At 63.7% G+C, this 55231-nt stretch carries 53 protein-coding genes and 1 pseudogene (1 of these 54 cut by a window edge); 28 read left to right on the top strand and 26 right to left on the bottom strand.

From position 1 onward, the window contains the following. Window positions 1-351: the 3' portion of an Lrp/AsnC family transcriptional regulator gene (locus tag B8115_RS21035; RefSeq protein WP_010629837.1), read on the top strand. 162 nt of this gene lie to the left of the window's left edge; only the last 351 of its 513 coding nucleotides appear in the window; the start codon falls outside the window, past its left edge; it ends in the stop codon at window positions 349-351. 136 nt (window positions 352-487) lie between these two features. Here B8115_RS21035 and B8115_RS21030 read toward each other — a convergent pair whose 3' ends face one another. Further along, window positions 488-1219, bottom strand: a complete 732-nt coding sequence (locus B8115_RS21030) for a thioredoxin family protein (protein ID WP_010629836.1) — start codon at window positions 1217-1219, stop codon at window positions 488-490. 142 nt (window positions 1220-1361) lie between these two features. Between B8115_RS21030 and B8115_RS21025 the strand changes: the two genes are divergently transcribed. Together B8115_RS21025 and B8115_RS21020 are read left to right on the top strand one after the other, a co-directional pair. Continuing rightward, window positions 1362-2294, top strand: coding sequence for a bifunctional helix-turn-helix transcriptional regulator/GNAT family N-acetyltransferase (locus tag B8115_RS21025; RefSeq protein ID WP_010629835.1), 933 nt, complete (start codon window positions 1362-1364; stop codon window positions 2292-2294). Between the two features lie 22 nt (window positions 2295-2316). Continuing rightward, a complete protein-coding gene (locus B8115_RS21020; RefSeq protein WP_010629834.1) occupies window positions 2317-3453 on the top strand; it encodes an acyl-CoA dehydrogenase family protein in 1137 nt (378 codons plus the stop codon). Here the strand turns inward: B8115_RS21020 and B8115_RS21015 are convergent. Next, window positions 3450-6530 carry an efflux RND transporter permease subunit gene (locus tag B8115_RS21015; protein ID WP_010629833.1) on the bottom strand — a complete coding sequence of 1027 codons (3081 nt, stop codon included), beginning with the start codon at window positions 6528-6530 and terminating at the stop codon, window positions 3450-3452. The genes B8115_RS21020 and B8115_RS21015 overlap by 4 nt on opposite strands. Before the next feature lie 9 nt (window positions 6531-6539). After that, on the bottom strand, window positions 6540-7580 hold the full coding sequence (locus B8115_RS21010; RefSeq protein ID WP_010629832.1) for an efflux RND transporter periplasmic adaptor subunit: 1041 nt from the start codon (window positions 7578-7580) through the stop codon (window positions 6540-6542). 197 nt (window positions 7581-7777) lie between these two features. Here B8115_RS21010 and B8115_RS21005 point away from each other — a divergent pair, with 197 nt between their 5' ends. The 4 genes from B8115_RS21005 to arsH are packed head-to-tail and all read left to right on the top strand — an operon-like array spanning window position 7778 to window position 10829. After that, window positions 7778-8422, top strand: a complete 645-nt coding sequence (locus B8115_RS21005; protein ID WP_010629831.1) for a TetR/AcrR family transcriptional regulator C-terminal domain-containing protein — start codon at window positions 7778-7780, stop codon at window positions 8420-8422. Window positions 8423-8453: 31 nt separating this feature from the next. Continuing rightward, window positions 8454-8873 (top strand): PadR family transcriptional regulator, encoded by a 420-nt coding sequence (locus B8115_RS21000; RefSeq protein WP_010629830.1) that lies wholly within the window; start codon window positions 8454-8456, stop codon window positions 8871-8873. A 49-nt stretch (window positions 8874-8922) separates the two neighbouring features. Further along, a complete protein-coding gene (locus tag B8115_RS20995; RefSeq protein WP_010629829.1) occupies window positions 8923-10086 on the top strand; it encodes an MFS transporter in 1164 nt (387 codons plus the stop codon). Beyond that, entirely contained in the window at window positions 10083-10829 is a 747-nt protein-coding gene (gene arsH / locus B8115_RS20990) for an arsenical resistance protein ArsH (protein WP_010629828.1), read from the top strand. Before B8115_RS20995 ends, arsH begins: the two co-directional genes overlap by 4 nt. Window positions 10830-10833: 4 nt before the next feature. On the opposite strand, the gene B8115_RS20985 is transcribed toward arsH, so the two are convergent. Both B8115_RS20985 and B8115_RS20980 read right to left on the bottom strand, forming a co-directional pair. Beyond that, window positions 10834-11280, bottom strand: a complete 447-nt coding sequence (locus B8115_RS20985; RefSeq protein WP_010629827.1) for a GNAT family N-acetyltransferase — start codon at window positions 11278-11280, stop codon at window positions 10834-10836. A gap of 121 nt (window positions 11281-11401) precedes the next feature. Further along, window positions 11402-12121, bottom strand: coding sequence for an FMN-dependent NADH-azoreductase (locus tag B8115_RS20980; protein WP_010629826.1), 720 nt, complete (start codon window positions 12119-12121; stop codon window positions 11402-11404). A gap of 131 nt (window positions 12122-12252) precedes the next feature. Between B8115_RS20980 and gcvA the strand changes: the two genes are divergently transcribed. After that, window positions 12253-13173 carry a transcriptional regulator GcvA gene (gene gcvA, locus B8115_RS20975; protein WP_010629825.1) on the top strand — a complete coding sequence of 307 codons (921 nt, stop codon included), beginning with the start codon at window positions 12253-12255 and terminating at the stop codon, window positions 13171-13173. On the opposite strand, the gene sigJ is transcribed toward gcvA, so the two are convergent. The 5 genes from sigJ to B8115_RS20955 form a co-directional block, all read right to left on the bottom strand. After that, entirely contained in the window at window positions 13168-14040 is an 873-nt protein-coding gene (gene sigJ, locus B8115_RS20970; protein WP_010629824.1) for an RNA polymerase sigma factor SigJ, read from the bottom strand. The two genes, gcvA and sigJ, sit on opposite strands and share 6 nt — an antisense overlap. Further along, window positions 14040-14372, bottom strand: coding sequence for a putative quinol monooxygenase (locus B8115_RS20965; protein ID WP_010629823.1), 333 nt, complete (start codon window positions 14370-14372; stop codon window positions 14040-14042). Before B8115_RS20965 ends, sigJ begins: the two co-directional genes overlap by 1 nt. A gap of 133 nt (window positions 14373-14505) precedes the next feature. Then, window positions 14506-14670 carry a hypothetical protein gene (locus B8115_RS23680; RefSeq protein WP_158409666.1) on the bottom strand — a complete coding sequence of 55 codons (165 nt, stop codon included), beginning with the start codon at window positions 14668-14670 and terminating at the stop codon, window positions 14506-14508. 206 nt (window positions 14671-14876) lie between these two features. Beyond that, window positions 14877-15314, bottom strand: coding sequence for a VOC family protein (locus tag B8115_RS20960; RefSeq protein ID WP_010629822.1), 438 nt, complete (start codon window positions 15312-15314; stop codon window positions 14877-14879). An 81-nt stretch (window positions 15315-15395) separates the two neighbouring features. Continuing rightward, window positions 15396-16355 carry a YafY family protein gene (locus B8115_RS20955; protein WP_010629821.1) on the bottom strand — a complete coding sequence of 320 codons (960 nt, stop codon included), beginning with the start codon at window positions 16353-16355 and terminating at the stop codon, window positions 15396-15398. Window positions 16356-16470: 115 nt separating this feature from the next. Between B8115_RS20955 and B8115_RS20950 the strand changes: the two genes are divergently transcribed. Beyond that, a complete protein-coding gene (locus tag B8115_RS20950) occupies window positions 16471-17178 on the top strand; it encodes a glutathione S-transferase family protein (RefSeq protein ID WP_010629820.1) in 708 nt (235 codons plus the stop codon). A 201-nt stretch (window positions 17179-17379) separates the two neighbouring features. Here the strand turns inward: B8115_RS20950 and B8115_RS20945 are convergent, their stop codons facing one another. Further along, window positions 17380-19701: an autotransporter domain-containing protein gene (locus tag B8115_RS20945; RefSeq protein WP_158409665.1), complete on the bottom strand. Its 2322-nt coding sequence runs from the start codon at window positions 19699-19701 to the stop codon at window positions 17380-17382. A gap of 450 nt (window positions 19702-20151) precedes the next feature. Beyond that, complete coding sequence (locus B8115_RS20940) at window positions 20152-20514, bottom strand: antibiotic biosynthesis monooxygenase (protein ID WP_010629818.1); 363 nt, start codon at window positions 20512-20514, stop codon at window positions 20152-20154. A gap of 126 nt (window positions 20515-20640) precedes the next feature. Here B8115_RS20940 and B8115_RS20935 point away from each other — a divergent pair, with 126 nt between their 5' ends. Then, a complete protein-coding gene (locus tag B8115_RS20935) occupies window positions 20641-21360 on the top strand; it encodes a helix-turn-helix transcriptional regulator (protein WP_010629817.1) in 720 nt (239 codons plus the stop codon). On the opposite strand, the gene B8115_RS20930 is transcribed toward B8115_RS20935, so the two are convergent. After that, the gene (locus B8115_RS20930; RefSeq protein ID WP_010629816.1) at window positions 21336-21755 is read right to left on the bottom strand and encodes a VOC family protein; all 420 of its coding nucleotides are present in this window, start codon (window positions 21753-21755) and stop codon (window positions 21336-21338) included. The two genes, B8115_RS20935 and B8115_RS20930, sit on opposite strands and share 25 nt — an antisense overlap. A 177-nt stretch (window positions 21756-21932) precedes the next feature. Between B8115_RS20930 and B8115_RS24175 the strand changes: the two are divergent. Beyond that, a pseudogene (locus B8115_RS24175) lies at window positions 21933-22091 on the top strand (glycosyltransferase); the annotation flags it as partial. Between the two features lie 66 nt (window positions 22092-22157). After that, window positions 22158-23054 (top strand): glycosyltransferase, encoded by an 897-nt coding sequence (locus B8115_RS20925; RefSeq protein WP_234252627.1) that lies wholly within the window; start codon window positions 22158-22160, stop codon window positions 23052-23054. Window positions 23055-23159: 105 nt separating this feature from the next. On the opposite strand, the gene B8115_RS20920 is transcribed toward B8115_RS20925, so the two are convergent. Continuing rightward, window positions 23160-23930, bottom strand: a complete 771-nt coding sequence (locus tag B8115_RS20920; RefSeq protein ID WP_010629814.1) for an SDR family oxidoreductase — start codon at window positions 23928-23930, stop codon at window positions 23160-23162. Between the two features lie 241 nt (window positions 23931-24171). On the opposite strand from B8115_RS20920, the gene ada reads away from it, so the two are divergent. Next, window positions 24172-25281, top strand: coding sequence for a bifunctional DNA-binding transcriptional regulator/O6-methylguanine-DNA methyltransferase Ada (gene ada / locus B8115_RS20915; RefSeq protein ID WP_010629813.1), 1110 nt, complete (start codon window positions 24172-24174; stop codon window positions 25279-25281). A 7-nt stretch (window positions 25282-25288) separates the two neighbouring features. Here ada and B8115_RS20910 read toward each other — a convergent pair whose 3' ends face one another. Then, window positions 25289-25831 (bottom strand): Lrp/AsnC family transcriptional regulator, encoded by a 543-nt coding sequence (locus B8115_RS20910; RefSeq protein ID WP_035591841.1) that lies wholly within the window; start codon window positions 25829-25831, stop codon window positions 25289-25291. Window positions 25832-25898: 67 nt separating this feature from the next. Between B8115_RS20910 and B8115_RS20905 the strand changes: the two genes are divergently transcribed. After that, a complete protein-coding gene (locus B8115_RS20905; RefSeq protein WP_158409664.1) occupies window positions 25899-27068 on the top strand; it encodes an MFS transporter in 1170 nt (389 codons plus the stop codon). Between the two features lie 26 nt (window positions 27069-27094). Further along, complete coding sequence (locus B8115_RS20900) at window positions 27095-27490, top strand: VOC family protein (protein ID WP_010629810.1); 396 nt, start codon at window positions 27095-27097, stop codon at window positions 27488-27490. 78 nt (window positions 27491-27568) lie between these two features. Here B8115_RS20900 and B8115_RS20895 read toward each other — a convergent pair whose 3' ends face one another. The 3 genes from B8115_RS20895 to B8115_RS20885 all read right to left on the bottom strand — a co-directional run bounded on the left by B8115_RS20895 (window position 27569) and on the right by B8115_RS20885 (window position 31926). Continuing rightward, complete coding sequence (locus B8115_RS20895) at window positions 27569-29533, bottom strand: tripartite tricarboxylate transporter permease (protein WP_010629809.1); 1965 nt, start codon at window positions 29531-29533, stop codon at window positions 27569-27571. An 85-nt stretch (window positions 29534-29618) separates the two neighbouring features. Beyond that, on the bottom strand, window positions 29619-30734 hold the full coding sequence (locus B8115_RS20890) for a tripartite tricarboxylate transporter substrate binding protein (RefSeq protein ID WP_051004687.1): 1116 nt from the start codon (window positions 30732-30734) through the stop codon (window positions 29619-29621). A 58-nt stretch (window positions 30735-30792) separates the two neighbouring features. Beyond that, entirely contained in the window at window positions 30793-31926 is a 1134-nt protein-coding gene (locus B8115_RS20885; protein ID WP_010629807.1) for a 4-oxalomesaconate tautomerase, read from the bottom strand. Window positions 31927-32070: 144 nt separating this feature from the next. Between B8115_RS20885 and B8115_RS20880 the strand changes: the two genes are divergently transcribed. After that, window positions 32071-32979 carry a LysR family transcriptional regulator gene (locus B8115_RS20880; protein WP_010629806.1) on the top strand — a complete coding sequence of 303 codons (909 nt, stop codon included), beginning with the start codon at window positions 32071-32073 and terminating at the stop codon, window positions 32977-32979. Here B8115_RS20880 and B8115_RS20875 read toward each other — a convergent pair. Continuing rightward, on the bottom strand, window positions 32974-33552 hold the full coding sequence (locus tag B8115_RS20875) for a TetR/AcrR family transcriptional regulator (protein ID WP_010629805.1): 579 nt from the start codon (window positions 33550-33552) through the stop codon (window positions 32974-32976). The genes B8115_RS20880 and B8115_RS20875 overlap by 6 nt on opposite strands. Before the next feature lie 128 nt (window positions 33553-33680). Here B8115_RS20875 and B8115_RS20870 point away from each other — a divergent pair, with 128 nt between their 5' ends. Together B8115_RS20870 and B8115_RS20865 are read left to right on the top strand one after the other, a co-directional pair. Next, on the top strand, window positions 33681-34709 hold the full coding sequence (locus tag B8115_RS20870) for a hypothetical protein (RefSeq protein ID WP_010629804.1): 1029 nt from the start codon (window positions 33681-33683) through the stop codon (window positions 34707-34709). After that, window positions 34706-35731 (top strand): saccharopine dehydrogenase, encoded by a 1026-nt coding sequence (locus B8115_RS20865; protein WP_010629803.1) that lies wholly within the window; start codon window positions 34706-34708, stop codon window positions 35729-35731. The genes B8115_RS20870 and B8115_RS20865 overlap by 4 nt, the downstream gene beginning before the upstream one ends. Here B8115_RS20865 and B8115_RS20860 read toward each other — a convergent pair. After that, window positions 35713-36504, bottom strand: coding sequence for a helix-turn-helix transcriptional regulator (locus B8115_RS20860; protein WP_010629802.1), 792 nt, complete (start codon window positions 36502-36504; stop codon window positions 35713-35715). The two genes, B8115_RS20865 and B8115_RS20860, sit on opposite strands and share 19 nt — an antisense overlap. Before the next feature lie 121 nt (window positions 36505-36625). Here B8115_RS20860 and B8115_RS20855 point away from each other — a divergent pair, with 121 nt between their 5' ends. Further along, complete coding sequence (locus B8115_RS20855; protein ID WP_010629801.1) at window positions 36626-38215, top strand: MFS transporter; 1590 nt, start codon at window positions 36626-36628, stop codon at window positions 38213-38215. Here B8115_RS20855 and B8115_RS20850 read toward each other — a convergent pair. Next, on the bottom strand, window positions 38208-38810 hold the full coding sequence (locus B8115_RS20850) for a TetR/AcrR family transcriptional regulator (RefSeq protein WP_010629800.1): 603 nt from the start codon (window positions 38808-38810) through the stop codon (window positions 38208-38210). The genes B8115_RS20855 and B8115_RS20850 overlap by 8 nt on opposite strands. 114 nt (window positions 38811-38924) lie before the next feature. Between B8115_RS20850 and B8115_RS20845 the strand changes: the two genes are divergently transcribed. Then, on the top strand, window positions 38925-39665 hold the full coding sequence (locus tag B8115_RS20845; RefSeq protein ID WP_010629799.1) for an SDR family NAD(P)-dependent oxidoreductase: 741 nt from the start codon (window positions 38925-38927) through the stop codon (window positions 39663-39665). A gap of 53 nt (window positions 39666-39718) precedes the next feature. Here B8115_RS20845 and B8115_RS20840 read toward each other — a convergent pair whose 3' ends face one another. Continuing rightward, window positions 39719-40423, bottom strand: coding sequence for an FMN-dependent NADH-azoreductase (locus tag B8115_RS20840; RefSeq protein ID WP_010629798.1), 705 nt, complete (start codon window positions 40421-40423; stop codon window positions 39719-39721). Between the two features lie 147 nt (window positions 40424-40570). Between B8115_RS20840 and B8115_RS20835 the strand changes: the two genes are divergently transcribed. Then, entirely contained in the window at window positions 40571-41500 is a 930-nt protein-coding gene (locus B8115_RS20835) for a LysR substrate-binding domain-containing protein (protein WP_010629797.1), read from the top strand. Window positions 41501-41574: 74 nt separating this feature from the next. Here the strand turns inward: B8115_RS20835 and trpA are convergent, their stop codons facing one another. Then, entirely contained in the window at window positions 41575-42420 is an 846-nt protein-coding gene (gene trpA / locus B8115_RS20830) for a tryptophan synthase subunit alpha (protein ID WP_010629796.1), read from the bottom strand. Further along, window positions 42417-43622 carry a tryptophan synthase subunit beta gene (gene trpB / locus B8115_RS20825; protein WP_010629795.1) on the bottom strand — a complete coding sequence of 402 codons (1206 nt, stop codon included), beginning with the start codon at window positions 43620-43622 and terminating at the stop codon, window positions 42417-42419. The genes trpA and trpB overlap by 4 nt, the downstream gene beginning before the upstream one ends. Before the next feature lie 113 nt (window positions 43623-43735). Here trpB and B8115_RS20820 point away from each other — a divergent pair, with 113 nt between their 5' ends. Together B8115_RS20820 and B8115_RS20815 are read left to right on the top strand one after the other, a co-directional pair. Further along, window positions 43736-44632 carry a LysR family transcriptional regulator gene (locus tag B8115_RS20820; protein ID WP_010629794.1) on the top strand — a complete coding sequence of 299 codons (897 nt, stop codon included), beginning with the start codon at window positions 43736-43738 and terminating at the stop codon, window positions 44630-44632. Window positions 44633-44707: 75 nt separating this feature from the next. Beyond that, on the top strand, window positions 44708-49060 hold the full coding sequence (locus B8115_RS20815; RefSeq protein ID WP_010629793.1) for a DEAD/DEAH box helicase: 4353 nt from the start codon (window positions 44708-44710) through the stop codon (window positions 49058-49060). Between the two features lie 3 nt (window positions 49061-49063). Here the strand turns inward: B8115_RS20815 and B8115_RS23675 are convergent, their stop codons facing one another. Continuing rightward, entirely contained in the window at window positions 49064-49222 is a 159-nt protein-coding gene (locus B8115_RS23675) for a hypothetical protein (protein ID WP_158409663.1), read from the bottom strand. A 586-nt stretch (window positions 49223-49808) separates the two neighbouring features. Here B8115_RS23675 and B8115_RS20810 point away from each other — a divergent pair. The 5 genes from B8115_RS20810 (at window position 49809) to B8115_RS20790 (ending at window position 55051) form a co-directional block, all read left to right on the top strand. Beyond that, window positions 49809-50918 carry a TRAP transporter substrate-binding protein gene (locus tag B8115_RS20810; protein ID WP_010629792.1) on the top strand — a complete coding sequence of 370 codons (1110 nt, stop codon included), beginning with the start codon at window positions 49809-49811 and terminating at the stop codon, window positions 50916-50918. Window positions 50919-51042: 124 nt separating this feature from the next. Then, window positions 51043-51567 (top strand): TRAP transporter small permease subunit, encoded by a 525-nt coding sequence (locus B8115_RS20805; protein WP_010629791.1) that lies wholly within the window; start codon window positions 51043-51045, stop codon window positions 51565-51567. Between the two features lie 3 nt (window positions 51568-51570). Then, complete coding sequence (locus B8115_RS20800; RefSeq protein ID WP_010629790.1) at window positions 51571-52896, top strand: TRAP transporter large permease subunit; 1326 nt, start codon at window positions 51571-51573, stop codon at window positions 52894-52896. A 135-nt stretch (window positions 52897-53031) separates the two neighbouring features. After that, window positions 53032-54519, top strand: a complete 1488-nt coding sequence (locus tag B8115_RS20795; RefSeq protein WP_158409662.1) for a cache domain-containing protein — start codon at window positions 53032-53034, stop codon at window positions 54517-54519. After that, a complete protein-coding gene (locus B8115_RS20790; RefSeq protein ID WP_026038281.1) occupies window positions 54428-55051 on the top strand; it encodes a response regulator transcription factor in 624 nt (207 codons plus the stop codon). Before B8115_RS20795 ends, B8115_RS20790 begins: the two co-directional genes overlap by 92 nt. 6 nt (window positions 55052-55057) lie before the next feature. Here B8115_RS20790 and B8115_RS20785 read toward each other — a convergent pair. After that, window positions 55058-55231, bottom strand: a 174-nt coding sequence (locus B8115_RS20785) for a TIM barrel protein (protein WP_010629787.1), incomplete at its 5' end; no start/stop codon positions are given.

Raw genomic sequence — 55231 nt, 5'->3', positions numbered from 1 at the left:
GGTGTGATCGAGGGCTATACCGCCAGGATCAGTCCGCGTGCATTGGGCTTGTCACTTGCAGCGTGGTTGCGTATTCGACCGCTACCGGGACAGTTGCAACGGGTTGTCGATCTGCTGCAGGAGTTGCCGGAGATCATGGAGTGCGACCGCATTACAGGCGACGATTGCTTCATTGCCCGTGCCCATCTCGAATCGGTCGAGCATTTGGAACGGTTGATCGATGAGATCATTCCCTATGCAACGACTAACACGGCAATCATCCAATCCTCCCCGGTTCCACGTCGCCTACCGCCATTGAATGGCGCGGAGGCGAGGGAAGCTTTCGACAAACGGCGCGCTCGCTGTCAGTGAGGTGTGTGGCTATAAGCCGGGCGTGTTCCGGCCATAGCCATTGGCCTTGGTCATTGGCCGTAAGTCATCGGCCGTACGTCGGCGCTACGGCCTGCCCGAGGGAATTCGGCCGGACAGGGCGCAGCGCCGAAAAGACTTATCTCGCCGGTTCATACTCGTCGTGGCGTTTCACCCAGTCCATCAGGTTGTGATGAGGGCCCGTTTCATTACGGCCCTTGGGCGTCATGTCGAGCAGCATGTAGGTACTGTCGACGAGTTCGTCGCCGCGCCCGTAGGTCGAATAGGTGTGGAAGATATCGCCGCTGGTGTCGCGGTAGAAGACGCTGAGGCCGCTCAGATCCTCGATGGAGACGTTGCTCGTGGCGTAGTTGTAGGTGACCTCGCCCTTGGCGATCTCCTCGGGCCGGAACGAGACATGGTAGTCGTAATTGAAGTCGCTGCCGTGCGAGGAGACCCACTTCACCTGCCAGCCCATGCGCTGGCGATAAGCTTCGATCTCGGCGAGCGGGGCGCGTGAGACCCGCACCAGGCTCACATCGTGATGCTCGAGATGCACCAGCGTGCCTTCGATATGGTCGGCAGCGAAGGAACAGCCGATGCAGCCCGCTTCCCAGCCGGGGCCGAACATGAAGTGATGGACGATCAACTGGCTGCGCCCGTCGAACAGATTGGCGAGCGTCATGTGGCCACCGAGCGTATCGAAGACATATTCCTTCTCGATCTTCACCCACGGCAAGGCGCGACGTTTGGCGCTTAGGTCGTCGCGCAGGCGGGTGAGCTCCTTTTCCCTTGCCAGCAGTTCCTTGCGGGCGGTTAGCCATTTTTCGCGGGATACGACGGGGTGGGACATTTCATCATGCACTGACATGAGGATTCCTCCTGTGCTGACGTTGCACGAGGTAGTCGTCTTGCGGGGGCTGGATTCGACAGGTGGGCAGTGTTGCACTTGTTGACATGCTTGCTAAAAGCAACTAACTATTTGCTTTAGGCAATCAAAGAGAGAGTCTCCCATGAGCGCAGAACAAGACCTAAACGAGCGGGCCGGGACCGTACGCAGCTTCAATCGTTTCTACACGCGGCAGATTGGGGTCTTGCACGAGCACCTTCTGGAGAGCCAGTTCTCGCTGACGGAAGTCCGCATCCTGTACGAGCTGGCGCACCGGCCGATGCTTACCAGCGCCGATATCTGCCGTGAGCTTGGTCTCAACGCCGGCTATGTGAGCCGGGTGCTGAAGGGCTTCGAAAAGCAGGGGCTCATTACCAAGACCCCCTCGCCCTCCGACAGACGGGCGGCGCAGCTACAGCTCACGGATCAGGGACTGGCGACATTCCGGCCGCTGGACGAGGCTTCGCAACGCGAGGTCGTCGGCATGCTGAAGCAGCTCACGGAGCCGGAGCAGCATCAGTTGATCGAAGCGATGAACCGGATCAGGCGGCTGCTCGGAGAAGCCGGCTCGAGTTATCTGCTGCGCGACCCACAGCCTGGCGACATGGGCTGGATCGTACACCGGCAGGCGGTCCTCTACGCGCAGGAGTACGGCTGGAACGAGGAGTACGAAGCGTTGATCGCGGAGATCGTTGCCAAGTACCTGCGCAATTACGATCCGCGCTGGGAGCGGTGCTGGATCGCCGAAAAGGATGGGGTCGTCGTTGGGTCGGTGTTCGTCGTCCGGGAAGACGACGCGACCGCAAAGCTGCGGCTGCTCTACGTCGACCCCTCTGCCCGTGGGCATGGCATCGGCAGCCGCTTGGTGGATGAGTGCCTCAGGTTCGCCCGCCAGGTCGGCTACCGGAAGATGATGCTGTGGACCAACAGCGTACTGACCGATGCGCGCCGGCTCTATGAAAAAGCAGGATTCGAACTGGTGGAGGAGGAGCCCCATCACAGCTTCGGCAAGGATCTGGTAGGCCAGGTTTGGAGTCGTGAACTCCAGTCACAATAACAACGCAGAACGCGAGGTAAGTATGAGCGACACCCTTGGACTCTCCCGACGTGCCATTACGGCTACCGAGACGATTTTGCAGAAATACGGGGTGGATGGCGAGAAGGCCGGAGCCGGTTTCATAGCCGAGGTACTCGAAACTCTGGCAGCCAATGAGTTACTGACTTTCGGGTTTTCGGATCCGCTGCAGACCGGACCGCAGCCAGGTGACATGGAAAAGGCCTGTACGGTCATTCGTCTGCTCGCCGAGCGCTCAGGGACGCTGGCCACCATCTATATGGTGGCTGGCTTGCTCGGGCCGCTATGTCTTTCCTATGCCGGAACGGTTGCGCAAAAAAAGGCTTTGCTGCCGCGTGTTGCCGCAGGCGAGTTGCAGCTCGCTTTTGCTCTGACCGAGCCGGGAGCAGGGTCGGATGCGGCCGGCATCACGACTCAGGCCACACGATGGGACGATCACTATGTGGTGCGTGGAGAGAAAACCTATATCACCGGGGCGGCGACCGCCGACCTGATACTAACGGTTGCCCGAACCACCGAGGGTGGCGCCAAATCCTACGGTATCCTGCTTGTGCCTGGGGGTGCGGAGGGTCTGAGCGTAGAGCCGTTGAGCAAGCTTTCGGGTAATGCCTATCCCTCGTGTCGGGTCATGTTTGAGGAAGTCCTCGTGTCGGAAAGCGGAGTGCTCGGCGGGGAGGCGGGGGTAAACTCGGCATGGCCTCAGCTACGTAAGACGGGAACTCTCGAGCGCTTGATCGTCGCTGCCATGGCATGCGGGTTTGCCGATGCGGCGACGAATCGTGCCCTGCAGTTCGTTCAGGAGCGCCATCAGTTCGGCCAACCGTTGCGCGATTTTCAGGCCATTCAACATACCGTCGTCGAGATGAGCACTCTCGCCACTGGTATGCGTCTCTTTCTTGAGGATGCCATTCGTCAGCACGCAGAGGGCCATGACGCAACGCAGGCCATCTCCATGGCCAAGTATTTCTGCTCCGATCAGCTGCAAAAGGTCGTCGCGATGGCGGCACGGGTCATGGGCGGGCGCGCCTATTTCGACTTCGAGCCCGTATCGCGACTTTATCGCGAAGCCCCGTTCTGCCTCTATGCGGGCGGTACCATCGAGGTTCAGAAAATGCTCATAGCCCGGTCGCTGGGCATCTAGCTTGGCTGCCCGGCGCGGGAATGCTTTGGCCCGGCACGGACGCGCTTTGGCGATGGCCGAATTCCGAACAGCAGGGCGTAGAGCACCGGTACCGCGACTAGGGTGAGCAGCGTGGCGAAGGCGAGCCCGCCCATGATCGTCGCCGCCATGCTGGCGAAGAAGGCGTCGCCGAGCAGGGGGAGCATGCCGAGGATGGTGGTGCCGGCAGCCAGTACCACCGGCCGCAGGCGGCTGACGCTGGCTTCCACCACGGCCGGGCCGCCGGGCTTGCCCTCGCGGATCTGGGCGTCGATCTCGTCGAGCAGCACGATACCGTTCTTCATCAGCATGCCGGAGAGGCTGAGCAGCCCGAGCAGCGCCGTGAAGGTGAACGGCATGCCGCTGGCCAGCAGCCCGATCACCACGCCGCAGATCGACATGGGTACCACCAGCCACAGGATCAGCGGCTGGCGCCACTTGCCGAACAGCAGCACGCTGATCACCAGCATGGCGAGAAAACCCAACGGCAACTGGGCACGCAGCGAGGCCCGTGAGCGGCCGGAGGCCTCGTACTCGCCGCCCCACTCCAGGCGGTAACCGAGGGGCAGGGGAATCGCTTCGATGGGCGCGCGAATGCGTGAAAGGCCCTCGCTGGCGGTAACGCCACTCACCGTACTGGCCTGAACTGTCAGGGTGCGCATGCGGTCGCGGCGGCGGATGACACTCTCTTCACTGATGGTGTCGAAACGCTCGATGATCTGCCGCAGCGGGATAGGTACGTTGCCATTGGCGCTTTCCAACTGCCTCTCCTGCAGGCGCGTCACGTCCAGGCGCTCGTGCTCGGGTGGGCGCAGCACGATGGGAAGCAGGCGATCGTTTTCGCGATAGAGGGCTGCCTGAATACCGGTGGTGGCGAACTGTAGTGCGCGCATGGCCTTGTCGCGCTGAACTCCCGCCATGCGAGCGCGCTCCTCGTCGAATACCGGCTCGAGCACCAGTTCGCGCTGGCGCCAGTCGTCGACGATGTCCGTCACCAAGGGCTCGCGCTCCATGATTGCCTTGGCCTGGTCGCCCAGGTAGCGCAGCATGACCGGATCGGGGCCTGAGAAGCGTGCTTCGATACTGACGACGTTGGGCCCGAACATGAGGCGCTCGGTCCTGGCCTGCGCATCGGGGTGATGCACGTCGAGCCGCTGCCGCAGCCGTGCTGCCAGCGGATCTATCTGGTCGCGCTCGGCCGTGCGGATCATGAACAGACCGTAGCTGGAGCTGGGCCGTTCCGGTGTATAGGTGAGCACGAAGCGACTGGCGCCGCGCCCCACGAACTGCGTTACCGATAGCACTTCCGGCTGGGCGCGAAGAAAATCGTCGAGACCCTGCATGTGATGGTCCGTCGCGCGAATGTCGGTGCCCTGGGGCAGCTGATAGTGCAGGAAGAAGATGGGCGTATTCGAGGCGGGGAAGAAGGCCTGCTTGACGAAACCGAAGGCGAAGATGCAGCCGGAGGTGAACAGAATGAGGCTCAGTAGCGTAAGCAGGCGCCAGCGCAGCACGCCCTCGAGCAGCCGGCGATAGCCTCGATAGAGCCTGCCCGTATAGGGCGTCTTGGCCTCGTGCGCCGTTCTCAGCAGATAGTGCCCCAGCAGGGGCGTGACGGTGATGGCCAGTACCCAGCTCAGCAGCAGCGAAACGGCGATCACCGCGAACAGGGAAAAGAGCAGGTCGCCGGTGGTGTCGGGCGAGAGGCCGATGCCGGCAAACGCCATGATGCCGATGACCGTGGCGCCAAGCAGTGGTACCTGCGTGCGTTTGGCGGCGGTGCTGGCGGCGTCGCGGGCATTGGCTCCCCGCTGCATGCCGATCAGCATGCCTTCGGTCACCACGATGGCGTTGTCGACCAGCATGCCCATGGCGATGATCAGCGCGCCCAGCGAGATGCGCTCCATCTCGAGGCCGAGCACGCGCATGAACAGCAGTGTACCGAGTACCGTCAGCAGCAGGGTAGCGCCGACCACCAGGCCGGCCCGCCAGCCCATGAACAGACACAGCACGCCGATGACGATCGCCACGGCCAACGCCAGGCTAATGAGAAAGCTGCCGATGGCATCGTTGACCACCCGGTGCTGCTCGTAGATCGGATGGAGCTCGACGCCTAGCGGTATTCGCTCCTGTAGCTCGTGCAGCCGGGCCTCCACTGCCTGCCCAACCTCGACGATGTTGACGTCCGCCACCCCGGCGACGGCAAGCGTGAAGGCGGGCATCCCATTGAAGCGAATCAGATGATCGGGCAGCTCCGTTGCGCTGCGCCGGATCGTGGCGATATCGCCCAGGCTGATCTGCTCAGTAGTGCCGGGGCGACCGATGCGCAGCTCCTCCAGGTGAGCGGGGCTCGCCAACTGTTGGGAGAAGGCGATGCGCAGGCGGCGCTCATCCAGGGTGATGGCACCGCTCTCGGCGATGGCGCTGGCGGCACGCAGGGTTTCGATCACCTGCTCCAGCGGTACGCCAAGACTGGCCAGGCGCTCGCTGTCGAGATCCACGTACAAGGCCTCGCTGCGCTCGCCGGCGGTAGTGACCTTGGCGACGCCGCTCACCGTCAGCAGCTCCCGACGCAGGAACCTCGACAGGTCGCGGATTTCCGCATCGCTCAGTTCCGGCGTGGTGATTGCGTAGTAGATACCGTAGACGTCGCCGAAGTCGTCGTTGACCAGGGAAGGGCCGGCGCCCGGGGGCAGGCTGGCCTGGGCATCGCCGATCTTGCGTCGCAGCTCGTCCCAGAGCTGCGGCATGTTGCGGCTGGGATAGGCGCGCTTGATCTCGACCTCGACCTCGGAGATGCCAGGGCGTGAGCGCGAGCGAACGTAGTCGACGGCCGGTAGCTGCTGGATGGCCGATTCCAGCCTCTCGGTCACCTCCTGTTCGACCTGCTCGGCATTCGCCCCGGGGTAGGGGGTGGTAATGATGGCAGTCTTGAGGGTGAACGAGGGGTCTTCCAGCCGGCCCAGGGTCAGCATTGCCCACAGGCCCCCTAACAGGCAGGCCAGAATGATCAGCCAGGTCTGGACGGGGCGGTCGATGGCAGTGCGGGCGATGTCCATGAACGTGTCCTAGTCGAGGCGCGTTTGGGGCCTGACCCGCATGCCGTCGCGCAGCAGGTGGGTGCCGGAAGTGACGATCGGCTCGCCTTCCGCCAGGCCGTCGAGCACCGCCACACGGTCAGGCAGTGCAGCACCGAGGGTGACGGGGCGCGACGTTACCGTTTGCGACTCGGGATCGAACCTCCAGATGCGCATCTCGCCGTCGTTGCCGGGGTCCAGCGCTGAAATTGGCACCGTGACACCGGATGGCTCTGAGTCGCGCCGAGTGACGACGAGGTTCGCGGTCATGCCGGGCAACAGCTCGATCGCGTCTGGACGAGGCAGGGATACGCTGACCGGATAGCTTTGTCCTACCGGGTCGGCTTGGGGGCGGTGCTCCCGATAGCGGACCGGTAAGCGCCGTTCGGGAGCAGCCTCGAAGATGGCCTCCATTCGGTACGTATCGGGATGCTCGAGGATGGCGCTGAGCCGCTCGGGCACATGAAAGCGCAGGAGAAGCTCGCTCATGTCCTGCACCCGCAATATCGGCGTGTTCGCGGCTACGGTGGCGAAAGGTTCGGCCAGCCTGCGGGTCACCAGAGCGTCGAAGGGGGCTTCGAGACGGGCGTAGGCGAGCTGCCGGCGAGCCTGCTCGAGCGCCACGGCTTGGGTATGAAATTCGGCCTCTGCCTGCTCGAAGCTCGCCGTCGAGGCGGCGTTCTGGGTATGCAGTCGGCGCAGGCGCTCGTACTCTCGCCGGGCCTGCTCATGCCGCGTCTCCACCTGGCGCAGCGCCAGTTCGAAGTCGGTGGTATCAAGCATCGCCAAGGTTTCGCCGCGTGGTACGAAGGCACCTTCGCGTGGGCCCTGCTCGAGGAGTTGGCCGCCGACCTGGAAGGCCAGATCGACAGTGCTGGCGGCTTCAACACGGGCAACGAAGCGGTGGCTCGGCGCGGGGAGCGACATGGCGTTTTCCACCCGCACCGGGCGTATCACCTCCTCGCCGTCGGTGCTGGCGCCACCCTCGGTGCAGGCGGTAAGGCCCAGCGCGAGCGACAGGAAGAGCAGCATCCGCGGCCATCTGGACAGTGTGCGTGCGAGTGGAAACGCCATCGGGATCATTTTGTTAACGCCGTTAATATATTTGGCTTGAATGTATTGTTAACGCTGTTAATATGTCAAGCGACAAATGACACGAAGCGAGAATTCGCGTGACGGAAAACGACAGTGCGCCGAAGCGTAGGCGGCGGAAGAAGGAGAAGCTGAGCGTGCGGCAGATCGCCGAGGCGGCGCTGTTACTGGTGAACCGGGATGGCCTGGATGGACTGACGATGCGAGCCTTGGCCGATGCCATGGACGTGCAGGCGCCGGTGATCTACCGCCACGTGGCCGACAAGCGGCAATTGCTCGATGAAATGGCCGATGCCATCGTGGCTGCCGTTCCGCTGGGCGGGCTCGATGACGAGGATGCCTATGTCAATCTGGCCGAGTTCGTCCGGCGCCTACGGCGTACCTTGCTGAGGTATCGTGACGGTGCGCGTATCGTGGGTGGCAGCTACTCCGCCAAGCACAGCACCTTGCGCGGCGCCGAAACGCTGATGGAGCTGCTGGTGAAAGCCGGGCTCGACCGCGACCGGGCGCTCTGGGCGATGACCACGCTGCTCTCTTTCATTCTCGGCGAAACGCTAGAGCAGCAGGGGCTGCCCGACGAACCCGGGGAGGCCACGGCGACCATTACCGCTTCCCTCGGCGAGGTGCTGGCAAGTCCTGACTTCCGCCATCTCGATACGGAACTGATGGCGCGACGCTTCTTCGATTTCGACGGTCGCTTCGAATTCGGCCTATCACTGGTGTTGGCAGGAGTGCGTGAGCAGGCTGCCGGCACGGGGCGTGAGAGAACCGATCGCACTTGATGCCTCGATCATCGAGGTATAGGTTTCTCCCATGACCAAAGCGAAATCCGAAGCGGCCGCCGGCCGCCGGATCCCCGACTACAGTGACCCTTCCTACTGGCGCGGCACGATCAAGATGTCGCTGTCGAAGTTCTTCGTGCTCAGCGTGCTGCATCGCAAGCCGATGCACGGTTACGAGGTGGTGCAGGCGGTGGAGAAGAGCACCAACGGCTGCTGCAGCCCCTCGGAGGGCACGGTCTATCCGGTGCTCAACGAGTTCGAAGCGGGGGGGTATCTCTGCTCGACGAACGAGGTGGTGCAGGGGCGCTCGCGTAAGGTCTACGCACTGACGGAAAAGGGGCGGGATGCCTTTCAGGTGGCGGTGGACGCCTGGCTGGAGGCCACGGACTGCATCGTCGAGAGCCGCCGTATGGCCGCTGGGGCAGTGAAACGGGAGGAGCGGGAAGGATGAGTGCGGCGCGTTTTTCCAGGTCCCAATACCTCGATGATCGAGGTAGCCGATGAGCTCGCGCACCGGTGTGGTCTTCGCCCTGGGCGTTTCCCAGACGCTTGCCTGGGGCTCGACCTACTATTTGCCGGCCATCCTGGCCGTGCCCATGGCGCAAGACCTCGGCCTTACCACGGGTACGGTATTCGCGGCGTTCTCCTCGGCATTGGTGGTGTCGGCCGTGCTGGGGCCGGCGGTAGGTCGGCGCATCGACAGATTTGGCGGACGCGACGTGCTGGCTGCCTCGAGCCTGGTATTCGCCCTGGGTCTGGTGCTGCTGGGTCTGGCGGATGGGCCCGTGCTGCTATGGGCAGGTTGGCTGGTGATCGGTGTCGGCATGGGCATGGGGCTGTACGAATCGGCCTTCTCGACCCTGGCCGGGCTCTATGGCCGCGAGGCGCGCGGCGCCATTACCGGTATTACGCTACTGGCGGGCTTTGCCAGCACGGTGTGCTGGCCGATCACCGGCTGGCTCAACGCCGAATTCGGCTGGCAGAACGCCTGCTTTACCTGGGCGGCGATACACCTGCTGCTGGGTCTGCCGCTCAACCGGCTGCTGATTCCGTTCGGTGTCCAGCCGCCCGCGGCTCACGCCGAGACGGCAGTCGCCGAGGCGAATTCGACCTGGCTGCCCATGGCGCTACTGGCTTTCGTCTTCGCCGTGACCTGGTTCGTCAGCACCGCCATGGCGGCGCACCTGCCGTGGCTGCTGCAGATCGCCGGCCTCTCGCCCGCCGCCGCCATCGCGGCCGCGGCGCTGGTCGGGCCGGCTCAGGTGGCGGCGCGACTACTCGAGTTCTCGCTGCTGCGGCGCTTTCATCCCTTGCTTTCGGCCAAGCTGGCGGTGGTGGCGCATCCCATTGGCGCGCTCGCCGTGATGACGCTGGGGGCACCGCTGGCCACGCTGTTCGTGCTGCTTCACGGCGCCGGCAACGGCATTCTCACCATCGCCAAGGGCACGCTGCCGCTGGCCATTTTCGGCCCCCACGGCTATGGCCTGCGCCAGGGCGTGCTGATGGTGCCGGCACGCTTCGGCCAGGCGCTGGCGCCGCTGGCCTTCGCTCTGTTGATCGAGCGCTTCGGCACCCAGGCGCTGCTGTTCTCCTCAGCCCTGGGGCTTGCCGCCCTGGTGGCGCTGCTCGTCCTGCAAACCCACGCCATGAAGGAGGCGACATGAGGCTTCGCACGCTCAATGATCCCGATTATCTACCGGCCCTCGACGAGCGCTTCGCTCTTCGGCAGCCCGGCCAGGGCTTGCCCGATCCGCTGGGCCATCCGCCGCGCATCCTGCTGCTCTACGGTTCGCTGCGGGAGCGCTCCTATTCGCGTCTGGCGGTGGAGGAAGCCGCGCGGCTGCTGCGCTATTTCGGCGCCGAGACGCGGATCTTCAACCCTTCCGATCTACCGCTGCCGGATCAGGTGCCGGGCGATGATCACCCGGCAGTGCGGGAGCTGCGCGAGCTGGCGCTGTGGTCCGAAGGGCAGGTGTGGTGCAGCCCCGAGCGCCACGGCCAGATCACCGGCGTGATGAAAACCCAGATCGACCATCTGCCGCTGAGCATGGGCGCGGTGCGGCCCACCCAGGGGCGCACCCTGGCGGTGATGCAGGTCAGCGGCGGTTCGCAGTCGTTCAATGCGGTGAACACGCTGCGGCTGCTGGGGCGCTGGATGCGCATGTTCACCATCCCCAATCAGTCCAGCGTGCCCAAGGCATACCAGGAATTCGATGAGGCCGGGCGCATGCGACCCTCGCCGCTCTACGACCGCATCGCCGACGTGATGGAGGAGCTGGTGCGCTTCACCCTGCTACTGCGGCCCCACGCCGAAACGCTGGTGGACCGCTACTCGGAGCGCCGCGAGGCGGCCGGTGCCGAGGCCGACCCGGTGACCGACAGGGCGGTGATCAGCCAGGCTTCCTGATAGGTCAAAACGCGAGAGCCAGCCGCAGCCTGTCCTTGTGCTGGATGCCGTTCTCGTAGATCGGTTCATCGTAGTGGGTGAGGAAGTAGTCACGCTCCACGGCGACGACCCGAAATCCTGCACGCTGGTAGAAGGCGAGCTGGTAACCGAAGGTGCCGGTGCCCAGTTCGAGGCGCCGTGCACCCGATTCCCGAACCGTTGCGATGGCGTGATCCAGTAACCGTGCACCGATGCCCTTGCGCTGATGTGCCGGGGCGACGGCGATATTCATCAGCTCATGAACGTCATCTTCTATGGGCTGGATGACATAGGTGCCCACGATCTCCCCCTCGACTGTCGCGACATGGCAGATCGAGCGTTCGAGGTAGTGCTTGATGGCGTCTAGCGAGGGATCGGCCTCCAGCAGAAGGTTGAGAGGTGCCTCTGCGCTGGGTGCGGATTTGATCAGCATGTCGATGTTCCTGCGGCTTATCGGGTAGCTGCCGCATTCTATGTGACGACGCGCCAACTGCCGAGGCTACAGGGATGAGGCCGGGGCGCCAAGCGCCCCGGTGTTCGGCCATTGAGTGCCCTCAGGCCGGCTGCAGCTGGCGCTTGGCCGTAACTTCACTGTGCAATTGCTCGACCAGCCGGTCGATGCGCGCCAGGGCGCTCTCTGTCGAGGCGGCCAGTGCCTCGCCGCCTTCCTCCTGGTGCTCGATGGCGATGCTGTGAAAGCCGCCGATGCCGATGAACTGCAGGGCGGTGCGTGCGCCCGGCTCCATATGGTTGAGCTCGCCCAAACGTCCCCCGGGGTCGAAGCCGTGATCGCCGCGGGAGGAGAGCAGCACCGCGTGGCGCGGCCGGTCGGCCATTAGCGGAATGTAGTGCGTCAGCGGCAGGTAAGGGTGGTCACCATATTGCGGGTCGTAATCGACGGTGCGGCCCAGGCGGACGATATTGTCGATCCAGGCCTTGAACGCGGCCGGCGGGCCGAAGTTGTACATCGGTACGCCGAGCACCAGGATGTCGGCCCGTATGACCTCATCCACCAGGGCATCGCTTTCGGCAAGCACTGACTGCATGGATTCGCTGCGATTTTCGGCGGGCGTGAAGGCGGCCTCGATCCACTCGACGCTGGTCAAAGGAGGCGGATTGGCGCCGATGTCCCGATAGACGACCTCGGCCTCCGGCTCCAGAGCTCTCCAACGAGTAATGAAGTGGTGGGTCAATCGGCGGGTGTGGGAGCCGTGATCGTGGGTGCCGGCACGGCCGGGGCGTGGGCTGGCATCGAGATGGAGTAGACGTGTCATGGGATTTCTCCTTTAATTGGACATAGGTTCTTTTGGGTGAATCTGTTTCAGGCGTGTTTGATAGCCTGTGCCAAGCATTGATTGGCAACAAACGACGATTCTTTTTTGATATCGGAAAATTAAACTCATCCATGATGCCGCGACGACTCCCTTCGCTCTCCGCCCTGCGCGCCTTCGAGGCGGCGGCGCGCCACCTCAGCGCCAAGCGCGCTGCCGAGGAGCTTTCGGTCACGCCGACGGCGATCAGCCATCAGATCCGCCAGCTCGAGGAGAGCCTGGGGGTGGCTCTGTTCGTGCGGCGGCCGCGGCAGCTGGTGCTGACGACTCAGGGCCAGGCGTTGCTCACCGTACTGAGCGACTCCTTCGATGCCATCGCCGAGACGGTGACCAAGCTGCGGCGTCCGCCGGCGCGGCAGGCGGTAACCCTTTCCACCACACCGGCCGTTGCCGCACGTTGGCTGTTGCCCTGGGTCTGCCTGCTGCGCGATGCCCATCCGCAAATCGACTTGAGCATTCAGGTCTCACACAAAGCGGTCGCCCTGGATGGTGTCGTTGCTGACATGGCGATTCGCTATGGCGAGGGCCCCTGGCCCGGGCTGGTCGCGGAGAAGCTGTTCGACAATGTCTTCGTACCCGTCTGCAGCCCCATGCTGAAGCTGCGTGAACCGGCCGAACTGGTGCGCCATACGCTGCTGCACTTCTCTTCACCCGCGCCGTTGGATTGGGCGGCCTGGCAGCGCCAGGTCCAAGTCCCGGGGCTCGACGTCAGCGCTGGACTGATGTTCTCCGACGAAACCCATGGCATCGCCGCCGCGCTAGATGGCCAGGGCATAGCCCTGATGAGCCGGTATCTGGTCGAGGAGGAGCTGCGTCAGGGGCGTCTGATGCAGCCATTCGGTCCCGAGGTAAAGGCCGCACCCTTCCAGCTCGTCTACCCACCTGAGCGGCTCGAGGAGCCGGCCATTGCTGCCGTGCGTGAATGGATCATCGGGTTGCTGGATCCCCAGGCCAGAGAGAGCGGTTGCCGTGCGATAGTCGAGCGCCAGTCATGACCTCAGTCGTGTCAGCTTGTCGGGATTGCGCACGATGAAGATATCCGTGGCCTGGCCTGAGCGGTCGTAGCCGAAGGTCACCGTCGCGACGACGCTTCCCTCTCGGTACATCATGAAACCGGGACCGCCGTTGATGTCGGCCACGCGCCACAGATAGTCAGCCCAGTATTGGCTCAGGCGGCTGGCCAGGAAGTCGAGTACGGCCGACTTGCCGTGCAGCGGCTCGAGCAGGGTTGGCACCTTGCCGCCGCCATCGGCGCTGAGGCGGACCTCGGCCGAGAGCAGGTTCGCGAGCCGCGCCGTGGTGCCTTCGGTGATGGCGAGCCGGAACGCTTCCAGCAGCGCCTGCTGGCGCTCCCGCGGAGGAGCATGGCGCTGCTCGGCAGCCAGCAGGTTGGCTCGCGCCCGGGAAACCAACTTGCGGCAGGCCGGCTCCTTGAGTTCGAGCATGGTGGCGATTTCGGCGTAGGGCGTGTCGAAGATCTCATGCAGCAGGTAGGCTACCCGCTCCTTGGGCGAGAGGCGTTCCAGCAGCAGCAGGAAGGCGGTGGAGAGAGAGTCGGCCAGCTGCATGCTGCGTTCCGCATCGGATACGGCGGTGGTCGGGATGGGCTCGGGCAGCCAGGCACCCACGTAGTCGACCCTGGCCCGGTGGGCATTGCCCAACAGATCGAGGCAGCGTCGCGTGCAGGCCGTGGTCAGCCAGGCGTGAGGCGTATCGATAGCCTCACGATCCGCTGCCTGCCATTTGAGAAAGGTGTCCTGCACCGCATCCTCGGCGTCGGCGCGCGAGCCGAGGATGCGATAGGCCAGCCCCAGCAGCATGGGGCGGGCCTCTTCGAAGCGCAGAAAATCGGCAGAAGGCATCAGGCTGTCTCGGCTATCGGCGCTGAGCTGTCCTTGGCCCAGGCCACCGTGGCGGCGTGGATCACAGGCGGATGGGCCAGCAGGGGCGACACTGCTGCCATATAGGCATCGTAGGCCGGCCCCTGCATGAAAGCCTGTGGATCCGCGCCGACGGCATAGCGCTGGAAGACGCGAATGGTGTCGGGATCGCTGTCATCGTAACAGTAGAAATAGGCGTCGTGGACCTGGCGCGCCTGGATGCTGGGCGCCAGGTGAGTCTCCCAGGCGCGGCGTACCTCGTCGCGCTTGCCGGGCAGTGCCTTGTGGGTGATGAACAGAGTGCTCTGGCTCATATGTGGCTCCTGAATCGCTGAGGTGGAGAGATGAAGGCCGAGTGACCGTCACTGTCATGACGATTCAAATGGGCGTAATGTGACATGCGCCTGCCCGCCTTTCGTTCGAATTATCAGGTGAGCCAGACAGGCACTACTCTCGCTCCGGATGGAGCGGCATCAGTCGACCACGTTCACGATAGAGCCCGATGTCGCGCAGCATACGGGCATCGCACTCTTTCAATGCGACATGATGACGATGCTTGGCAGAGCGGTAGCGGCCTTGTTTGAACCAAGACTTGAGCTTGGGCAGTTTCATGTTGCCTCCCTAGGAAAGTGGGATTGCTTTGCCACTTTCCCGCTCCGCTCAACAGAGCACACTCCGTTTATTGCCCTCGAAAGCGTTCATTGGCTGGTAGAGCCGGCCAGCCAAAGTGCCCGTGCATCGAGAGGGGCGCCGCCCGGCGGCCAAGGTTCGGGCCTTCATCGATCTGCTGGCCGGGCGGCTGAGGAAGCCGTGCTGCGCTAGGCGGCGGCCTGCTGCTCCTTGTCGTAGTTGATCATCCAGGCGACGCCGAACTTGTCCACCAGCATGCCGAAACGATGCGCCCAGAAGGTCTCTTCGAGGGGCATCTGCACGTTGCCGTTGTCGGCCAGCGCATTGAAGAGCTTTTCGGCCTGCTCAACGGAGTCGACTCCCACCGCGATGCTGGCGCCCTTGATGCCTTCGTAGGGCGCGGGGCAACCGGGGGAGTTATCCGATGCCATCAGCAGTTGATCGCCGATGCGCAGGCGGGCGTGCATGATCAGGTCGCGGGCTTCCTCGGGTATTTCCATGCCTTCACTGGCGGGCATTTCGCCATAGGTGGATACGGCTTCGAGCTTGGCATCGAAGCAGCGCTGGTAGAACTCGAAGGCTTCGCGACAGTTGCCGTCGAAGATCAGGTAGGTGGAAAGCTGCATGGTGAATCTCCAGGGGTTGTTGTTGGTACCGCTTCCCTACTTCGATTCAACATAGTCGCTTTCGACATGCCCCTTTATTTTTTAACGGCCAGTTGGCATGGCCAGACGCTGGAGGCGAACGGCCTGCTGGACAAGGGCATCGCAAAGCGCCGGTGGGTCGAGGATTTCGAAGTCGTAGGGCTGATGGGCGAGCTGGCGAGCGAACCAGGTCAGGCTGTCGGTTCGAGCATGCAGCAGCACGGCGTTGCCGTCGGGAGTGAACACGCCGATATGGCGACCCAGCTCTTCGACGGCATGAGCAAGATCGGTGTGCAGGCGCACGCTGACGGCGGTGGCGCGGGGCAGGTTGGCGATGCTGTGGGCTAGGTGTGCGGCCGGGTCGAAGTCGGCCGGCCTGTCGAAGCTGGCCTCGAGCGGTGTGGCCTCAATGATGCGGTCGAGGCGAAAGCTGCGCAGGTCGCGGCGTAAGTGGCACCAGCCGCTGACGTACCAGCGCCCGCCGCGGAAGACCAGGCCATAGGGGTTGAGCACACGCTGGGTGTGCTGCTCCCGGTCGTCGCGGTAGTCGAGCCGCACGCGCTGGCGGGCCTGGGTGGCGGTGGCGAACAATAGCAGCAGGCGCTCGTCGCCCGGAGCCCTGGCCGAGGGCAATTCCAGCCGGGCGCTCTCGCTCAGTGCCTGTGCCTGCTGTTTCAGCCTGGCGGGCATGACCCGCTCCAGCTTGGCCCGCGCGGTGTCCAGCGCCGGGGCCGTTTCGGCAATGCCTAACCCTTGAGCGGCGAGCAGCCCCAGCGAGACGGCCAGCGCCTCTTCGCTGGTCAGCATCAGCGGTGGCAGCTTGAAGCCCGGCATCAGGCGGTAGCCGCCGTGCCGTCCCCGCTCGGTGGTGACGGGAATACCGAGCTCTTCCAGCGCCTGGATGTACCGCCTAAGCGTACGCCGGTCGACGCCCAGCCGTTCGGCTAGCTCCCGGCCGCTCATGTGGCGATGGGCCTGCAGCAGTTCGAGCAGTGTCAGCACGCGAACGGTGGGATTGGCCACGCTGAAGGTTCCTGTTTCCAATAGGACATGATTCGCCCTATTTAGCCATTACCTTGCTGACAAGGCCAAGCGCAGAGGGCGCTGGCTTTTCTCACTCTCAACAAGGAGCAAGACAATGGAACCCGTTCTCTTCTATGGCGTACCGCAAGGTTGTTCGTTCGGCTCTATCGTGGCGCTCGAGTGGCTGGGCAAGCCCTATCGCCTGTGCCGCATCGAGATGCTGGAGCAGCCCTGGGATGCGCTTTATGCCAAGATCAATCCTCTTTTCAAGACACCGGCATTGCTGCTGGAGGATGGCGAGCCTCTGACCGAGAGCCTGGCGATTCTGCAGCACCTGGCGGCACGCGACCTCGATGCGCGGCTGGGCTTCGCGCAGGGCAGCCGGGAGTTCGATCGCCTCAACCAGATGCTGGCCTACCTCAACACGGACTTCTTCGCCGCCTTCGGTCCACTCTGGACCCTCTACGATACGCAAGGAATGAGCGGTGTGGAGCAGGAAATGCTGCGCCGGCTGGGCCGCGAGTCTGTGGCAGAGAGCTGCGCTTATCTGGATAAACTGCTTGCCGAGCGGGAATGGTTGCTGGGCGATGCGCGCAGCATGGCGGATGCCTACTTCGTCGGTATTGCTCGCTGGGCCGAGTACCATCGCCTGTTCGACCTGAAGCAGGAATATCCCAACCTGGCGCGGCATCTGGCGAAACTCAAGGACGACCCGGCCGTGCGCTTCGCCGAGGCCATCGAGCGCGGCGAACTGCCGACGGGGGTGGGCCACTTCAAGGGGCACGTGAGCCTGCATGAATTGGAGTCGCGTCTGGCTGCCTAGGTTTGGCCACGCGCAGGCGATAGTCGTCGAAGACCACTTCGCGGCCCTGAGCCTGGGCCGCGCCGTGGTATTCGAGCTTGGGCATCGAAGCTGTCGAGGGGGGTTAGTGTCGATGGCATTTTCCAGAGGCCTGGTAGGTTGTCGCAAAGTGCCGTGGAATTGGATCAGGCAGCAACGTTGCTTACTTCGTCTGCTGCTATTCTAGAAGTTCCAGGTGATGCCGGCGGTGGCGCCGAGTGCTAGGGCCTGAGTTTCGCCGCTGCGGCTTGTGAGTTGGGCGTAGAGCTGGGCGCGGTCGTTGGCTTGCCAGACTGTGGCGAACGAGCCCTCTGCCCAGTCGCTGTCGCCAAGCCCCGGGGTCATGACCTGGGTCAGGCCCAGCGTGGTGGCGTTGACCGTTCCGGCGTCGCCGTCGAGGCGCCGGGCCCAGGCGGCGCTGGCCTGAACCTCTAACGTTGGAGACACACTGTGCGCAATCTCTGCGCCTAGACGGCTCACGGTCGAACGGCCGTCCTGATCGGAAACGCTAGCTGCGAAGGCTCCGCCGTGTTCTTCATAGCCCTTGAGCTCACTGCGCGACCACTGCACCTCGGCGAAGGGTGTCAGGCTAGTGGCGCTAGCGACGGGGAAGGCCCAGCCGGCGTTCAGTGCAAGACCGTAGCCTAGGCCATCGGTATCCCCTTGTGAGCTGTCGATGCCAGCGCCATTCTGATAACGCCGATCAGTGCGGACATCCAACTGTGCCAAGTAGGCAGCCGCGCCCAGGCGCAGACCGTTGGCTCCTTCATAGGCTGCAAAGGTCGAGCCGCCCAGCGCATCCAGGCGGCTTTCGCCGCCGAAGTCCAGGTCGAAGCGGCTGTAGGAGCCGATGACGCCGCCGCCAACACGCCAGCCTGGCGAGACATCGGCGGCGAGGCCCACTGCCCCATCGAGCCCCCAACTGCCGCTCTCGCCGAAATACCCATTGCCCAAGTTGCCGAGGGCATAGAACGACCAGCGCGAGGCCCGGGGCGCGCCGTAGGAGACGTTAGGGGCGAGCGAAGCCATCTGAACGTTGCCGGTGAGACGATCGGGCAAGGATTGAGAACCGCTGAACAGTCGCGCGACGGTTAGGGTTTGGCCCAGGCCGCCCATGACCGCGCCTTGCGCTTGCTGCCCGGCCGCACCGGTATCGGCCAGCGCTCGAGACAACCGCTCCGGCGTCGTCAGGCCAGGCGGAGGGCCGTCCTCATCGACCGGCAGGTACACGATGAAGCCTTGGCTGTCGGCGCCCGTCCAACCTGCGCCTACGATGATCTCGCCATCCCCGCTGACGCCGGTGGCGTCCGCCAGTTCCCAGCCGCTTATATCGACGCCCTGGGCTGTTAGCAGATCCTCCAGGCTTTGCATGCCGGTGCTTTCCATCCAGCGGAATGCCTGAGAATCCGTACCGTCCGGAGCTGTGGCGGCTCCCACGATGACCTGACCGTCCGCGTTTACGGCGTGGGCCATGCTTTCGCCTCTACCTGCGAAGAGGCCGAGATCTCGCATGCCGCCGCTTTCGGTCCAACGGAAGGCGCGAGTGCCGTCGCTGCTCTCGCTGAAACCAACGATCACGAGGCCGTTGGCGCTGATGGCGCTGGCCTCGCTTGCGGCGCCGCCATCGAGGACGCCGAGGCTTTCCATCCCGTCGGCCTCCGTCCAGCGGAAGGCGCGAGTGCCATCGCCGCTGGTGCTTCGGCCAACCACGATCTGGCCGTCCCCGCTTACGCCCCGGGCCGAACTGGTCCCGCCGTCCAGAGCGCTGAGGTGTTGCATGCCCCCAAAATCCGTCCAGCGGAAAGCGCGAAGGCCGTCGATGCTATCGCTCTCGCCCACTACGACCGAGCCATCGGCGTTGACGCCATAAGCGTTGCTTGTCGCTCCGCCAGGGAGTGTGCCGAGGATCTGCGTTCCACCATCGTTAGTCCAGCGTACGGCTTCTCGTGTTCCGAAGGACCCTTCGTATCCGACAACGACCGAGCCGTCGGAGTTAACGGCGTAGGCACGGCCAGCGCCTGGGCCGAGGCTTGTCATGCCGGCGACGCTTGTCCAGCGGAAGGCTCGGTTATCGCTGATCCCCACCACGACCAAGCCGTCGGCGCTTACACCCGCCGCATCGCTGTCGTTACCGGAAAGACCTCCCAAACCATCCAAGGACTGTCCCCAGCTCACCTGCGGCAGCAGCAGCGTGGGCAGCGCCAGCGCGAGAGCCAGCCTCAGGCACCGCTTTCCTTGGTTGATCGTGGTTAGAGCCTTTGCGGCGAACGGGCTTTTCTGATGAGTATCGGCAGTGGAAGCTACGCGCATGGCCGGCAGGGGAGCAATTATCGCAGATATAGCCCATGAAATCGGCTTGGAGCGTCGACCGCCAGGCGTTGGCGCCATAGAGTACCAAGTTGGATTGCTGGCACCTTGGTAGTGAAGACGTTTGCCATCATACTCATGCTGGAACGTGTTGCCACCGCGCTGGATTGCGCTATTCATCCGATGCTGTTTATACACTCCAGATCTCGTTTTTGGCTGTCGCATAGTGGCGCACCTGCTTTTTTCATTAATCTTGTAGGAGGCGCAGTAAGAGGCCGACAGTCCTCTGGATTGATTGAGCAATTCGCTTCGCGCAAGCTCCATCAAACAGTCATGCTGAACGTTGAGCTGTAGGTCATATGCTCTTTTTTGTTAATGTCGAACAATCAGTGATGTCGCAATGAAAGCGCCCGCATGGTACATCTGGTGTTTTGTTACTATGGCTCACTAAGTATTTCATCTTGATACCAGAATTAATACCATACCACTGTAAAAGTTTGTAGTGCCACCTTCCCTTTGGATTATCAAAGCTTTGATGAGTAAATTCTCTAGGCGCCAGGCCACCTGGGTCTTGCCGGACCTGGTACTGGTGTTCTGCCAGCCGGCAGCGGCGCCCCGGTAAGTAAGGGCTTACCGGGGCGATGTCCTTCATCCGGAAGCAGACGAAGAATCATGACGCTCGCGGCTGTCGGCAGGCGCCTGGTCGCGTTCGTGCATGCCGTAGTCGCGCATCACCGTGGCCACGCGCAGGCGATAGTCGTCGAACACCACTTCGCGGCCCTGTGTCTGGGCTGCGCGGTGGCGTTCGAGTTGGCGCCACTGGGCAACGGCTTGTTCGTCGCGCCAGAAGGAGAGCGAGAGGATCTTGCCCGGCTGGGTGAGGCTCTCGAAGCGTTCGATGGAAATGAATCCATCGATTTCGTCGAGTAGCGGCCTCAGGCTGGCGGCGATATCGAGGTACTGGTCGCGACGATTGGACTTGGGAATGACTTCGAAAATAACGGCGATCATTGGGAATCTCCTGTATCGGCGGTTGAGCGACTGCCTGCTCTACGCAAGATGTCCAAGGGGTGAAGTCAGATTGTGTCCCGTTGGCCTATGCTTGTCAGACAGAAACAGTTAGGTGGAGAGCTAACGATGGTTGAGCCGGATCTGTCACGCCTAGCCCGCACCATTGGCGACCCGACCCGCATGGGTATGCTCGCCTTGCTGATGGAAGGGCGGGCATTGACCGCCAAGGAGCTGGCCTACGGCTGCGGCGTGCAGCCGGGCACGGCGACGGAGCATCTCAAGCGACTGCAGCGCGATAGCCTGATCGAGTCGACGGCCCAAGGGCGGCACAAGTACTATCGGCTGGCGTCGGCTGAGGTGGCGCATGTCGTCGAGGCGCTCATGGTGGTGGCCAAACCGATGAAGGTGACATCGCAGTGCAGGCGACCGGCCGGCGCCATGGGGGCTGCTCGATTCTGTTACGACCACCTGGCCGGGGAGTTGGGCACACGGTTGACGGCAGTACTGCTCGAAAGGGAGTACTTGGTCAACCATGGCGAGGCCATGGACGTGACGGAGCGAGGGAAGGTCTGGTTTGCCGACTTCGGCATAGATGTCACTTCCCTACGCAAGCGCCGTCGACGTTTTGCCTACCCCTGCCTCGACTGGAGCGAGCGGCGCGATCACCTCGGTGGGGCGCTGGGGGCCGCCGTGGCCGAGCGCATGCTGGAACTCGGTTGGATCGACCGGCAGAAGCACTCGCGGGTAGTGAGTATCAGCGAGCTGGGACGTCGGGCACTGGCGAGTGAGTTCGGGTTCGTGATCGACTCGCTGGCGAGCGATCAAACCGTCGCGATCTCATCGTAGCCGCGATTCAGGAACTGCACGAAACAGAAGCCGTGACCGAAGGGGTCGGCCATCAACGCCAGCTTGCCCCAGCTATCGGTGACGATGGGCTTTTCCTGGGTGGCACCGGCGGCGATGGCGCGTTCCACCGCGGTCTCGATGTCCTCTACCACCACGTCCAGATGCACCGGTGTCCAGTGACGCCTGTAGTGGCGCTGTGTACCTGATGCGGTGCCTTCCGTGGTGTAAGCCGGCGAGCCGGCGGCCTTGACCAGCAGGTAGATCGGCGCCGGGCCACCGATCAGTTCGGCACCGTCGTCGCCGAAACGACGACCGACCTCGAGGCCAAAGGCGTGGACGTAGAAGTCGATGCCGCGCTCCAGGTCGTCCACGTCCAGGTTGACGAGAAAATCCATGCTGCCTCCTGCCATGCCATTCCAGTCATTAAAGATGGTAGGCGCTACCGATAAGTCGGTGCTTACTGAGGCGCCGTTCTGCGTTTGCAAGGTAGCAGCCGGGGAAGCCTGCGGCGCGCTCCATTCTTGTCATATAAACTCTGTCCTAGGTCTGAGCCTAAGAAAAGTGGGGGCGAGATGCGGATTTTACTAGCGACCTACGGTTCGCGTGGGGATGTCGAGCCCATGGTGGCCTTGGCGGTGGAGCTTCAGGCACTCGGAGCAGAGGTACGGCTTTGTGCGCCGCCGGACGAAGAGTTCAGGCTGCTGCTGGACCGTGCTGGGGTGTCCCTCGTGCCCTTCGGCAGGTCGTGGCGTTCATGGGCGACAAGTTCGTCGACTGCGGAGGAGCGCGTCCCGAGCGTGGATGATTTCGTCGCTGAGTACATTGCTGCGACCTATGAAACACTCATTGAATCAGCCGAGGGGTGTGACATGCTCGTGGCGAGCGGCATGCTGCACTTCACCGCAACTTCAGTGGCCGAAAAGTTGACCATTCCTCATCGGTTCGTGGTGTTTTGTCCGACCTTGCTGCAAACCCAAGGCTGGCATTCGCTTATTGGTGGGGCAATCAACCACCATCGGGCGTCGATCGGCCTGCCGGCGGTGATCGCCATGCGGGATTTCATGTTTACCGAACAGCCATGGGTAGCGGCGGACACGACCTTGAGCCAGGATCCGGGACTGGTGGACCTCAACGTGGTGCAGACCGATGCATGGTTCTTGCCGGACGAGCGACCGCTGCCAGCGGAGCTGGTCGCATTCTTGGAGACTGGGACTCCACCGGTCTACGTGGGCTTCGGCAGCATGCGTGTCCCAGAAGAGAGCGCTCGGGTTGCCATCGAGGCCATTCGTGCGCAAGGCCATCGAGTACTCCTCGCCCGTGGCTGGGCCGAGCTGTCTTCGGTCGATGACCAAGACGATTGCTTGATGGTCGACGAGGTCAACCAGCAGGCTCTGTTTCGTCGAGTGGCTGCCGTGGTGCATCACGGTGGCGCGGGCACGACGACCACGGCTGCCCGAGCCGGTGCTCCCCAGGTGATTGTGCCCCAGGCTGCCGACCAGCCGCACTGGGCTAGCCGTGTGGCCGCACTTGGTGTCGGTACGGTGCATGACGGATCGGTGCCAACCTTCGAGACGCTGTCAACTGCGCTCGGAAAGGTACTGACCCCCGACACGCGTAGAGCAGCAGCCGACCTGGCAGGCATGATGCGTCCCGATGGTGCACGCGTGGCTGCAAGGCGGTTACTCGGTAAGTAAGTGCTTACCGGGGTGGTGGTTGTTCCTGATAGGGTGGCAGCGCGTTTGAGGAACGACTTCATCGAAAGCGTTGCCGCCAAGCCAGGCGGCAACGCTTCGTATCAATCATGTACGGCTGATGGAGACGCCACCGTCGGCAAGCATGGCTGTGCCGGTAACGAAGCTCGAATCGTCGGAAGCCAGGTAGAGCGCCGCTCGGGCGATCTCTTCCGGTGTGGCCATGCGCTTGAGCGCATGCAGGCTTTCGACGAATGCGAGGACTTCCGGTCCGGCATCGGGGGCGTTGGTGATGCTGGCAGGTGTGTCAGTGCCGCCGGGCAGCAGGGCGTTGACGCGTATTCCATGGGCCCCCAGCTCCGTTGCCAGGCATTTCATCATGCCCAGCAGGCCGGCCTTGCTGGCGGCATAGGCGGACATGCCGGGCATGCCGACGGTGTGACCGACGAAGCTCGAGGTGAACAGCAGGCTGCCGCCGCCACGCTGCAGCAATGCCGGGATCTGGTATTTAGCCCCTAGAAACGCGGCGGTCAGGTTGGTCTCCAGCACGCTGCTCCAGTCATTTGGCTCCATCTCCTGAAGCGGCCCCATCGACCCGATGATACCGGCGTTGTTGAAGGCGATATCGAGCCCGCCGAAGCGCTCCAGGGCGGTAGCGACCAGGCGCTGTGCCAAGCTTTCGTCGCATATGTCACCGGCGACGGCCATGGCTGTACCGCCGTCGCGTGCGATGGTTTCGGCCAGGGCATCGAGTTCGCTCTGGCGGCGAGCGCTCACTATTACGCTGGCGCCTTCCTTGGCAAACAGGCGGGCAGTGGCATGGCCAATGCCCGAGCTGGCTCCGGTGACGATGGCGACCTTATCGGCAAGTCGTTTCATGGCACTATTCTCCTAGGTGTGGATATGAGATCGATGGCGACCCCATGCCCACCTTGCCGATGCTGAGGTAAGCCCTCACTCCGCTTCTTGCCATCAAAAAAATGAGCGGCTCGGTGATGCTATGCTGCGTTTGTCAGCGAATAGTCAGTTCACATTGAAAGCAAGAGACGGAGTGTGCCAGGCGGGGATCGGGCTCATCCTGAACTCTCGGAGAACGCCGAAGCCACAGCGGGAGCCCGCCATGATCGAGACAACCAACGACTCACTTGCCGCCTTCGATTCCGATGAGGCGAAATGGGCGGCAGTATCGAATCGTGATGCGAGCGCCGATGACGCCTTCGTCTACGCGGTACGCACCACGGGCGTCTATTGCCGCCCGACCTGCCCGTCGCGTCGGCCACGCCGCGAGAATGCGGAGTTTCATGCCGATGCGGCGGCGGCCGAGCGGGCCGGCTATCGGCCGTGCCGGCGCTGCCATCCTCAGGAAGGCTCGCTGGCGCAACGTAACGCCGAGCGCATTGCCCGTGCCTGTCGGCTCATCGAAGCCGCCGAGGACCTGCCTTCTCTCGATGAGCTGGCACAAGCCGCGGGGCTGAGCCGGTTTCATTTCCACCGGGTGTTCAAGTCGGTCACCGGGCTCACGCCCAAGGCCTACGCCATCGCCTGTCGTGCGGATCGTGTGCGCCAGACCATGACGCAGCGTGAGACGGTCACCGAGGCGGTGTACGAGGCGGGCTTCAACTCCAGCGGGCGTTTCTATGCCGGCGCCGACCGCATGCTCGGCATGACACCGAAGCGTTACCGGGCGGGCGGCCAAGGCGCCGAGATCCGCTTCGCGCTGGCCGAGTGCAGCCTGGGAGCGTTGCTGGTGGCGGCAAGCGACAAGGGCATTTGCGCTATCTCCTTGGGAGACGACCCTGAAGCTCTGCTGCGCGAGCTGGAAGACCGCTTTCCTACGGCCAGCCTGACCCCCGGCGATACTGCCTTCGATGAATGGGTGGCCACGGTGGCCGGCTTCGTCGAGGCGCCCAAGGGGTCGCTGGCTCTGCCGCTGGACGTTCGCGGCACTGCCTTTCAGCGGCGTGTCTGGCATGCGCTGACCGAGATTCCCATCGGGACGACGCTAAGCTATGCCGAGCTGGCGGCTCGTATCGGTTCGCCCAGGGCGGTGCGTGCCGTAGCACGGGCCTGTGCGACCAACACCTTGGCGTTGGCGGTGCCCTGCCATCGGGTGGTACGTAGCGACGGCGCGCTTTCCGGATACCGCTGGGGTGTGGAGAGAAAGCGCACGCTGCTCGAGCGTGAGGCGGCGCTGGCGGATGCCGCCGTGCCGGAGAAGATACGGGAATGAAGTAAATTCAGCGCGGAGCTTCGTCCATGGGCGGCTCTTCCAGCGCCTCGGTGATGCCCGCTTGAGGTGTACGTTCCAAATAGGTGGAGAGCACCACATAGCTGCGTGTGGCCTTGATGCCCGGCATGGCATAGAGCCGAGCGAGCAGCCCCTCCAGCGCGCGGCTGCTGGCACAGCGCACCTTGAGCAGGGTGCAGGTGTCGCCGGCCACCGAGTGGATCTCTTCCAGTTCGGGCAGTTCGGCCAGCGCTCTGAAGGTGCGGCTCTTGCTGCCCCCGGTGGTATCGACATGCACGAAGGCCAGGAAAGGCTTGCCGGTGGCGGGGCCGTCCAGCACCGCCACCGTACCGCGAATGCGCCCCGTGGCGCGCAGCCGCTTGACCCTTTCATGCACGGCCGGTGCCGAAAGCCCCACGCGGCTGCCCAGTTCGGCATAGCTGAGCCCGGCGTCCACCGCCAGCTCGCCTAATATCGTTCGGTCGAAGGTGTCTAGAGGGCGGGCTTCCGACCCCTTGTCCCGAACGATTTCTGTTTTTTCTGAATTCGGCATTTTCTTGATTGCTCCGAATGTAATTCCTTCCTTCAATGGTAATCTCGAATTCCATATGGAGCGAGCCGTGATCTCTCGTCGCGTTCTCCTGCTGACCGCTGCCATTGCCGTGATCGGTGCCAATTCGCTGGCGCTGAGCCCCATCGCCGCCACGGTGGCGGCCTCGTTTCCGGGCCGCAGCGCCGCCGATGTGGTGACGGCCGCGGCGCTCTATGGCCTGGCCACGGCGTTTAGTGCACTGATGCTGGCTTCGCTGAGCGATCGCATCGGCGCCGAGCGTGCCTTGATGCGGGCGCTGCTGGTGCTGTCGGCTGCCCTGGGTGCCGCTGCGTTTTCGCCGGCGCTGTGGATGCTGATCGTTGCCCAGACACTGGCCGGCCTGGCGGCGGGTGTGGCGCTGCCGGCGATCTACACCCTCACCGCTCAGGTGGCCGAGAAGGGACGCGAGAGCCAGACGCTGAGCTTCGTGCTGACGGGATGGACGCTGAGTCTGGTGGTCGGGGTCGGCCTGGCGGCGCTGTTGGCCGATCTGTTGCACTGGCGTGCCGTCTTCTCCCTCCTGGCGCTGGCTGCCGTGGGGCTGGCGCTGGGGATCTCGCGTTGCCACGATTGGGGCGTGAGAACGGTCGGTGAGGCGCCGAGCTCCACTCTCAAGGCCCTGCGAATTCCCGGCATTCATCCGGTGCTATTGAACGTCGCGGCCTACATGACGGCGTTCTACGGCTTGTACACCTATCTCGGCCCACACCTGGGCGAGGTGCTGCAGCTTCCCGCCTCCTTCGCCGGGCTGGCCATCGCCGTCTATGGCCTGGGCTTCGGCGCTGCCGCACCGCTGGGGCGGTTGGTCGACCGCTACGGTGCGACCGCTGCCGCCTGTGTCACCTTTGCCGGCTTGATGCTGGTCTACCTGGGGTTGATGATAACCGCCGCTCTTCCACCGGTGTTGCTGGCGCTTTGTCTTGCCTGGGGCGTGGCCAATCATCTCGGCTTGAACCTGCTCATGCGCCAGCTCGCCGAAATAGACCCGGCGCAGCGGGGAGCCATCATGGGGCTGTATAGCGCCATCACCTATCTGTGCATGTTTGTCGGTGCGCTGCTCTATCGGCCGATCTTCACCCACTTCGGTTTTGCCGCCTGCGCCTGGGCCTCGGCGATGCTGGTGCTGCCGGCCCTGGGCTGGGCGCTGGGCCAGTGGCGCAAAAAGCAGGCTGGACTACGCTGCCATTCGGAGACATGACGAGTCGATAAAGGAGGTATCTCAGCATGATCGCCTACACCATGGTCGGAACTCGGGACCTGGAGCAAGCGCTGACATTCTACGACCCACTTTTCGCTGAAATGGGCTGGGACGTATGCTGGAAAGACGATGCCTGCGTCTCCTACGGCAAAGAGACCGATCTCGACTTCCCCAGGTTCTTCGTCGGTTACCCCTTCGATGGCCAGGAGGCAGGGGTGGGAAATGGCACCATGATGGCCTTCCAGTTCGCGAAACCGGAGCAGGTCGACAGGCTGTACGAAATTGCCATCAGCAACGGAGGCAGTGACGAAGGCGCTCCCGGATATCGGCCTCAGTATGCCGAAGGCTTTTATGCAGCTTATGTGCGTGACCGCGATGGCAATAAGTTGGCCTTCGTCGTCTATCCGAGAGAGGCGGAATAATTCAGTCTCATTGGCGATGCTTCCGAGAGAAAACGAACCGCCGCGCAATTGAGCGGCGGTTCGTTCTTGAGTGACACCTCAGCCGAACAGTAATGGATCGATCAGTCCGCTCGGGTAGGTCAGGGTTAGCAGTTTCGCCATGCCTACCAGGAAGATCGCCACCCCAGCAGACATGGCGATAGCCACCCACGGTTTGAGACGTGCGATGAACATCAGGAAAGCCAGACAAAACAGCGTTGCGGTGGTGACGAGGCCGAACGTCAGGATCGCTCCGACCAAGGCGAAGAAGCCTGCCAACCAGACGACTTGCTGAAGTAGAGGCTGGTGTTGCCACGCTGGCTTACGGACAAGGCTGCGCAGGATTTCCAGCAGACAGGCGACGCCCATGATTGCCAGGGCCAGTCGGGGCATGAGGCCACCAAGCAGGCTGAGGTCGGCAAGGTGGAACCAGCCATAGGTGGCCATTCCCAGCAGAGCGGTAAAGATCACCAGATCAATGCCACCGATGGTTATCGGCTTGCTGCCGGTCGCAGGTGCTTCCCCAACCGCAGGCGCTTGCTCGGTATCGGTCGATCGGAGCTTACGCCAAAGCTGACGAAACATGGGCAAGAACAGGGCGGCGAGGATCATGGCGCCGATGATCAGCACACCTGGGCGCATGAAGGCAGCGCTGCCTTGGAACTGAACGGCTTGGTAGAAGTAGGCTTCAGCGCCAGGTGCCAGGACGAAGCCGATCAGGAAAGCGGGGCGTGACCAGCCGGCCTGCTTGAACAGGACGCCAAGGGCACCGATCGCGCCGAGGGCCAGGAGGTCTCCCGGGGAGCGTGTTGCCTGGAAGGCCGCAAACATGATCAGCACTGTGATCAGAGGGGCCAGGATGACGAAGGGCACGCGGGTCAAGCTGGCAACTGGACGCGCCAGGCCCAGGCAGAACGCTGCACCGATGATGTTGGCCAAGGCCAGCGACCAGATGATGGTATAGGTCAGGTCTAGATTGGTCTCGATCATGCTGACGCCTGGCTGCAAGCCTAGCAGCAGCAGACCACCCAGGAAGACGGCGGCGGTGCCCGAGCCAGGCACGCCGAACAGCAGAGTGGGCACCATGGCGCCAGAGGCGCAGGCATTGTTGGCGGCTTCCGGTGCGATGACCCCGCGGATGTCGCCGTGGCCAAACTTGGATTTATCCTTGGCGCTCTGTACGGCATGGCCATAGGTCATCCAATCCACCACCGAGCCGGCGAGGCCGGGAATCGTGCCCAGCAGGCTACCGATGCCTGCACAGCGTGCTACCAGGCCACGGTTCTTGCCGACATCTTGGAGGCCTTGTTTCCATCCCTTGCCGAGTCGGGTGCGTTCCCCGGCGATGGCGCCACGCTTGACCAGCAGGTCGATGATCTCGGGAAGTGCAAAGATCCCAAGACCGATCACTACCAGCGGTACGCCATCGAAGAGATAGTTGATCTCGAAGTTGAGACGGAACTCCCCGGTGGCTGGCGCCATGCCGATGGTACCGATCAGCAGGCCCAGGCCGCAGGCGGCGAGCCCTTTGAGCAGGTCGCGTCCGGAGAGCACCGCTACCATCGATAGCCCGAGCAGGGTCAGCATGAAGAGCTCGGAGGAGGAGAACGACAGCACCACCGGCCGGGCGATCAGAATGAAACCCGTCAACACGGCGGCGCCGATCAGGCCACCGATCATCGAAGAAAGGAAGGCACTGGAAAGAGCCCGTGCCGCCTGGCCGCGCTTGGCCAGGGAGAAGCCGTCGATGACGGTGGCCTGGGAGGCGCTGGAGCCGGGAATGCCCAGCAGCACCGAGGCAAAGGTATCGCCGGTGGGAATCACGGCGACCAGACCCATCAGCATGCCGAGGGCGACACTCGGCTCCATGCCGTAGAGGAAGGGCAGCAGCAGCGCCATACCTGCGATGCCGCCGAGACCGGGAATGATCCCAACCACTAGGCCTACCAACACGCCGAGGACCATGTAGAGCAGATGATCCAGAGTGAACAGCTGCCCCAGACTGGAGAGAAGAATATCGAACATGAAATGCGGCTCTCGTGTTATGCGGTGAGTTGAACCCAAAGGTATCGGCCCTTGTCGCCAAGGGACCGATGCCCGTTCTCACGCGTCAGATACTCGCGCCGTGCTTAGTTTTCAGCCAGTCAGCCAGCCACTCGCGAAGATCGTCATCCAGCGCCATGGCTTGTTCGAGATGTCTCTCGACGACATCGCCAACGATCGGGGTGTAGGGGCCCAAGTGGGCGTCAGCCTCCTGCTTGAACTGTTCGGTCTCGACGAACTCGAGGGCCGCTTCCCGGTAAATCTCGACGAGCTCATCAGGCGTGCCTTTGGGCACCATGATCAGCTTCTGCAGCGTGAAGCCTGAGGCGAAGAACTTCTCATAGGCTTCATTGGCGGTGCCGCTCGGGGCCTCACCGTTGAGGTTTTCATAGACTTCGGTAAAGGTCGGCAGGTCGGGGAACGCCGGATCGCGCTCGATCTGCCCTTCTTCGTTCAGTACACCGAGCGAGAAGAGCGGGACGGCACGGCCCGACTCCACCAGGGGGGCCACACTGCTCAGATAGGCTGAGGTGGTCTGGAAGTCGATGTCCGCTTCGCCACGCTCGAAGGCCAGGCGACCCTCGCCACGGCCTTGCATGCCGGAGACGGCCTGAACGTCGACACCCAGCATATCGAGAGCGATCAGCACCGGCAGCTCGAGTCCGGTGTGACTTTGCACCGCCAGCTTGACTCGCTTTTCCAGCAGGGCGGCAATTGCGCTCTCGCTTTCCTCACCCAGGCTGGGCTGGGCGTAGACGACGCCACCGGTCGGGGTTGCCAGGATCGGTGTCCAGGTGGAGTAGTCGTAGCGTACCCGCCGGTCCCCGAGCATGGCGGGAAACTGGGTCGAGGCGGAGGTGCCTAGCCAGTCACTGCCGTCGCTCCTGGCCCGCGTGGCAAAGAGGTTGGCACCGTTGATTGAGCCGCCGCCCGGCACGTTGTCGATTGAAATGGTGGGCTCACCTGGAATGTGTTCGCTGAGCCAGGGGGAGAAGAAGCGGGCCCAGACATCGGTGCCACCGCCGACGCCGAAGGGAATGGTCCACTTGATGGTGCTGGGCACGTTTGCGTCCTGGGCTTGCACGGGGGTGGTGAGCGTCAAACCAAGCCCGGCAATTGCCAGGCTAAGGACGGCGGCTTTTTTCAACCGGCCAAGTGAGTTAGTGGTCTTGTGAGTGTTCATGGCGTGCTCCTGGGTTGTTGTCGTTTGTGGGTGTCAGGTCACCCGTTGATGGTGATGATCAATTGGTCTGCAGTGCAGGCATTGTCTCACTGGGTGTCGTTGAGGCGGTGTAGAAGATCGTGCCGCTCATGATCTTTCTGGCGGTACGAATCAGCGATACACGCGCGATAACGTTGGCATTGCCTTGGCGGTGCTCGACGTCGAGGTCGATGTAGCCGGATGGATGCTCCAACCTCACCTGTGCCAGGCACTCACCCTCGGTCATCCGTCCACTTTCTACTGCGATGCGGTTGGCGATGGTGCCGGGAACGCTGACCGCCGAGGCGACGGCAATGGCTCCGGTAACGGCGATGGCTTTGTGACAGCGGTGGGGGACGAAGTAACGTGCGCACAGTGTGCTAACGCGGTCACGCGCTGCGGAGAGAAGTACTGGCTTGGGCAAGACACCGTTGCTGACGTCGCCCAGCCCCATATTCTGTCCTGCCTTGCGTCGAATGCTTTCGAGCTGCTCGAGAAAAGCGCTATTGGCATCCAGTTCGTCAGGGGGTTCAGCGCCACTTAGGCCGAGGTCCGCAGCGTCGAGCATGATGATCGGCGTTGCCGCGTCGAGACAAGTGACGGCGACGCCTTCGATCGAGTCGCAGGCCTTTCCTGTCGGCAGCAACGCGCCGGTCTTGGAACCCATGATGTCCAAGAAGCTGAGTTGAATCCCGGCGGCACTTCCGGGCACGCCGCTGATGGATGTGTTGCCCTCATAGCAGACCTGGCGGCCCGGCGTGGGGACGTGGCATTCGATCAGGCGTTGGGTGTTGAGATTGCGCACTCGCACCACGGTCTTGCCCTCCTGGGGTTCCACCAGGCCCGTCTCGATCGCGTAGGGGCCGACCGCCGAGAGCATGTTTCCGCAGTTCGGGCTGAAGTCGACGCGGCGATTGAGGACGTCGACTTGGGCAAACAGGTAATCGACGTCGGCGTCGGCATGGGAAGAGCGTTCCACGATGGCAATCTTGCTGGTCAGCGGATCCCCGCCGCCGATGCCATCGATCTGCAGGGCGTGGCCTGAGCCCATCAGGCTTAGCAGGATCTCGGCCTGGGCGTCCTGGCCACTGGGAAGGTCGCTCATGCGCAGGAAAGGGCCTCGGGAGGTGCCGCCGCGCATGATCATGCAGGGAATGCTATTCATCATCGTCATGCCACATCGCGTTTGGGAATCGTGATGTGAGCATGTCAGCGAGCAACTAATGCTTCAAATGCAAATAAATCCTTATATTGATTCTATATCTGCATTAATGTGTTATATTTATCAATACATATTATCCTATGCAAGAGTGCATCGATGACACATCGCCTGGAATTCCTTGATCTTCAAGCCTTTATATTGGTTGCAGAGCTGGGTTCATTCCATGAGGCTGCGCAGCGTCTGCATTTGTCTCAGCCGGCATTATCGCGACGCATTCAGAAGCTCGAGGAGCTTTTGGAAGTCGAGCTGCTCGAACGCACCACCCGCAGGACACACCTGACGCCGATTGGAGCGGATTTTCTGCCGCGCGCCAGGCGTATGATCGAGGAATATGAGTCGTCGATTCTGAACATGCGAGAACTGGCGACGCACCAGAAGGGCACGGTCACGATCGCCTGCCTACCCACCGCCGCTTTTTACTTCCTGCCAAGCGTAATTCGCGGCTTCAGCGAGGCTTGGCCGGGTATTCGCATTCGCATTCTCGACGTCAGTGCCAACGAGGGGCTGCAGCGGGTCATCAACGGCGAGGCCGACTTCGGCATCAACATGTTCAGTGCACAGAGCGCGGAGGTTTCCTTCACACCGCTATTACGTGATCCCTTCGTTCTGGCCCTGAGATCCGACCATCCGCTGGCGGCCAAGAAGAGTATTCAATGGGCGGATCTCGAGCAGGTCAGATTGATTACCGTCAGTCGCGACAGTGGAAATCGTACCCTGCTGGACAATGCACTTTCAGCCGAAGGCATTCGGCTGAACAGCTTCTACGAAGTTCAGCACCTCTCCACCTCACTTGGCCTGGTCGAATCCGGGCTTGGCGTGGCGATTCTGCCCAAGATGACAATGCCCGGCCCGGACCATGACACGCTCTGTTCGCGTGAACTTCCCGAACCCCGCATCCAGCGAACCATCGGTCTGGTCAGAAGCAGTTCCCACAGTATTTCCAGCACGGCTCAGTTGTTCATCGACATGCTTCTCGAGCACTGGGGGAATTCCACGGACTCATGATTTCAACCAGCACACGATGAGCGAGGCGAGGCAACTGGCGGCTGTCGCCATGTCGGTGTGGCCGCGGATCATCTCCTTCGATATCGCTTCGCCTGCGCCGATGATGCCGATGCAGCGCATTCGCAGCGTCCCTTCGTCAAGGTTGCAGTAAGGGCGTAGTGCCTCCTGGTAGAGATCTACATAGTGATCGAGCAGTTCTTGCTGCACTGCTTCCATCTCTTCGGCGCCCTTCAGAGCCGCCGATAGGGCATGCCATTCCGACCCGACATCCGTATAGCACTCCATATAGGCTCGTCCCACGACCTGGGCAATGCTCTCCAGGTGGCGTGGCGCCTTGTCGAGCGCAGCGAGAAAAGCCACCTCCTTGGCATGATCGAGCTGTCGGTACATGACGATGAGCAGGCCGGCTCGCGTGCCGAAGTGCTCATAGGCAATGGGCTTGCTGACGCCGGCGCATTCGGCCAGATAACCCAGGGTGAGAGCATCGGTGCCTTCTTTCTGCACGATGTCGAAGGCTGTCTCCAGCAGTTGCTCGCGGCGCTCGGCCTTCGTCAGTCTTCTTGGTTTGGTCATGCCTAACTTCCTGCTTCTCTCGAGTATCTCGCTTCCATGACGTCGCACAGCATCCTTGACGAGGATAACCTACCTTGCGTAACCTGCAAAAGGTAAGTTACTAATCGTAGGCTTTAGAGGGCACTGTCATGTCTCGACGAATCGAGGATCCGGTTCTGCTCATTGGTGGCTCCGGCGTGGTGGGAGAGAAAGCCGCCGGAACACTGCGGCGCTTGTATCCAGAATTGCCGCTTGCCATTGGTGGGCGTGACATGGCCAAGGCCACTGCCATCGCCCAGGCGCTGGGAAAGGCCGAGGCGACAAGAGTCGAGCTTGGAAAGGCTGGGCTGGGGTTGGCGGAAAGCCAGAGGTTCCGTGCCGTGGTCACCTTCCTGAAGGACGATACCCTGAGCTCCTTGCGCTATGCCCAGCAGCAGGGAGTGCCGCATCTGGGAATTTCGACCGCGGCGTTCGAGATAGCCCCGGAGGTTGCACTGCACATCAATGCTCCCGAGCGTTCGGCCATCCTCATGATGAGCAACTGGCTGGCTGGGAGTGCGACGCTTTCGCTGCTGCATTTGGTACGAGACTTTGCCACGGTTCGGTCTATCCGAATTGCCGCGGTACTCGATGAGCAGGACATGGGCGGGCCGGCGGCTCATGCCGATTACGTACGCCAGACCGGTGCCGTCACGAGTGCGCTGATGCGCGAGTCGGGTAAGTGGTTATGGATGCAAGGGGAGAGGGCACAACGTACGTTCACCATGCTGGATGGAACGCCCGTGACAGGAGCCGCCTTTGGCAATCTCGACCTGCTCAGCATGATGGGAGCCACCGACGCAGAGTCGATCCGTTTCGACTTTGCTCTCGGTGAAACCTCCAGCCGTCGCCGGCGTGAGCCATTTTCCACCGAGATCCTGCTCGAGGTCAGTGGACAGGGGCGGGACGGAAGCCCCCGCCATGTTCGGCAGGGCATCGTGCACCCCGCGGGTCAGGCGCCGCTGACGGCACTGGGCGTGGCGCTCGGCGTGGAGCGCCTGCTCGGCCTTGACGGTGCAACGCCGGTGGCACCGGGGCTCTATCTACCCAACAGCCTTCTCGATCCGGCTTATTTCGTGCAGCGCATGCAGGAGTTCGGAGCCCGCTTCCACGATCTCGAGCCGGAGGTTGGACCATGAGCGCTTCAACTCTCGACCCCGTGCTGCTGATCGGTGGCGCCGGTCGTGTCGGATCACGAGCCGCCCGTTCGCTGCGCAGCATGCACCCTGAGCTGCCGATCGCCATCGCCGGGCGTGACCTCGGCAAGGTCCGCCAACTGGCCTCGGAGATCGGGCATGCCTCGGCCGTTGCCGTCGATCTGGAGCGGGCCGACCTTGGGCTGGATGGGAGCGCCGCTTTCAGTGCCGTAGTCGTACTGTTGAAAGACGACTCGCTGAACGCGCTGCAATTCGCACAAGCGCATGGTGTGCCGTATGTGGCGATAGCCGACTATGCCTTCGACATCGGCCTGGAGGTGGCAATGGCGATTGCACGGCCCACGGCGTCTCCCGTGCTGCTGCTCGGCCATTTTCTGGGCGGCATCGCCGTGCTGGCGACCTTGCATGCCGTACGCGATCTACAGCGAGTGGATAACATCGAGATGGCCGCCATTTTCTCACCGGCAGACATTGGTGGGCCGACGGCCCAGGCGGATATGGCGCGTGTCGCGGGTATTGCGCCCCATCCGCTGATGCTCGTAGACGGCCATTGGGTCTGGGCTGCAGGAGCGGAAGCCCAGCGTACCTTCACCGATATAGACGGTATGACTCTCCAGGGGCAGGCTTATCCGTTGCTGGATGTTGTCAGCTTGGCAGCAGTAACCGATGCCATGTCGGTACGTATCGATGCGGCCATGCGCGAGGATGAGGAGGCGTCTCCCGGCCATCGTCTGATCATCGATGTCGCAGGGGTGGGGAGGTGTGGCGAGTCGCAGCGTACCCGCTGGGTAATCGAGGATAGCGACTTTCACCAGGGCATGAGCGGCATGGGCCTGGCTTTGGCCATCGAACGCCTGCTGGGTCTGGATGGCGACAAGCCGGTCGCCCCTGGGCTCCATCATCCTGAGACTCTCTTGCGGCCGGAAGATGTAATAGAACGATTGAGGACCGCTGGCGTGTCGATTCACGCCTGTCCGGTGCCCGGTCAGTCGGCAGTGAAGTAAACCACCATCCTGAGATGTCGGTGCTCATCCACCAGCAGCGTGGTGTGGTCATACGTCTGCGTGAGCGAGTCGGCATCGATGAGCGTGCCGATGCCGTAGCGATAGGCTTCGTGGTTGGGTTGCTCCCACCAGCGGCGAAAGTCCGGCGACAGTTTGGCGAGCGCTTCGATCAGCTCCTGCATGGCGGGGTCTTCGGGGGCGGCGGCCAGGTCGCAGCGGAACTGGGCCAGCAGACGGGCGGCGTCCTGGCGCCAGTCGGGGAGGCGCCTGCGCAGCGCCGGGTCGGCGAACAGCAGGCGCATCATGTTGCGCTCGCCGGGCTCCCTGTCGCTGAAGCCGAGCAGGGCATCGGCGGCGGCGTTCCAGGCGATGACGTCCCAGCGCAGGTTCATCACATAGGCCGGCCTTGGCATGTCGTCCATCAGCCTCTGCACCAGGGGCGGGATTTCCTGCCACTGGTAGGCTTCCACCGGCGGCGGGCGGCGATGGGCAAGCAGGAACAGGTGGCAGCATTCGGCGTCGTCGAGCTTGAGCGCCTTGGAGACTTTCAGCACGAAGCTCTCCGAGACGTTGATATCGCGCCCCTGCTCGAACCAGGTGTACCAGGTCAGTCCCACCCCGGCGAGGGTGGCCACTTCCTCGCGCCGCAGCCCGGGCGTGCGCCGACGCCCGGTGGAAGGCAGGCCGACGTCGGCCGGCGTCAGCTTGCTGCGATGATGGATCAGGAACTCGGTGAGTTCGCTGCGGGTTCTGTCGAGGCTGCGTCCGGCCATGGCAGTGCTCCAGGCAGTTACCTATAGTAGTTACCCATAGTAATAGGATAACTGGCTATATTGTAACCCCATCAGTATGGGCCAAGACTACCATGCCAACCCTACGGAAAGGAGGTATGGCATGGTTTCCCTCGATGAAGCGTCCGGCTCGCGCATCGCCCGGCAGCGTGCGGGCATCAAGGAGTGGGCCGGTCTGGCGGTGTTGGCGCTGCCCACCGTGCTCCTCGGTCTCGATGTCACGATTCTCTATCTGGCCCTGCCCGCCCTGGCGGCGGATCTGCAGCCGAGCAGCACCCAGGCGCTGTGGATCATGGATGCCTACGGCTTCATGATTGCGGGCTTTTTGATCACCATGGGTACCCTGGGCGACCGTATTGGCCGTCGCCGGCTGCTGATGATCGGCGCTGTGGCCTTCGGCATCACGTCGGTGATCGCCGCCTACTCCACCAGTGCTGCCATGCTGATCGCCGCCCGTGCAGTGCTGGGCGTGGCCGGCGCGACGCTGATGCCCTCGACCCTGGCACTGATCAGCAACATGTTCGGCGACGTGCGCCAGCGCGCCCTGGCCATCGGCGTGTGGGCCACCATGTTCGCCCTGGGCATGGCACTGGGGCCGGTAGTCGGTGGGATGTTGCTGGAGCGCTTCTGGTGGGGAGCGGCCTTTCTGGTGGCGGTGCCGGTGGTGGCCGTACTGCTGATTGCGGCGCCGATGCTGCTGCCGGAGTATCGCGCGAAACGCAGTGGTCGGTTGGATCTCGCCAGCGTGGCGCTTTCGCTGGCGGCCGTGCTGCCGGCGGTCTATGGGATCAAGGAGCTTGCCAAGTTGGGGCTCGAACCGGTTCCCGTGCTTGCCCTGGCGCTGGGCGGCTTGATGGCGCTGGTCTTCGTGCGCCGCCAGCAGCGCCTGGACGACCCGCTGCTCGACATGCGGCTGTTCGGCAGCCGCACCTTCAGTGCCGCGCTGATCGTATTGCTGGTGGGGCTGGTCGGCGTGTCCGGCGTAATGCTGCTGGTGACCCAGTACCTGCAACTGGTGGCGGGGCTCACACCGCTGGCGGCGGGGCTGTGGATGGGGCCGCCGGCGCTCGCGATGGTGCTGGCGGGCATCATGGCGCCGCTGATTGCCCGACGCATTCGTCCCGGCTACGTGGTAGGCGCCGCACTGGCGCTCTCGACGCTGGGCTATTGGCTGCTGGCCGCCGTCGAAGTGAACGCCAACGGGGTGGGCATGGCGATTGCCGGGTTCTCGCTGGTCTATCTCGGCCTTGGCACCATCGCCGCTCTGGGCACCGACCTGGTGGTGGGCGCGGCGCCGGCGGAGAAGGCCGGCTCGGCCTCGGCCATGTCGGAGATGGTGCAGGAGCTTGGCGTTGCGTTGGGCGTTGCGCTGTTGGGTAGCCTGGCCACCTTCGTCTACCGTGCCCAGGTCAGCGCGACGATGGCCGGTGGCGAAGCTGCCGAGACGGTGGGCATCGTGGAGGAGAGCCTGTGGGCCACCGTTTCGGCCGGCGATAGCCTGCCTGCCGGCGTACTGCTGGAAGCCCAGCAGGCCTTTACCGCAGGGCTGAACGTGACCGCAACGGTGGGCGGTATCGCCATCCTGGCGCTGGCGGTGGTTTCCATCGTCAGCCTGCGCCATGTCGGGGCGATAGGCGGAGACGTACAGGAACAGCCAGCTGGGAAAGGTGAGCCCTGCTCGCCGGTCAGCTAGTCAGTGCTTCCCAGCTCGCCATGGCGCAGTCGGCAATGCGCAGCAGGGTCTCGCGCGAGGCGCCGTCGCGGGCCTGAATCGACATGCCGTGCTGCACGGTGACGAAGTAGCTGGCCAGGGCGCGACAGTCCGTCGAGGCGGGTAGCTCACCTTCCTCGACGGCACGCTTCAGGCGGCGCTCCAACAGGCAGCCGTTCTCCTTGCGGTGGGCCTTCAAGGCATCGCAGACCTGGGCATTGGCCCCCTGCATCTGCGGGGCGGCAAGCACGATCATGCAGCCGCGAGGCGTATCGCCGCGGGTGAATGCCTCGGCCGTGGCATGCAGTACGTGCGCGATGGCGTCGCGTGCCGTCGGCGCCGTCTCCACTTGCTCCCAGATACCGCTGCCTTCCGTCTGGACGTAGAGCGCCACCGCTTCATGGAACAGTGCCTCCTTGCTGCCGAAGGTGGCGTAGAGGCTGGGTGCGTTGATGCTCATGGCCCGGGTCAGGTCGGTGAGCGAGGCGTTGTCGTAGCCCTGAGTCCAGAACACCTCCATAGCCCGACGCAGGGCCTCTTCCCTGTCGAAGCCGCGGGGTCTACCGCGCTGAGGCATGTCTTGCTCCTTTTTTGTATCGATAACTACAAAATATCTTGACAGCGGCTTGGCTGTCTAGCCATCTTATTTGTGTATCGATCACTACATAAATTGCTTGAACGGAGACGAGAGATGCAGCAACTCAGCGGAAAGGTAGCGGTGGTTACCGGTGGCAGCCGCGGCATCGGTGCCGCCATTGCCCGGCGTCTGGCAGCGGAAGGGGCAAGTGTTGCGGTGACCTATGTCAACGGTGAGGCCCAGGCGCAATCGGTGGTGGACGAGATCGTCTCGGCAGGTGGGCGGGCAATGGCGATTCGTGCCGACAATCGCGACGACGCGGCGCTTAAGGCCGCCGTCGAACGCACGGTGGCCGAGCTAGGCGGGCTCGATATCCTGGTCAACAACGCGGGCATCTTCCCGTCCGGGACGATCGAGGAGGTGACGCTTGAAGAGCTGGATCGCACCATCGCGATCAACCTGCGGGCGCCGGTAGTGACCGCCATGGCGGCGGTGGGGCATATGCCGGAGGGTGGGCGCATCATCACCATCGGCAGCAACCTTGCCGTTCGGGTGCCCTGGTCCGGCATCAGCCTCTATGCCATGAGCAAGGCGGGCCTGGTGGGGCTGACCAAGGGGCTGGCACGAGACCTCGGATCGCGGGGCATCAACGTCAACATCGTACACCCAGGCTCTACCGATACCGACATGAACCCCGCCGACGGCGAGCTCTCCGCCCCCCAGCGTAGCTTGATGGCCATTCCCCGCTACAACGAAGCCGACGACGTGGCCGGCCTGGTGGCCTGGTTGGCCGGCCCGGAGGGTCGTTCGATCACCGGGGCGGAGTTCACCATCGACGGCGGTGCCAATATCTGAAGAGTTACCCTCTACTAGCTTGTGTGCCGACCCGGTGGGCCGGTACACGCTAATCAAGCGGGGTTGGTAAGGAGGGTTTTCATATCCAGGCTCGCCGTCAATTCTTCCACCAGAGCGTCGATCTCTCTCTCGGCCTGGGCCAGCGAGGCCTGCAGGCGCTCGCCGCCGAACTCGTCGTATTCCGCCGCGATGCCGTGCACGTCGTCGACGCCCAGGTAGCCGAATACGGTGCGAATGTGCGGCTCGACATGATTGGCCTGGGCCATGCGCTCGCCCGGTTCGTAGCCGTAGTCGCCGCGGGAGCTCAGCACTACCAAGCGCTTGTGCATCTCGGTCAGCATCGGCCAGTAGGGCAGCCCCTGGCGTGAGCGGTCGAAGCCGAAGGTACGCCCGACCCGTACGATATTGTCGATATAGGCCTTGAAGCCGGCCGGGACGCCGAAGTTGTACATCGGCACGCCGGCAACGATCAGGTCCGCCTCCAGCAGTTCGTCGACCAGGGCATCGCTCTCGGCCAGGGCGTCGTGCATCCAGGGCTCACGTGCCTCCGGCTTGGTGAAGGCGGCGTGAATCCATTCGCCGGTCACGGGGCGCGGCGGATGCTGGCCCACGTCACGATAGAGGATACGATCGTCGGGGCGGGCTTTTTTCCATTGTGCGATGAAGTGCGCACTGAGGCGGCGGGAATGGGAGCCATGCGGATCGATACCGGAACGGCCGGAGCGGGCGCTGGCGTCGAGGTGGAGTAGTGTGATCATGAACGTCTCCTGACAAGAAGAACTCAACTCGGATGATGCGTGGGAGACAGGATCGGTTCATGATGCAAGGCTGACAAACGACCATTTCTTGAAGGATGGAATAGCTGGGCTTGTCCATAGGCTGGGCTTTTCGATAAGGAGATGTCGGTGAACCGACGCACGCTGCCGTTATCCCAACTGCGCGCCTTCGAAGCGGCGGCGCGTCATTGCAGTTTCAAACGGGCCGCCGAGGAGCTGGCCGTCACGCCGGCTGCGGTCAGCCATCAGGTGCGCGATCTGGAAGCGCTGCTGGGAGTGGCGCTATTCGAGCGCCGCGTTCGCCAGGTAGTGCCGACCCCGGTCGCCATGCAGCTGCTTCCTGTGCTGCAGCGTGGCTTCGATGCCTTCGGCGAAGCGCTGGAGGCGCTGCGGGAGCAGGGCGATGGCGGTAGCGTAACGCTCTCCTGCACGCCGGCCTTTGCCAGCCAGTGGCTGTTGCCGCGCCTGGCCGACTTCCATGCGCGGTGCCCCGATACCGATCTGCGCATCCACGCCAGCGAGGCGCCGCTGGATCTATCACGTAGCGCGTCGCTGGCGATTCGCTATGGCATGGGGCCTTATCCGGAGCTCGAAGCCGAGGTACTGGCCGAGGATGCCTTTGCTCTAGTGGCCAGCCCACGGCTGGCACTGACAGGGTATGAAGACCTGAAGGTAGTGCGTCACATCGTCTTCGACTGGCACTGCTCCACCTTGGGACTGCCCTCTTGGCAGCACTGGTGCCAGGCGGCAGGCCTGACCCAGGCCGACCTCGGCGCAAGCTTGAGCTTCTCTGACGAGAGCCATGCCATCCAGGCCGCCATTGCCGGTCAGGGGGTGGCATTGCTGAGTCTCACACTGGTGAAAGCGGAGCTTGAGCGCGGCGTGCTTCAGGTGCCCTTCGGGCCGAGGCTGCCGGGGCTGCGCTATCAACTGGTCCGGCATCACCGGTTTGCCGGGCATGCGGCGCTGGAGCAGGTTGCGGCGTGGCTGCGCGAGGAATTTGCCCGAGACTTCGGCGGGGGGAGCGAAGCCATACTGGACAGGCCTGCCCACCACTGATTGGGTCAGGTCGGGGCAGGACTTTTCCGGTGGGATGCAGCAGGGGCCGCGCTGCTTAGTCTTCCCGAATCGCTCTAGGTGTCGGCCGCCCGGCGCACGCCTTCGGCCAGTTCACGCACCAAGCCATGAACCGCCTCGATGGCACCATGTCGAGTCTCTGCGCTATTGATGGCTTCTACCAGCGCCGAGCCGACTACGACGGCGTCACTGAATCGGCCAATCGCCGCTGCCTGTGCTGCATTGCGAATGCCGAAACCGACGGCAATCGGCAAGCGGCTACGCTCGCGCAGCTGGCCCACCATGCGCTCGACGTCGTGCACGACAGGTTCGCGTCCTCCCGTTACGCCGTTCATCGAGACGCAATACAGAAAGCCCGAGGCATTATCCAGCACCCGTGGCAGCCGCTTGGCATCGGTGGTCGGCGTGGCGAGGCGGATGAAGGCAATGCCATGTCGCTTGGCCGGCAGGCATAGCTCGTCATCATGCTCGGGTGGCAGATCGACCACTATCAAGCCATCGACACCGGCGCGGGCAGCGTCCTCGAGGAAGCGCTCCACGCCGTAGCGGTAAATGGGGTTGTAGTAGCCCATCAGCACCAGCGGCGTTTGCGACTCCTGTTGGCGGAAGGCGTGTACCAGCTCGAGTGTCCGGGCCATTGTCTGCCCACCCTCGAGGGCGCGTAGCGTCGCCTTCTGGATGGCAGGGCCGTCGGCCATGGGATCGCTGAACGGCATGCCGAGCTCGATCACGTCGGCGCCAGCAGCCGGCAGCCCTTTCAGGATTTTCAGCGAGGTTTCGAAGTCGGAATCGCCGGCGGTGACGTAGGTGACCAGGGCAGGCCTTTTCTCCGCCTTGAGCGCGGCAAAGCGCTCGGCCAGGCGAGTGGTGTCGTTCATGGGGCTCTCTGTGACGGCGCTCATTGATAATTCTCCCCGAGATGTTTGGCTACGCTGATCATGTCCTTGTCGCCGCGCCCGCTCAGGTTGACCACCATCAGGTGGTCGCGGGGCAGCGTCGCTGCCCGCTTGGCGACCTCGGCCAGGGCGTGGGCCGATTCGAGCGCGGGAATGATCCCCTCCTGACGACAGCAGAGCTGGAACGCCGCGAGCGCTTCGTCGTCGCTGATCGAGACGTATTCGACCCGGCCCTGCTCATGCAGCCAGGCATGCTCCGGGCCGATGCCGGGATAATCGAGCCCGGCCGATATCGAGTGGGCGTCAATGATCTGGCCATCCTCATCCTGCAACAGGTAGGTGCGATTGCCATGCAGAACCCCGGGTGCGCCGCCGCTGAGGCTTGCCGCGTGCATGCCGGTGTCGATGCCCTTGCCGCCGGCCTCGACGCCGATCATCTCGACCGATTCATCGGCGAGGAAGGGGTGGAACAGGCCCATGGCGTTGGAGCCGCCACCGATGCAGGCGACGAGAGAGTCGGGTAGGCGCCCTTCCATCTCGAGGATCTGTGCGCGGGTCTCGCGCCCGATCACTGCCTGGAAGTCACGCACCATGGCGGGGTAGGGGTGCGGTCCGGCCACGGTGCCGATGATGTAGAAGGTGTTGTCGACGTTGGTCACCCAGTCGCGCAGCGCCTCGTTCATCGCATCCTTGAGCGTGCCGGTCCCCGTCGTCACCGGAATGACCTCGGCGCCGAGCAATTTCATGCGAAACACGTTGGGCTGCTGGCGTTCGATATCGGCCGAGCCCATGTAGACGACACAGGGCATGCCGAAGCGTGCCGCGACGGTGGCGGTGGCGACGCCATGCATGCCGGCGCCCGTTTCGGCGATGATGCGGGTCTTGCCCATCCGCTTGGCGAGCAGGATCTGGCCGATACAATTGTTGATCTTGTGAGCTCCAGTGTGGTTGAGCTCCTCACGCTTGAGATAGATCCGGGCGCCGCCAAAGTGCTCGGTAAGACGCTCGGCAAAGTAGAGCGGGCTGGGCCGGCCAACATAATCGCGCTGGAAGTAAGCGAGCTGGCGCTGGAATTCGCTGTCCTGCCGGGCCGTATCGTATTCGGCCTGAAGCTCGTTAATCAGCGGCATCAACGTCTCGGGGACGAAGCGGCCGCCGAAACGGCCGAACATGCCATGGGCATCGGGCTGCATCGAAAGGTCGGTCATGAGGTGCCTCGAAGGTTCAGGGAGCTTTCGATGAAACTAACGCAGACAGGCGGGACGAAAAATCGATAAGATGGCTGCCATATGTGAGCCAGAGTCACAGATCGATGCACTCCATGCCTTCCCTCAGCGCCCTGCGCGCTTTCGAGGCCACCGCGCGGTTGGGTAGCGTCACGGCCGCGGCGAATGAACTCAGCGTGACTCACGGTGCGGTGAGCCGTCAGCTGCGGAGCCTGGAAGAGCACTTCGGCGTGGCGCTGTTCACCAAGGCGGGCCGCGGTCTGCAGCTCACCAGTCACGGGGAGCGGCTGCAGCACGGCGTTGGCGAGGCGTTCCTGCGCCTGCGTGACAGCTGCACGCAGTTGAAGCGTGACGTCGAGGCGGCGCCGTTCATCCTGGCCTGTCCGGGTAGCCTCCTGGCGCGCTGGCTCATTCCGCGACTCGATCGCCTGCATCGTGCGCTGCCGGAACTCAAGCTGCATGTCGTCGCCAGCGAGAGCGAAGCTACCCCGGGAAGAGGCGAGGTAAGCGCAACGCTGACGTTTGCGGAACCGCCATGGCCGGCCGACCTGGAGGTGGTCGAGTTGGCCGCGGAACACATCGGCGCGGTAGTGAGCCCACAGTTGGCCGCTCGGTTCGATCCGCAGCGGCCAGCGACGCTGTTTGACGCCAAGCTGCTGCATACCGCCTCGCGGCCTCAAGCCTGGCCTCACTGGGCGCGTGCGCATGGACTCGATGCAGAGCGTCTCGACCGGGCGCTGGCCGAGGGTCAGGGCTTCGATCATCTCTATTATCTGCTCGAGGCGGCAGTGGCCGGGTTGGGGGTGGCGATAGCGCCTCGGCTGTTGGTCGAGGACGAACTGCGTCAGGGACGACTGATCGCTCCCTGGGGCTTCGCCGAGACGCCCGCCCGGCTGTGTCTGTGGCTTTCCCCCGCTGATAATCGACGCTGCAGCACTCGGCTCATCGAATGGCTCAGGGGGGAGCTGAACGAGATGTTCTCGTCGCGGTAACCGGAGACTGCCCGGGAACATCGCGTATCTCCTCGCACTCGATTACGTTGTAGAAAAGCGATTTCCGGAGCGCCCATGCCGCTCGATGCCTTTCATACCGCCGTCAGCGACTGGTTCGCACGCGGCCTCGGTACGCCTACTGAGGTGCAGGCGCGCGCCTGGCCGGCCATCGGCGCGGGCGGCCATGTGCTGATCGCCGCGCCCACCGGCTCGGGCAAGACGCTGGCAGCCTTTCTTGCCGCCATCGATGGCCTGGTGCGGCGTGGGCTAGACAGCGGGCTGCCCGACGAAACCGTGGTGCTCTACGTCTCGCCGCTGCGCGCGCTCTCCAACGACATCCAGCGCAACCTGCAGGCGCCGATTCGCGGTATCGCCGAGGGGCTTGAGGTAGATGGCCGGGAGGCACCGGAGATACGCGCCTGGGTGCGCACCGGCGACACCACCTCGTCGGAGCGCGAGCGCATGCGCAAGCGTCCGCCGCATATCGTGGTCACCACGCCGGAGTCGCTCTACGTGCTGCTGACGTCCGACTCGGGGCGGCGGATGCTCTCCAGCGTGCGCACGGTGATCGTCGACGAGATTCATGCAGTGGCCGGCACCAAGCGCGGCTCGCACCTGGCGCTGTCGCTGGAGCGGCTGGCCGGGCTCACCGCGCGCCCGCCGCAGCGCATCGGGCTCTCGGCCACCCAGAAACCGGTGGAGGCGGTGGCGGCGTTCCTCACCGGTGGCAGTGAGTGCACCATCGTCGACACCGGCCATGTGCGCCGGCGCGACCTGGCCATCGAGGTGGCCGGCTCGCCGCTCACTGCGGTGATGGCCAACGAGGTGTGGGAAGAGGTCTACGACCGCCTGGCAGCGCTGGTGAGAGAACACCGCACCACGCTGATCTTCGCCAACACCCGGCGGGTGTGCGAGCGGGTGGCGCGCCACCTGGCCGACCGCCTGGGGAATGAGTGGGTGACCTCGCACCACGGCAGCCTGGCCCGCGAGCACCGCCTGGATGCCGAGCAGCGCCTCAAGCAGGGCGAGTTGCGTGCGCTGGTGGCTACCGCTTCGCTGGAGCTGGGTATCGACATCGGCGAGGTGGATCTGGTCTGTCAACTCGGCTCGCCGCGTTCGATGTCGGCCTTTCTGCAGCGGGTGGGGCGCTCCGGTCATGGCGTGGGGCGTACCCCCAAGGGGCGGCTGTTCCCACTGACCCGCGACGACCTGGTTGAGTGCACCGCGCTGATGGGCGCGGTGCAGGCCGGCGAGCTCGACCGGCTGCACATCCCCGAGGGGCCGCTCGACGTGCTGGCGCAGCAGATCGTCGCCGAGGTCGCCGGGGCGGGCGAAACCGAGGAGAGCGCGCTATTCGCACGACTCCGCGCCGCCTGGCCCTACCGTGCGCTGAGCGAGGAGCGCTTCGACGCAGTGGTACAGATGCTCGCCGATGGCTACACCACTCGGCGCGGGCGACGCGGGGCCTACCTGCATCGCGACCGGGTCAACGGCCGTCTGCGCCCGCGGCGCAACGCGCGGCTCGTTGCCCTGACCAACGGCGGGGCGATTCCCGACCACTTCGACTACGACGTGATCCTGCAGCCGGAAGAAATCCGTGTCGGCACCGTCAACGAGGATTTCGCCTTCGAGAGCATGCCGGGCGACATCTTCCAGCTCGGCAACCAGGCCTATCGCATCCTCAAGCTCGCCACCGGGAAGCTCTACGTGGAGGACGCCCGCGGGGCGCCGCCGAGCATCCCGTTCTGGTTCGGCGAGGCGCCGGCACGTACGCAGGAGCTGTCGCAAGCGGTGTCACGGCTGCGCGAGGGTATCGACCGGCAGCTGGCCGAGGGCGACGAGGCCGAGGGCGACGAGGCCGAGGCCCAAGCGTGGCTGGAAGCCGAGTACGGCCTGGCGCCGGCCGCCGCCGAGCAACTGGTGCGCTATCTGGCCGTGGCGCGGGCGGCGCTGGGCGTCATTCCTTCCCAGCATCATCTGGTGCTGGAGCGCTTCTTCGACGAGGCCGGCGACATGCATCTGGTGCTGCATTCGCCGTTCGGCTCCAAGCTCAACCGCGCCTGGGGGCTGGCGCTGCGCAAGCGCTTCTGCCGCAAGTTCAACTTCGAGCTGCAGGCGGCGGCGCTGGAGGACAGCATCGTGCTGTCGCTGGGGCCGACTCACAGTTTCCCCCTCGACGAGGTGTGGACCTACCTCAACGCCAAGACGGTGCGCGAGGTACTGATCCAGGCGCTGCTCGATGCGCCGATGTTCGGTCTGCGCTGGCGCTGGAACGCCTCGGTGGGGCTGGCCGTGCCGCGCACCCGCAATGGCCGACGGCGCCCGCCGCAGCTGCAGCGCCAGGACTCCGAGGACCTGCTCTCGGTGGTCTTTCCCGATCAGCTCGCCTGCGCCGAGAACCTGGCCGGAGCGCGGGAGCTGCCCGATCACCCCCTGGTGGACCAGACCCTGCACGACTGCCTGACCGAGGCCATGGACATCGACGGCCTGGAGCGTCTGCTGTCGCGCCTCGAAGCCGGCGAGATCGTCGTCAGCGGGCGCGACCTGGCGGTGCCTTCCCCGCTGTCGGAAGAGGTGGTCAATGCGCGTCCCTACGCCTTCCTCGACGACGGTGCCCAGGAGGAGCGGCGCACCCTGAGCGTGCGCACCGGCAGCGCGCTCGACGTGGCCGAGGCCGCCGCATCTGCGCGCTATGCCCCCGAGGTGATCGACCGGGTGTGCGAAGAAGCCTGGCCCGCACCGCGCGATGCCGACGAGCTGCACGACGCGCTGGTGATGAGCGGTTTCATCACCATGCACGAAGCCGAAGAGGAGTGGCGGCCCTGGTTCGATGCACTAGCCCGGGACAGGCGTGCTGCGGTCGTTACGCCATCCAACGGTGAGGCGCTGTGGACGGCGGCGGAGCGCTTGGGTGAGCTGCTGGTGCTCTATCCTGAAGCCGTACTCAAGCCACCCATCGAAGCCCTGGGCACGGCCCCGGCGTCGTCCGACGAGGCACTGACCGAGCTGCTGCGTTCACGGCTCGAGACGCTGGGGCCGGTCACGGCGGCAAGCCTGGCCACGCCTCTTGGCGTATCACTGGAGCGCTGCATGGCGGCGCTGGCGCGTCTCGAGGTCGAGGGCTTCGTGCTGCAAGGGGCTTTTCTCGGCGGCAGCCAGGTGGCCTGGTGCGAGCGGCGCCTGCTGGCGCGCATGCATCGCTATGCCATCGACCGCCGTCGTGCCGAGATCGAGCCGGTGAGCATCCAGCACTACCTGCGCTTCTTGCTCGACTGGCACGGCCTGACCGAGCGGCCGCAGGGGCCTGAGGCGCTGGCCGCAGCGGTGGAGCGGCTGGAGGGCTTTCCCGTGGCGGCCGGTGCCTGGGAGAGCGACGTGCTGCCGGCGCGGGTGGCCGAATTCTCGCCGCACATGCTTGACCAGTTGCTCGCCAGCGGGCGCTTCATCTGGCTGCGCCTGCTGCCGCCTAGAATCGCCGAAGGCGACGAGCGTCAGCGTCCGGGCCCGCTGCGCAACACGCCGATTGCCTTGATCGAGCGCCAGACGTTGAACGACTGGCGGCAGGCCGCGCCGGTACCCGATGTCAGCGAGCTGCCGCTCTCCGGCGGGGCACGTCGGGTGCTGGAGGCGCTGCAGGCCGGTGGGGCGATGTTCTTCGCCGACCTGCTCGGCCCCGCCCACATGCTGCGCACCCAGGTGGAGGAGGCGCTGGGCGAGCTGGCCTCGTGGGGGTTGGTCACTTCCGACAGTTTTACTGGCCTGCGGGCACTCATCGCCCCGGCCAGCAAGCGACCGCCCATTGCTGCGAGCGGGCGTCGGCGTCGGCGGCACGCCCCGGGAGTGGACGCCGCCGGGCGCTGGTCGTGGCTGCCCGCGCCGGAGCGCGACGATACGCCGGAAAAGCGCCGCATCTCGACGGACATGGAGAGCCTGGAGCATATCGCCTGGGTGCTGTTGGAGCGCTACGGCGTGGTGTTCCGTCGTGTGATCGAGCGCGAGCCGGCACTGCCGCCCTGGCGCGAGCTGCTGTATGTGTATCGCCGGCTGGAGGCGCGCGGCGAGATTCGCGGCGGGCGTTTCGTGCAGCAGTTTGCCGGCGAGCAGTTCGCCCTGGCCGAGGCGGTGGGGGCACTCAAGGCCATGCGCCGCCGGGAGCCGGACGGCACCCGCGTGGTGGTGGCTGCCGCCGACCCGCTCAACCTGGTGGGCATTCTTGCCCCCGGGCAGCGACTACCGGCGGTGTCGGGCAATCGTCTGCTCTATCGCGACGGGGTGCCGGAGGCCGTGCTGCAGAACGGCGAAGTGCATTTTCTGGAGACGCTATCCACCGGGGCAAAGTGGCAGGTGCAACAGCTGCTGCGGCGTGGGCCGGGGCATGAAAAACCCCCGACACCAGAGGTGCCGGGGGCTGCGATATCGATGCGCTGACGCTCAGTCGTGCCGCGAGCGTTGCCGGTGAGGAACGCGCTTATCCTCCTCGATACGCACTTCCTTGCGGTTGGGGTGCCTCTGCTTCTCGCTCATGGTGTAGGCCAGAGCCGAAAGCGCCACTGCGGCCACGCTCACGGTCAGCATTTCGATGATACCCATGCGCATGTCCTCCTGCGGGTGAATGGGGCGACCCTCGGGACGTCAGTCCTTGTCCCTACGAGAGGCGTGCCAGTAAATCGAGCGTGGCAGCTTTCTCGCCGGCCGACAAATGCTTTGACCTGAAGGCGTGGACTAAGTTTTAACGCTCCGCGAGAAAAAGCGGGCACGACGCCTCGCATGAGGCTGGCGTTAGCCGCCGGCCCGGCGAGCGGCCTCACCGACCGGCCCTCTATCGAGTCGCTTCTGTCCTGGCTCGCTCGATACCTACCTGAGCTCATGGTGTTGCCGTGCGGAACCGTGTCGCTATTGCTTTTTTATCGGAATTATTGAAATATATTTCCAGGTATATACTTCTGGCTAATATCCAGTGCAACGTTGCGTAATTCTACGGAGGCATTATCCGTACTTCTGACTAAGGGATGGCCGCAGGGTAAATTACGCAGCTCTCCGGATTTAATTTGATAGCCACCGTTTTATTCTCCCCAGGTCAGTTTTCTGACCAGCTCGCGATTCAATCATTAAAACAAACGAGGGCATTGCTCGATAGCGCGCTACTTTATCGAGCACGCCGGGAGTCAATATAGCCATGAGCGTCAACAGGCGTAATTTCCTCAAGTATGGCGGTGCCGCCGCAGTGGGTACCGTGATGGCACCGAGCATCGTCAAGGCTCAGGAAACCTTCAACTGGCGCATGACCACCAGTTGGCCATCCGGTTTTCCGTTCTTCCAGTCTGGCCCCGGCTCCGCGACGGACTTCGCCAGACGAGTCGAAGAAATGTCCGGCGGGCGCATCAAGATTCGCGTCTACGGCGCGGGTGAGCTCATTCCTGCCTTCGACGGCTTCGATGCGGTATCGCGCGGCCAGCAGGTGCAGCTCAACCATGCCTGCTCCTACTACTGGGCCGGGGAGTCGTTTGCCGCTCAGTACTTCACCACCGTGCCGTTCGGCATGACCTTCCAGGGCTTCAATGCCTGGCTGGCCCACGGTGGCGGCTACGAGTTGTGGAAGGAAACCTACGAGCCCTACAACCTGATCCCGCTGGCAGTGGGCTGTACCGGTGCGCAGCCGGTGGGCTGGTTCCGCGAGCCGGTGACCAGCGTGGCGGATTTCCGCGGCCTGAACATCCGCATGCCGGGGCTGGCCGGCGATGTCTACAACGCCATCGGTGCCAACGCCCGCCTGCTGCCCGGCGGTGAGATCTTCTCGGCGCTGGAGCGCGGTGCCATCGACGCGGCGGAGTGGGTGGGTCCCTATCTCGACCGTGCCCTGGGCCTGCACAACGCGGCCAAGCACTACTACTCCTCGGGCTGGCACGAGCCCTCCACCACCACCGAGGTGATCGTCAACAAGGACGCCTACGACTCCTTGCCCAGCGATCTCCAGGCCGTGCTCCACAATGCCGCTGCCGCTTGCAACATCACCTCCCACACCTGGATCGAGGCCCAGAACGGCGACGCCCTGGACGACCTGGTCAACAACCACGGCGTGGCGTTCGAGACCCTCCCCGACGACGTTATCCGGGCGCTGTTCGAGGCCACCCGCGACATCCTGGCAACCGAGGCCGACAAGGACCCGCTGGTCAAGCGCATCAACGACAGCTTCTGGGCGTTCAAGAAGAAGCACGACGGCTGGCATACCAACAGCGAGGCCGTCTTCGCCAACACCATCAGCCGCTACGGTCAGGGCATGATCTGACGTCGGCCGGGCGCTCGGCCGAGCGGCATTCCGTAACGCCGAGCGCCCTCCTGCCAGACCCATCCGGGTCGCGCTTACCCCACCTTTGACGTCCGCTGGGCGCCCGCCCAGAGGGGGAGTTGAAATGCTGCGTCTGTGTACCTGGCTCGAGCGTGCGCTCGAGCGAATAACCGGCCTGGCCGGTTTCATCGGCTGTCTGGCCATGCTCATCATGATCGCGCTGATCTTCGGCAACATGCTGAGCCGCTATGCCTTTGGCCTGGGCGCGGTGTGGGCCCAGGAGCTGGAGTGGTACCTGCTGTCGGTCATGGCGATGATGGGCATCGCCTACGCCATGAAGTTCGACGATCACGTGCGCGTGGACATCCTGTCGAGCCGCTTCAGCCCGGTCGGCATGATGTGGCTGAACCTCATCGCTGCGCTGCTGGTGGCGCTGCCCTGCGCGCTGCTCATCATCCATTACAGCTTGCCGTTCGCCGAGACCTCGTTCATCCGCGGCGAGCGCTCACCCAATTCTTCCGGTCTTCCCTGGCGCTGGATACCCAAGGCCATGGTGGTGGTCGGCTTCGTCTTCGTGGCGGCCGAGTCGCTGCGCCAGGCGCTCGAGAACGGTCGGCGCCTCGTTCAACACTACGCTGGGAGAGCCTGAGCCATGCCCTTGGAATATTACGCGCTGGCCATGATCGTGGCTTTCTTCGTGCTGGTGATGACCGGCATTCCGGTCGGCTTCGTGGTGGCGTTCGTCGGCTTCGTGTTCGGCTTCATCGGCTTCGACGGCTGGCTGTTCGAGCTGCTGCCCTCGCGCATCTACGGCGTGGTGGCCAACTACACCCTGCTGGCCATCCCGCTGTTCGTCTTCATGGGCGTGATGCTGGAGCGCTCGAAGATCGCCGAGCGCATGCTCGACGTGATCGGTCACCTGTGCGGCGGCCTGCCGGGCGGCATGGCCCTGGCGGTGATCATCGTCGGCGTACTGCTGGGCGCAGCGACGGGCATCGTCGGTGCCGCCATCGTCACCCTGACGCTGATGGCGCTACCGACCCTGGTGCGACGCGGCTACAAGAAGACGGTGGCCTGCGGCACCATCTGTGCGGCGGGCACCCTGGGGCAGATCATCCCGCCCAGCCTAGTGCTGCTGGTGCTGGCCGACATCATGAATCTGTCCGTCGGCAGCCTGTTCGCCGCGGCGCTGGTGCCCGGCCTGCTGTTGGCCGGCATGTACCTGGCCTATCTGCTGGTGCTGGCCTTCTTCTTCTCAGCCGACGTGCCCGCCATCGACGAGCAGGAGCGCGCCGCGGTCAGCAAGCTGGAGCTGGGCAAGGACTTCGTCAAGGTGGTGGTGCCGCCACTGTTGCTGATCTTCGCCGTGCTCGGCTCGATCATCGGCGGGGTGGCCGCGCCCACGGAGGCGGCGTCGGTAGGTGCCGTGGGAGCCTTGCTGCTGACGGTCGTGTCCGGGCGCCTGACCTTGGGAGTGCTCTCCGATACCGTCAAGACCTCGCTGCGCATCAGCTGCATGATCTTCTTCGTGCTGATCGCCTCGCAGGTCTTCGCCCTGGCCTTCCGCGGGCTGGACGGGGAATTCCTCATCGAGGCAATGTTCGAATGGGTGCCGGGCGGCATGTACGGCACGCTGATCTTCATGCTGCTGCTGATCTTCTTCCTGGGCTTCTTCCTCGAGTGGATTCAGATCTCCTACATTGCCGTGCCGCTGTTCCTGCCGTTCCTGGCAAGCCAGGGCGACATGTCGATGGTGTGGGTCGCGATCCTGATCGCCATGAACCTGCAGACTTCGTTCCTGACGCCGCCCTTCGGCTGGTCGCTGCTGTTCATGAAGGGGGTGGCGCCGCCGGGGATCACCACGGGCGATATCTACAAGGGGGCCGTGCCTTTCGTGCTGATCCAGATCCTGGCACTGGCGCTGATCATCGTCTTCCCCGATGTGGTGCTGTGGTTACCCCGGGTGGTAGGATGGTGAGTCGGGGTTTTTACTTTAAAACTCCCTGATAAAGGCTCTGTCGACTGCAATCGGCCAACTGCAATAAGCCGGCCGTGATTAGCCAAAGGTCGATAGAGCCGAAAAGAATAATAATTAAGTAAAGGTAACGCGCCAGTGTTCACGTTCAGAACCAAGTTGACACTGCTGACCTTGCTGCCTCTTTTGATACTCAGTGCAGGTGTGACGTTTCTTGCCATTCATCAGAGTGCGCGATTGAGCGGGGCGCAGTCGGAAATCCTCAAGGACGGATTGCTGGAAGCCAAGCGGGCTGAACTCAAGAACTACATGGAGCTCGCCTACACGGCGATTCGAGACATCTACGAGGATCCCGAGCTGCCTGTAGAGGTGGCGCAAGGGCTGGTAGCGGATGCCTTTCACCGTATGGAGTACGGCTCCGACGGTTACTTCTTCGTCTATGACTACGATGGGCTGAACATCGTCCACCCGCGGCTCGAGCACCTGGTCGGGCAGGACCTGTGGAACTTTCGTGACGAGGATGGCAAGTTCCTGATCCAGCGGCTCATCGAGCAAGCCCAGGAAGGCGGTGGCTTCACCGAATATCGCTGGGACAAGCCTTCAGGCGGCGAATCGGTACTCAAGCTGAGCTACTCCATTGCCCTGGAAGAGTGGGGCTGGATGGTGGGTACTGGGCTCTACCTGGATGACATCGAACAGGTGGTCGGCCAGATGGAGCATCACATGGTGGAGAACGCCCGCAGGACCATCCTGCTGATGGCCTTCTTCACCGTTTCCTGCCTGCTCGTCATCGCCGTGATCGGTCTGGCGGTCAACCTCAGCGAAGCGCGGGTGGCGAATCGCCGGCTGGTCACGATGGCGCAGAAGACCTTCAGTTTTCTGGAGAAGGAACGGCGGCGGATTTCCCGCGAGCTGCACGATGGCATCAATCAGCTGCTGGTATCGGCACGCTTCAAGCTCGAACGCATCGACGATGCACTGGGGCGCGGCGATCATGTCGATGCATCATCCGCCCTGGCGGCGACCGACCGCATTCTGGAAACGGGCATTCAGGACCTGCGGCGGCTGGCCTACGACCTGCGTCCCAGCGTGCTCGACGACCTGGGGCTGGTGGCGGCCTTGGAGAGCCTGTGTTCGGACCTCGTAGAGCGCAAACCCGTCCGCATTCACTTCGAGTCCAACCTCGACAGCGGCGAATGCCAGCCGGTACTGGCCACGGCGCTGTATCGCATCACTCAGGAAAGCCTGCACAACATCGAGAAGCACGCCGGTAACGTTGGCCAGGTCAGGGTGAAGCTGCGGCGCCGTCGTGGCTGGGTCTATCTCGAGATCGCTGATGACGGCGAGGGCTTCATCTGGCGCGCCGAGCAGAGCCATGAGCAGGGCGGGGCCGGTATGGGACTGCGCAACATCCAGGACCGGGTAGATCTGCTGGGGGGGCGGCTAGCGATCGAGGCGGCCCCCGGCAAGGGCGTGCGCATACGCATCAAGGTGCCGTTTCAGCGCGCTACCGGAACGAGTCGGGAGAGAGTCGATGGCAGGGTCTATACGCGTACTTTTGGCGGACGACCATCCGCTGGTTCTGGAAGGGCTGCGTTACCGACTGGAGGCGCAGCCGGGCATTGAGCTCGTCGGCGAGGCAAACTCGGGCGAGGAACTGCTGTCGCTGGCTCAGGCGCTTGCGCCGGACGTGGTGGTGACGGACATCACCATGCCCGGCCTGTCCGGTCTCGAAGCGTGCAAGGTCTTGCATGACACCTGCCCCGAGATTCGGGTCCTGGTGCTCACCATGCACGACAACGAGGAGTACATTCGCCGCGCGGTGGCCTGCGGTGCGGCCGGCTACGTGCTCAAGGACGCCTCGGCCGAGCAGATGGTGTTCGCCCTGCGCGAGGTGGCAGGTGGACGCAGCCATTTCGGCTCCGGCGTGTCCCGGGTGCTGCTGGAAGAGAAGCAGGAGCGCCTGACTCCGCGTGAGACGGCCATCCTCAAGCTGATGTTCGAGGGCATGAGCAGCCGCGACATCGGTGAGGCGCTGAGCATCAGCACCCGTACGGTGGAGTCGCATCGCAGCAACATCTACCGCAAGCTCAACACCAACTCCCTGGCAGGTCTGTTTCGCTACGCGATGCGCCATGGCCTGGTCGAGTTGGAGTGACGGCGTTCACTCTTCTTCGACCTGGGCGCGCAGCCAGGCGATCTCCTCGGCCCAAATCTCGGGCTCGATGGTTTCCAACACCATGGGGATATCGTCGATGCGCGGGTCGCGCATGATGGTGGTGAAGGCGTCGAGGCCGATGTTGCCCTGACCCAGGCTGTGGTGGCGGTCGACACGGCT

It is taken from the genome of Halomonas sp. KM-1, from assembly GCF_000246875.1.
Classification (GTDB): Bacteria; Pseudomonadota; Gammaproteobacteria; order Pseudomonadales; family Halomonadaceae; genus Halomonas; species Halomonas aerodenitrificans.
This window is presented reverse-complemented; position numbering and strand designations above follow the sequence as displayed.

Excerpts from the sequence above, each read along its gene's own strand:
- B8115_RS21030 (WP_010629836.1), bottom strand. The coding sequence starts at position 1,219 with ATGTCAGTGCATGATGAAATGTCCCACCCCGTCGTATCCCGCGAAAAA.
- B8115_RS21025 (WP_010629835.1), top strand. The coding sequence starts at position 1,362 with ATGAGCGCAGAACAAGACCTAAACGAGCGGGCCGGGACCGTACGCAGC.
- B8115_RS21020 (WP_010629834.1), top strand. The coding sequence starts at position 2,317 with ATGAGCGACACCCTTGGACTCTCCCGACGTGCCATTACGGCTACCGAG.
- B8115_RS21015 (WP_010629833.1), bottom strand. The coding sequence starts at position 6,530 with ATGGACATCGCCCGCACTGCCATCGACCGCCCCGTCCAGACCTGGCTG.
- B8115_RS21010 (WP_010629832.1), bottom strand. The coding sequence starts at position 7,580 with ATGCTGCTCTTCCTGTCGCTCGCGCTGGGCCTTACCGCCTGCACCGAG.
- B8115_RS21000 (WP_010629830.1), top strand. The coding sequence starts at position 8,454 with ATGACCAAAGCGAAATCCGAAGCGGCCGCCGGCCGCCGGATCCCCGAC.
- B8115_RS20995 (WP_010629829.1), top strand. The coding sequence starts at position 8,923 with ATGAGCTCGCGCACCGGTGTGGTCTTCGCCCTGGGCGTTTCCCAGACG.
- arsH (WP_010629828.1), top strand. The coding sequence starts at position 10,083 with ATGAGGCTTCGCACGCTCAATGATCCCGATTATCTACCGGCCCTCGAC.
- B8115_RS20985 (WP_010629827.1), bottom strand. The coding sequence starts at position 11,280 with ATGCTGATCAAATCCGCACCCAGCGCAGAGGCACCTCTCAACCTTCTG.
- B8115_RS20980 (WP_010629826.1), bottom strand. The coding sequence starts at position 12,121 with ATGACACGTCTACTCCATCTCGATGCCAGCCCACGCCCCGGCCGTGCC.
- gcvA (WP_010629825.1), top strand. The coding sequence starts at position 12,253 with ATGATGCCGCGACGACTCCCTTCGCTCTCCGCCCTGCGCGCCTTCGAG.
- sigJ (WP_010629824.1), bottom strand. The coding sequence starts at position 14,040 with ATGCCTTCTGCCGATTTTCTGCGCTTCGAAGAGGCCCGCCCCATGCTG.
- B8115_RS20965 (WP_010629823.1), bottom strand. The coding sequence starts at position 14,372 with ATGAGCCAGAGCACTCTGTTCATCACCCACAAGGCACTGCCCGGCAAG.
- B8115_RS23680 (WP_158409666.1), bottom strand. The coding sequence starts at position 14,670 with ATGAAACTGCCCAAGCTCAAGTCTTGGTTCAAACAAGGCCGCTACCGC.
- B8115_RS20960 (WP_010629822.1), bottom strand. The coding sequence starts at position 15,314 with ATGCAGCTTTCCACCTACCTGATCTTCGACGGCAACTGTCGCGAAGCC.
- B8115_RS20950 (WP_010629820.1), top strand. The coding sequence starts at position 16,471 with ATGGAACCCGTTCTCTTCTATGGCGTACCGCAAGGTTGTTCGTTCGGC.
- B8115_RS20940 (WP_010629818.1), bottom strand. The coding sequence starts at position 20,514 with ATGATCGCCGTTATTTTCGAAGTCATTCCCAAGTCCAATCGTCGCGAC.
- B8115_RS20935 (WP_010629817.1), top strand. The coding sequence starts at position 20,641 with ATGGTTGAGCCGGATCTGTCACGCCTAGCCCGCACCATTGGCGACCCG.
- B8115_RS20930 (WP_010629816.1), bottom strand. The coding sequence starts at position 21,755 with ATGGATTTTCTCGTCAACCTGGACGTGGACGACCTGGAGCGCGGCATC.
- B8115_RS20920 (WP_010629814.1), bottom strand. The coding sequence starts at position 23,930 with ATGAAACGACTTGCCGATAAGGTCGCCATCGTCACCGGAGCCAGCTCG.
- ada (WP_010629813.1), top strand. The coding sequence starts at position 24,172 with ATGATCGAGACAACCAACGACTCACTTGCCGCCTTCGATTCCGATGAG.
- B8115_RS20910 (WP_035591841.1), bottom strand. The coding sequence starts at position 25,831 with ATGCCGAATTCAGAAAAAACAGAAATCGTTCGGGACAAGGGGTCGGAA.
- B8115_RS20900 (WP_010629810.1), top strand. The coding sequence starts at position 27,095 with ATGATCGCCTACACCATGGTCGGAACTCGGGACCTGGAGCAAGCGCTG.
- B8115_RS20895 (WP_010629809.1), bottom strand. The coding sequence starts at position 29,533 with ATGTTCGATATTCTTCTCTCCAGTCTGGGGCAGCTGTTCACTCTGGAT.
- B8115_RS20890 (WP_051004687.1), bottom strand. The coding sequence starts at position 30,734 with ATGAACACTCACAAGACCACTAACTCACTTGGCCGGTTGAAAAAAGCC.
- B8115_RS20885 (WP_010629807.1), bottom strand. The coding sequence starts at position 31,926 with ATGACGATGATGAATAGCATTCCCTGCATGATCATGCGCGGCGGCACC.
- B8115_RS20880 (WP_010629806.1), top strand. The coding sequence starts at position 32,071 with ATGACACATCGCCTGGAATTCCTTGATCTTCAAGCCTTTATATTGGTT.
- B8115_RS20875 (WP_010629805.1), bottom strand. The coding sequence starts at position 33,552 with ATGACCAAACCAAGAAGACTGACGAAGGCCGAGCGCCGCGAGCAACTG.
- B8115_RS20870 (WP_010629804.1), top strand. The coding sequence starts at position 33,681 with ATGTCTCGACGAATCGAGGATCCGGTTCTGCTCATTGGTGGCTCCGGC.
- B8115_RS20865 (WP_010629803.1), top strand. The coding sequence starts at position 34,706 with ATGAGCGCTTCAACTCTCGACCCCGTGCTGCTGATCGGTGGCGCCGGT.
- B8115_RS20860 (WP_010629802.1), bottom strand. The coding sequence starts at position 36,504 with ATGGCCGGACGCAGCCTCGACAGAACCCGCAGCGAACTCACCGAGTTC.
- B8115_RS20855 (WP_010629801.1), top strand. The coding sequence starts at position 36,626 with ATGGTTTCCCTCGATGAAGCGTCCGGCTCGCGCATCGCCCGGCAGCGT.
- B8115_RS20850 (WP_010629800.1), bottom strand. The coding sequence starts at position 38,810 with ATGCCTCAGCGCGGTAGACCCCGCGGCTTCGACAGGGAAGAGGCCCTG.
- B8115_RS20845 (WP_010629799.1), top strand. The coding sequence starts at position 38,925 with ATGCAGCAACTCAGCGGAAAGGTAGCGGTGGTTACCGGTGGCAGCCGC.
- B8115_RS20840 (WP_010629798.1), bottom strand. The coding sequence starts at position 40,423 with ATGATCACACTACTCCACCTCGACGCCAGCGCCCGCTCCGGCCGTTCC.
- trpA (WP_010629796.1), bottom strand. The coding sequence starts at position 42,420 with ATGAGCGCCGTCACAGAGAGCCCCATGAACGACACCACTCGCCTGGCC.
- trpB (WP_010629795.1), bottom strand. The coding sequence starts at position 43,622 with ATGACCGACCTTTCGATGCAGCCCGATGCCCATGGCATGTTCGGCCGT.
- B8115_RS20820 (WP_010629794.1), top strand. The coding sequence starts at position 43,736 with ATGCCTTCCCTCAGCGCCCTGCGCGCTTTCGAGGCCACCGCGCGGTTG.
- B8115_RS20815 (WP_010629793.1), top strand. The coding sequence starts at position 44,708 with ATGCCGCTCGATGCCTTTCATACCGCCGTCAGCGACTGGTTCGCACGC.
- B8115_RS23675 (WP_158409663.1), bottom strand. The coding sequence starts at position 49,222 with ATGGGTATCATCGAAATGCTGACCGTGAGCGTGGCCGCAGTGGCGCTT.
- B8115_RS20810 (WP_010629792.1), top strand. The coding sequence starts at position 49,809 with ATGAGCGTCAACAGGCGTAATTTCCTCAAGTATGGCGGTGCCGCCGCA.
- B8115_RS20805 (WP_010629791.1), top strand. The coding sequence starts at position 51,043 with ATGCTGCGTCTGTGTACCTGGCTCGAGCGTGCGCTCGAGCGAATAACC.
- B8115_RS20800 (WP_010629790.1), top strand. The coding sequence starts at position 51,571 with ATGCCCTTGGAATATTACGCGCTGGCCATGATCGTGGCTTTCTTCGTG.
- B8115_RS20790 (WP_026038281.1), top strand. The coding sequence starts at position 54,428 with ATGGCAGGGTCTATACGCGTACTTTTGGCGGACGACCATCCGCTGGTT.